General features: G+C 66.7%; 43 protein-coding genes, 3 pseudogenes and 1 riboswitch. Of the genes and pseudogenes, 23 read left to right on the top strand and 23 right to left on the bottom strand.

Annotated features, from left to right (window positions below; all coding sequences use genetic code 11):
• Window positions 1-24: 24 nt before the first annotated feature.
• From ASF61_RS07995 to ASF61_RS07980, 4 genes are read left to right on the top strand one after another with little or no spacing between them, the layout of a single operon-like run.
• Window positions 25-378, top strand: coding sequence for an ArsC family reductase (locus ASF61_RS07995; RefSeq protein WP_056153690.1), 354 nt, complete (start codon window positions 25-27; stop codon window positions 376-378).
• Window position 379: 1 nt separating this feature from the next.
• Window positions 380-1,513 carry a succinyl-diaminopimelate desuccinylase gene (gene dapE, locus ASF61_RS07990; RefSeq protein WP_056153685.1) on the top strand — a complete coding sequence of 378 codons (1,134 nt, stop codon included), beginning with the start codon at window positions 380-382 and terminating at the stop codon, window positions 1,511-1,513.
• A gap of 47 nt (window positions 1,514-1,560) precedes the next feature.
• Entirely contained in the window at window positions 1,561-2,448 is an 888-nt protein-coding gene (gene prmB, locus ASF61_RS07985; protein WP_056153681.1) for a 50S ribosomal protein L3 N(5)-glutamine methyltransferase, read from the top strand.
• Between the two features lie 9 nt (window positions 2,449-2,457).
• A complete protein-coding gene (locus tag ASF61_RS07980) occupies window positions 2,458-4,452 on the top strand; it encodes an ATP-binding cassette domain-containing protein (protein WP_056153677.1) in 1,995 nt (664 codons plus the stop codon).
• A gap of 21 nt (window positions 4,453-4,473) precedes the next feature.
• Here ASF61_RS07980 and ASF61_RS07975 read toward each other — a convergent pair whose 3' ends face one another.
• Window positions 4,474-4,986, bottom strand: coding sequence for a chemotaxis protein CheW (locus ASF61_RS07975; RefSeq protein WP_056155335.1), 513 nt, complete (start codon window positions 4,984-4,986; stop codon window positions 4,474-4,476).
• A gap of 127 nt (window positions 4,987-5,113) precedes the next feature.
• On the opposite strand from ASF61_RS07975, the gene arfB reads away from it, so the two are divergent.
• Entirely contained in the window at window positions 5,114-5,512 is a 399-nt protein-coding gene (gene arfB, locus ASF61_RS07970) for an alternative ribosome rescue aminoacyl-tRNA hydrolase ArfB (protein WP_056153671.1), read from the top strand.
• Window positions 5,513-5,704: 192 nt separating this feature from the next.
• On the opposite strand, the gene ASF61_RS07965 is transcribed toward arfB, so the two are convergent.
• From ASF61_RS07965 to ASF61_RS07955, 3 genes are all read right to left on the bottom strand, one after another.
• Window positions 5,705-7,570, bottom strand: coding sequence for a flagellar assembly protein A (locus ASF61_RS07965; protein ID WP_229205764.1), 1,866 nt, complete (start codon window positions 7,568-7,570; stop codon window positions 5,705-5,707).
• A 99-nt stretch (window positions 7,571-7,669) separates the two neighbouring features.
• Window positions 7,670-9,562, bottom strand: coding sequence for a flagellar assembly protein A (locus tag ASF61_RS07960; RefSeq protein ID WP_229205763.1), 1,893 nt, complete (start codon window positions 9,560-9,562; stop codon window positions 7,670-7,672).
• A 241-nt stretch (window positions 9,563-9,803) separates the two neighbouring features.
• On the bottom strand, window positions 9,804-10,154 hold the full coding sequence (locus ASF61_RS07955; RefSeq protein ID WP_056153662.1) for a hypothetical protein: 351 nt from the start codon (window positions 10,152-10,154) through the stop codon (window positions 9,804-9,806).
• A 321-nt stretch (window positions 10,155-10,475) separates the two neighbouring features.
• Between ASF61_RS07955 and ompR the strand changes: the two genes are divergently transcribed.
• Genes ompR through ASF61_RS07940 form a run of 3 tightly spaced genes read left to right on the top strand, consistent with a single transcriptional unit; the run spans window position 10,476 to window position 13,277 of the window.
• The gene (gene ompR, locus ASF61_RS07950; RefSeq protein WP_227012300.1) at window positions 10,476-11,177 is read left to right on the top strand and encodes a two-component system response regulator OmpR; all 702 of its coding nucleotides are present in this window, start codon (window positions 10,476-10,478) and stop codon (window positions 11,175-11,177) included.
• A gap of 13 nt (window positions 11,178-11,190) precedes the next feature.
• Complete coding sequence (locus ASF61_RS07945) at window positions 11,191-12,570, top strand: sensor histidine kinase (protein ID WP_056153659.1); 1,380 nt, start codon at window positions 11,191-11,193, stop codon at window positions 12,568-12,570.
• The gene (locus ASF61_RS07940) at window positions 12,567-13,277 is read left to right on the top strand and encodes a hypothetical protein (RefSeq protein ID WP_056153656.1); all 711 of its coding nucleotides are present in this window, start codon (window positions 12,567-12,569) and stop codon (window positions 13,275-13,277) included. The genes ASF61_RS07945 and ASF61_RS07940 overlap by 4 nt, the downstream gene beginning before the upstream one ends.
• Before the next feature lie 15 nt (window positions 13,278-13,292).
• Here ASF61_RS07940 and ASF61_RS07935 read toward each other — a convergent pair whose 3' ends face one another.
• Entirely contained in the window at window positions 13,293-13,802 is a 510-nt protein-coding gene (locus ASF61_RS07935; RefSeq protein ID WP_056153651.1) for an Imm26 family immunity protein, read from the bottom strand.
• Between the two features lie 308 nt (window positions 13,803-14,110).
• A riboswitch (TPP riboswitch) is annotated at window positions 14,111-14,207 on the top strand.
• 59 nt (window positions 14,208-14,266) lie between these two features.
• On the opposite strand from ASF61_RS07935, the gene ASF61_RS07930 reads away from it, so the two are divergent.
• Entirely contained in the window at window positions 14,267-16,402 is a 2,136-nt protein-coding gene (locus tag ASF61_RS07930) for a TonB-dependent siderophore receptor (RefSeq protein WP_056153646.1), read from the top strand.
• 72 nt (window positions 16,403-16,474) lie between these two features.
• Here ASF61_RS07930 and ASF61_RS07925 read toward each other — a convergent pair whose 3' ends face one another.
• The 10 genes from ASF61_RS07925 to ASF61_RS07880 form a co-directional block, all read right to left on the bottom strand.
• Window positions 16,475-17,257, bottom strand: coding sequence for a hypothetical protein (locus ASF61_RS07925; protein ID WP_056153642.1), 783 nt, complete (start codon window positions 17,255-17,257; stop codon window positions 16,475-16,477).
• The gene (locus ASF61_RS07920; RefSeq protein ID WP_229205762.1) at window positions 17,254-17,808 is read right to left on the bottom strand and encodes an AAA family ATPase; all 555 of its coding nucleotides are present in this window, start codon (window positions 17,806-17,808) and stop codon (window positions 17,254-17,256) included. The genes ASF61_RS07925 and ASF61_RS07920 overlap by 4 nt, the downstream gene beginning before the upstream one ends.
• Complete coding sequence (gene pnuC / locus ASF61_RS07915) at window positions 17,805-18,476, bottom strand: nicotinamide riboside transporter PnuC (protein ID WP_056155330.1); 672 nt, start codon at window positions 18,474-18,476, stop codon at window positions 17,805-17,807. Before pnuC ends, ASF61_RS07920 begins: the two co-directional genes overlap by 4 nt.
• A 33-nt stretch (window positions 18,477-18,509) precedes the next feature.
• Entirely contained in the window at window positions 18,510-20,651 is a 2,142-nt protein-coding gene (locus ASF61_RS07910; RefSeq protein WP_229205761.1) for a S46 family peptidase, read from the bottom strand.
• A 68-nt stretch (window positions 20,652-20,719) separates the two neighbouring features.
• Entirely contained in the window at window positions 20,720-22,516 is a 1,797-nt protein-coding gene (locus tag ASF61_RS07905) for a PAS domain-containing protein (RefSeq protein ID WP_056153639.1), read from the bottom strand.
• Window position 22,517: 1 nt separating this feature from the next.
• A complete protein-coding gene (locus ASF61_RS07900) occupies window positions 22,518-25,094 on the bottom strand; it encodes a chemotaxis protein CheB (RefSeq protein WP_229205760.1) in 2,577 nt (858 codons plus the stop codon).
• A gap of 88 nt (window positions 25,095-25,182) precedes the next feature.
• A complete protein-coding gene (locus tag ASF61_RS07895; RefSeq protein ID WP_056153632.1) occupies window positions 25,183-26,637 on the bottom strand; it encodes an efflux transporter outer membrane subunit in 1,455 nt (484 codons plus the stop codon).
• Complete coding sequence (locus ASF61_RS07890) at window positions 26,634-29,984, bottom strand: efflux RND transporter permease subunit (protein WP_056153628.1); 3,351 nt, start codon at window positions 29,982-29,984, stop codon at window positions 26,634-26,636. The genes ASF61_RS07895 and ASF61_RS07890 overlap by 4 nt, the downstream gene beginning before the upstream one ends.
• Complete coding sequence (locus ASF61_RS07885; protein WP_056153624.1) at window positions 29,981-33,109, bottom strand: efflux RND transporter permease subunit; 3,129 nt, start codon at window positions 33,107-33,109, stop codon at window positions 29,981-29,983. Before ASF61_RS07885 ends, ASF61_RS07890 begins: the two co-directional genes overlap by 4 nt.
• A gap of 23 nt (window positions 33,110-33,132) precedes the next feature.
• A complete protein-coding gene (locus ASF61_RS07880; RefSeq protein ID WP_056153620.1) occupies window positions 33,133-34,473 on the bottom strand; it encodes an MdtA/MuxA family multidrug efflux RND transporter periplasmic adaptor subunit in 1,341 nt (446 codons plus the stop codon).
• 266 nt (window positions 34,474-34,739) lie between these two features.
• Between ASF61_RS07880 and ASF61_RS07875 the strand changes: the two genes are divergently transcribed.
• The gene (locus ASF61_RS07875) at window positions 34,740-35,483 is read left to right on the top strand and encodes a response regulator transcription factor (protein WP_056153616.1); all 744 of its coding nucleotides are present in this window, start codon (window positions 34,740-34,742) and stop codon (window positions 35,481-35,483) included.
• Complete coding sequence (locus ASF61_RS07870) at window positions 35,480-36,775, top strand: HAMP domain-containing sensor histidine kinase (RefSeq protein ID WP_056153613.1); 1,296 nt, start codon at window positions 35,480-35,482, stop codon at window positions 36,773-36,775. Before ASF61_RS07875 ends, ASF61_RS07870 begins: the two co-directional genes overlap by 4 nt.
• Before the next feature lie 55 nt (window positions 36,776-36,830).
• Here the strand turns inward: ASF61_RS07870 and sppA are convergent, their stop codons facing one another.
• The 3 genes from sppA to ASF61_RS07855 all read right to left on the bottom strand — a co-directional run bounded on the left by sppA (window position 36,831) and on the right by ASF61_RS07855 (window position 41,921).
• On the bottom strand, window positions 36,831-38,714 hold the full coding sequence (sppA, locus tag ASF61_RS07865; RefSeq protein WP_056153610.1) for a signal peptide peptidase SppA: 1,884 nt from the start codon (window positions 38,712-38,714) through the stop codon (window positions 36,831-36,833).
• Window positions 38,715-38,738: 24 nt separating this feature from the next.
• Entirely contained in the window at window positions 38,739-40,223 is a 1,485-nt protein-coding gene (locus ASF61_RS07860) for a sodium:solute symporter (protein ID WP_056153608.1), read from the bottom strand.
• Window positions 40,224-40,286: 63 nt separating this feature from the next.
• The gene (locus tag ASF61_RS07855; RefSeq protein ID WP_056153605.1) at window positions 40,287-41,921 is read right to left on the bottom strand and encodes an ATP-binding domain-containing protein; all 1,635 of its coding nucleotides are present in this window, start codon (window positions 41,919-41,921) and stop codon (window positions 40,287-40,289) included.
• Between the two features lie 142 nt (window positions 41,922-42,063).
• Between ASF61_RS07855 and ASF61_RS07850 the strand changes: the two genes are divergently transcribed.
• Together ASF61_RS07850 and ASF61_RS07845 are read left to right on the top strand one after the other, a co-directional pair.
• A complete protein-coding gene (locus tag ASF61_RS07850) occupies window positions 42,064-43,428 on the top strand; it encodes a M4 family metallopeptidase (RefSeq protein WP_229205759.1) in 1,365 nt (454 codons plus the stop codon).
• Window position 43,429: 1 nt separating this feature from the next.
• A complete protein-coding gene (locus tag ASF61_RS07845) occupies window positions 43,430-43,732 on the top strand; it encodes a protealysin inhibitor emfourin (protein WP_056153599.1) in 303 nt (100 codons plus the stop codon).
• 13 nt (window positions 43,733-43,745) lie between these two features.
• Here the strand turns inward: ASF61_RS07845 and ASF61_RS07840 are convergent, their stop codons facing one another.
• The 4 genes from ASF61_RS07840 to ASF61_RS07825 form a co-directional block, all read right to left on the bottom strand.
• A complete protein-coding gene (locus ASF61_RS07840; RefSeq protein WP_056153596.1) occupies window positions 43,746-44,342 on the bottom strand; it encodes a YSC84-related protein in 597 nt (198 codons plus the stop codon).
• Window positions 44,343-44,477: 135 nt separating this feature from the next.
• Window positions 44,478-46,646, bottom strand: a complete 2,169-nt coding sequence (locus tag ASF61_RS07835; protein ID WP_056153593.1) for a bifunctional diguanylate cyclase/phosphodiesterase — start codon at window positions 46,644-46,646, stop codon at window positions 44,478-44,480.
• Complete coding sequence (locus tag ASF61_RS07830; protein ID WP_082491332.1) at window positions 46,639-47,730, bottom strand: EAL and HDOD domain-containing protein; 1,092 nt, start codon at window positions 47,728-47,730, stop codon at window positions 46,639-46,641. Before ASF61_RS07830 ends, ASF61_RS07835 begins: the two co-directional genes overlap by 8 nt.
• Window positions 47,731-47,836: 106 nt before the next feature.
• On the bottom strand, window positions 47,837-48,769 hold the full coding sequence (locus tag ASF61_RS07825) for a LysR substrate-binding domain-containing protein (protein WP_056153588.1): 933 nt from the start codon (window positions 48,767-48,769) through the stop codon (window positions 47,837-47,839).
• Window positions 48,770-48,930: 161 nt separating this feature from the next.
• Here ASF61_RS07825 and ASF61_RS07820 point away from each other — a divergent pair, with 161 nt between their 5' ends.
• The 6 genes from ASF61_RS07820 (at window position 48,931) to ASF61_RS07795 (ending at window position 54,158) form a co-directional block, all read left to right on the top strand.
• Window positions 48,931-49,632, top strand: coding sequence for a pirin family protein (locus ASF61_RS07820; RefSeq protein WP_056153584.1), 702 nt, complete (start codon window positions 48,931-48,933; stop codon window positions 49,630-49,632).
• A 137-nt stretch (window positions 49,633-49,769) separates the two neighbouring features.
• The gene (gene ribA, locus ASF61_RS07815) at window positions 49,770-50,423 is read left to right on the top strand and encodes a GTP cyclohydrolase II (RefSeq protein ID WP_056153581.1); all 654 of its coding nucleotides are present in this window, start codon (window positions 49,770-49,772) and stop codon (window positions 50,421-50,423) included.
• A 55-nt stretch (window positions 50,424-50,478) separates the two neighbouring features.
• Entirely contained in the window at window positions 50,479-51,999 is a 1,521-nt protein-coding gene (locus ASF61_RS07810; protein ID WP_056153579.1) for a serine protease, read from the top strand.
• Window positions 51,996-52,997, top strand: a complete 1,002-nt coding sequence (locus tag ASF61_RS07805) for an FHA domain-containing protein (RefSeq protein WP_056153575.1) — start codon at window positions 51,996-51,998, stop codon at window positions 52,995-52,997. Before ASF61_RS07810 ends, ASF61_RS07805 begins: the two co-directional genes overlap by 4 nt.
• 91 nt (window positions 52,998-53,088) lie before the next feature.
• Window positions 53,089-53,568, top strand: a complete 480-nt coding sequence (locus ASF61_RS07800) for a hypothetical protein (RefSeq protein ID WP_056153574.1) — start codon at window positions 53,089-53,091, stop codon at window positions 53,566-53,568.
• A 47-nt stretch (window positions 53,569-53,615) separates the two neighbouring features.
• Window positions 53,616-54,158 carry a nucleotidyltransferase family protein gene (locus ASF61_RS07795; RefSeq protein ID WP_056153571.1) on the top strand — a complete coding sequence of 181 codons (543 nt, stop codon included), beginning with the start codon at window positions 53,616-53,618 and terminating at the stop codon, window positions 54,156-54,158.
• Between the two features lie 149 nt (window positions 54,159-54,307).
• Here ASF61_RS07795 and ASF61_RS07790 read toward each other — a convergent pair whose 3' ends face one another.
• On the bottom strand, window positions 54,308-55,285 hold the full coding sequence (locus tag ASF61_RS07790) for a diacylglycerol kinase family protein (RefSeq protein ID WP_056153568.1): 978 nt from the start codon (window positions 55,283-55,285) through the stop codon (window positions 54,308-54,310).
• Between the two features lie 243 nt (window positions 55,286-55,528).
• Between ASF61_RS07790 and ASF61_RS07785 the strand changes: the two genes are divergently transcribed.
• The 4 genes and pseudogenes from ASF61_RS07785 to ASF61_RS23955 all read left to right on the top strand — a co-directional run.
• Window positions 55,529-55,987 (top strand): nuclear transport factor 2 family protein, encoded by a 459-nt coding sequence (locus ASF61_RS07785; RefSeq protein ID WP_056153565.1) that lies wholly within the window; start codon window positions 55,529-55,531, stop codon window positions 55,985-55,987.
• 203 nt (window positions 55,988-56,190) lie between these two features.
• A pseudogene (locus ASF61_RS23965) lies at window positions 56,191-57,016 on the top strand (type VI secretion system Vgr family protein); the annotation flags it as partial.
• Window position 57,017: 1 nt separating this feature from the next.
• Window positions 57,018-57,335: pseudogene (locus ASF61_RS23960) on the top strand (contractile injection system protein, VgrG/Pvc8 family); the annotation flags it as partial.
• Between the two features lies 1 nt (window position 57,336).
• Window positions 57,337-57,671, top strand: a pseudogene (locus tag ASF61_RS23955) (type VI secretion system tip protein VgrG); the annotation flags it as partial.

Here is a 57,671-nt window from a genome sequence, read left to right as displayed (position 1 = left end):
CCCTATACGAGCCCCAGAACGTCCATGAAAATCACCGTCTACGGCATCCCCAACTGCGATACCGTCAAAAAGGCACGCACCTGGCTCGCCGACCACCAGCATCCATTCGTTTTTCACGATTTCAAGAAACAGGGCCTGACGCGGGAAACCGTCGCTGCCTGGCTCGCGCAGGTGCCGCGCGAGGTGCTCGTGAATAAAAAAGGCGCGACCTGGCGCGCCCTGCCCGACGAGCGCAAGGCGGCCATCGTCGACGACGAGGCGGCGTTGGCGCTGATGCTCGAGCATCCGTCGATCATCAAGCGCCCGGTGCTGGACAAGGATGGCACATTTGCCGTCGGTTTCAGCGACGCCCACTACCAACAGCTCTTCAATTCCTGACATGACACCTTCGAAAACCCTGGCGCTGACCGAAAAACTGATTTCGCTGTCTTCCGTCACCCCCGACGACAAAGGCTGCCAGCAGCACCTGATCGACCTGCTCACGCCCCTGGGGTTCGTGTGCGAAACCATCGTCTCCAACGATGTCACCAACCTGTGGGCGCGCCGCGGCACGACCTCGCCGGTGCTGGTGTTTGCCGGCCACACCGACGTGGTGCCCACCGGTCCGCTCGAGCAATGGCAGTCGCAGCCCTTCACGCCCACCCAGCGCGACGGCAAGCTGTATGGCCGGGGCGCGGCCGACATGAAGACGTCGATTGCGGCCTTCGTGGTGGCGGTCGAGGAGTTCGTCGCCGAACACGCCAACCACCAGGGTTCGATCGCTTTGCTGATCACCAGCGACGAGGAAGGCCCGGCCATCGACGGCACGGTGGTGGTGTGCAACCTGCTCAAGGAACGCGGCGAAACGCTGGACTACTGCATCGTCGGCGAACCGACGTCCGACGAAACGCTGGGCGACATCATCAAGAACGGTCGTCGCGGTTCGCTGTCGGGCAAACTGACCATCAAGGGCGTGCAGGGCCACATCGCCTACCCGCAGCTGGCGCGCAACCCGATCCACCTGGCCGCGCCGGCGCTGGCCGAACTAGTGGCGGAGGTCTGGGACGAGGGCAACGAGTACTACCTGCCCACGTCGTGGCAAATGTCGAACATTAACGCCGGCACGGGCGCCAACAACGTGATTCCGGGCGAGATGGTCATCGACTTCAACTTCCGCTTTTCCACTGCCAGCACGCACGAGGAACTCAAGCGCCGCGTGCACGCCATCCTCGACAGCCACGGCCTGCACTACGAACTGAACTGGGCGCTCAGCGGCCTGCCCTTCCTGACCCCGCGCGGCACCTTGAGCGATGCCTTATCAAGCGCGATCAAGTCCGAAACCGGCGTGGACACCGAGCTCTCGACCACCGGCGGCACGTCGGACGGGCGCTTTATCGCCCAGATCTGCCCCCAGGTGATAGAATTCGGCCCTCCCAACGCCAGCATCCACAAAATCGACGAACATATCGAGCTGCGCTTCGTCGATCCGCTCAAGAATATTTACCGCCGCACGCTGGAAAACCTGCTGGCCTGACGCCGCGCGCCAGGCAGGCGCCCGGCACCTTACCGAACGAGATAGCCATGAACACCACTCCCTTCACCACGCCGCGCGACCTGCTGCGCTACGCCGTCACCCGTTTCAATACGGCCAAGCTGTTCTTCGGCCACGGCAGCGCAGAAGCATTCGACGAAGCCGCTTACCTGATCCTGCACACGCTCAAGCTGCCGCTCGATCGGCTCGAGCCGTTTCTCGATGCGAAGCTGCTGCCCGAAGAAGTGGCGTCGGTCCTGGCCGTGATCTCGCGCCGCACCGATGAGCGGGTGCCGGCCGCCTACATCACCAACGAGGCATGGCTGGGCAGCTACAGCTTCTACGTCGATGAGCGCACCATCGTGCCGCGCTCCTTCATCGCCGAGCTGATTCCCGAGTATTTTGCACCGTGGGTCAACTCGCCCGAGAATATCGAAAACATCCTGGAACTGTGCACGGGCTCCGGCTGCCTGGCGATCATGATGGCCGACGCCTTCCCCGACGCGCACGTCGATGCTGTCGATATTTCGGCCGACGCGCTGGACGTGGCGCGCAAGAACGTCGCTACCTACGAACTACAGGATCGCCTGACGCTGATCGCGTCGGACCTGTACGCCAATGTACCGGCCAAAAAATATGACCTGATCATCACCAATCCGCCGTACGTGAATTCCTCGTCGATGAGCAAGCTGCCGATGGAATACCGCGCCGAGCCGGAACTGGCGCTCGACGGCGGCAAGGACGGCATGGACATCGTGCGCCGCATCGTGGCCGGTGCCGCCGAGCGGCTGACCGACGACGGTCTCCTGATCGTCGAAATCGGCAATGAAAAAGAGTTTGCCGAAGCCGCCTTCGGCGACATGGGTCTGACCTGGCTCACCACCAGCAACGGCGACGACATGGTATTCCTGCTGACCGCCGACCAGCTCAAACTGTAAAAGAACACAATGATCCGCTTCATACAAGTTAGCCTGATGCGCGGCACCAAGCCGCTGCTGGAACAAGTCGATGTCACCCTCAATCCCGGCGACAAGATCGGCCTGATCGGCGCCAACGGCGCCGGCAAATCGAGCCTGTTCGCCATGATGCGCGGCGAGCTCCATCCCGACCAGGGCGAAATCGACTTCCCGGCTAAGTGGCGCGTGGCCCACGTGGCCCAGGAAACCCCGCCGCTCGAACGCGCGGCGCTCGACTACGCGATCGACGGCGATGTCGGCCTGCGCAAGCTCGAAGCCGAACTGGCGCGCCTGGAAGCGGCGCCCGAGTCGTCCGAGAACGGCATCGCCATCGGTAACGTCTACAGCGCGCTGGCCGACGCCGACGCCTACACCGTGCAGTCGCGCGGCGAACAGCTGCTGCTGGGCCTGGGATTTACCATCGAACAGATGCAGCGTCCCGTGTCGAGCTTCTCCGGCGGCTGGCGCATGCGCCTGAACCTGGCGCAGGCGCTGATGTGCCCATCGGACCTGCTGCTGCTCGACGAACCGACCAACCACCTGGACCTGGACGCCATCATCTGGCTCGAGGACTGGCTCAAGCGCTACCCCGGCACCCTGATCATCATCTCGCACGACCGCGACTTCCTCGACGAGGTGGTTAACGTGGTGGTGCACATCGACGAGCGCAAGCTGAAACGCTACTCGGGCAACTATTCGTCGTTCGAGCGCCAGCGCGCGGCGCAGATGGTGCTCGCTGCCGGCGCGCTGGAGAAGCAGCAGCGCAAGCGCGCCCACCTCGAGTCGTTCGTCAACCGCTTCAAGGCGCAGGCCTCCAAGGCGCGCCAGGCGCAGAGCCGGATGAAGGCGCTGGCCAAGATGGAAGAACTGGCGCCGCTGCGCGCCGCTGCCGAATTCTCGTTCGAATTCCGCGAGCCGCTCAGCGCCCCGAACCCGCTGCTGGTGATGGAAGACGTCGATGCCGGCTACCGCATCGAGAACGAGAAGACCGGCGAAGTCACCACCAAGACCATCGTCAACCAGATCAAGTTCTCGCTGCAGATCGGCCAGCGCATCGGCCTGCTCGGCGTGAACGGCGCCGGCAAGTCGACGCTGATCAAGACCATCGCCGGCGAGCTGGCGCCGCTGACCGGTGACGCCACCGTCGGCAAGGGCCTCAACATCGGCTACTTCGCCCAGCACCAGGTCGAGATGCTGCGTCACGACGAGTCGCCGCTGTGGCACCTGGCGAAGATCGCGCCGACCGTGCGCGAACAGGAGCTGCGCAACTTCCTCGGCGGCTTCAACTTCCCCGGCACCATGGTGACCAGCTCGATCGGGCCGTTCTCGGGCGGCGAAAAGGCGCGCCTGGCGCTGGCGCTGATCGTCTGGCAGCGCCCCAACCTGCTGCTGCTCGATGAACCGACCAACCACCTGGACCTGGAAACGCGCGAGGCGCTGACCGAGGCGCTGGCGCAGTTCGGCGGCACGCTGGTCGTGGTGTCCCACGACCGCCACCTGCTGCGCGCCACCACCGACGAATTCATCATCGTCGCCGACGGCAAGCTGCAACCGTTCGACGGCGACCTGGACGACTACAAGGACTGGCTGTTCAAGACCAAGCTCGGCAAGGGCACGGACGTGCTGCCGGCAGCGGGCAAGGCCAACAAGACCGACTTCCCGGTCAGTTCGCCCGTGGCGGCGCCGTCCGCCCCGGTGGTCAACACCAAGGAGCAGAAACGCAAGGAAGCGGAAGACCGCCAGCGCTTGGCCGCACTGCGCAAGCCGCTGGAGCAGAAGATCAAGCGTCTGGACGACCAGATCGCCAAGCGCAGCGCGCAAAAGGCGGAAGTCGACGGCCGCCTGGCCGATGCAGCGCTCTACGAGGCGGCCAACAAGGCCAAGCTGAAACAGGCGCTGGCCGACCAGGCCTTCTTTACCAAGGACCTTGGCGAACTGGAAGCGCAGTGGCTGCAGCTGCAGGAAGAGCTGGAAGCGCTGGCATAAGTGGAGTAGGCTAAAGCGGCATTACGCCGCCTGACGTGGCACGCATGGCAGTTTGCGGATCGACATCAGCTTGTCGATATCGACCACGATCAGGCGGCGGCCATCGACTTCGCCGATGCCGAGCAGGTAGTTCACGGCAGGCGCGGCGCCAATGCCCGGAAACGGCTGCAGCTGCTCGACGACCAGCGAGACGATGTCGGTGACGCCATCGACCACCATCCCCATCACGCAGCTCGACAGCTTCAGGATGATCACGTCCGTCTGCGGATCGTGCCGGCTCGCCCTCGGCCCGAAAGCGATGCGCATGTCGACGATGGGCATGATCACGCCGCGCGAAACGGCCACCCCGCTGATGATTTCCCCGTCCGACGAAAAGCGTTCGAGTTCCTTGAGCGGCCGCAGTTCCTGTACCTTGGCAAAGTCGAGCGCGTAATCGAGGCCGCCGAGCCGGAACACCAGGTATTGCCGCGCGGTCGATGCGGTGACGTCGGCATCAACGTGGGCTGAGCGTGATTGTGGGGCTGGATGCGACATGATGATCCTTTCGTCCTCGCGCCTGCGGTAACAGGCATGTGCCATCCTAACCGTCCGCCCCCGCGAGCATGTTGACTGCCGTCAACTTTTTCCGGGCGCGATACCGGCTGTTTGCTAGAATGCGCCGATGAACCCGCAGATCGATATCAACGACGTTGAGCTGAGCGCCATTCGCGCCCAGGGACCGGGCGGCCAGAACGTCAACAAGGTCTCCAGTGCCGTGCACCTGCGCTTTGCGATCGCCGCGTCGTCGCTGCCCGACCCTATCAAGGAACGCTTGCTGGCCCTGCGCGACAGCCGCATCACGCGCGACGGCGTGGTGGTCATCAAGGCGCAGCAGTCACGCAGCCAGGAAGCAAACAGGGAAGACGCGCTGCGGCGCCTGCAGCAACTGGTGGACAGCGTGGCGGTGCTGCCGACCGTGCGCCGACCGACCAAGCCGACGCGCGGCGCACAACGCCGCAGGCTCGATGGCAAATCCAGGGACGGCGAGCGCAAACAGCTGCGCGGCAAGGTGGTCTTCTAAGGCTGGCAGCTCGCCCGCAGCGCCGCTCACAGCTCGGCCAGCAACTACCAGGGGCAGCGTGGTGCGCAAGCAAAGGTTGCTGAACGCGGTGAGATGGACCGACGCCTGGGCTGCACGCCAGCTGCCCGTGTGCCTGCGCGAGCGCGACGCCCTGCCCGCTCCGGCGCGTCAGCTGGTGGCGGCGCTGCTGGCCTAATCGTCTTGCGGCGGCGCCCAGTGGACCGGTCCGGCGCTGCCGGAAAACAGCACCGCTGCGCCGACGGCCGGCGTGCGCACCCTGGCCTTGAGTTCCCTGGCCGGGTAGTCGTAGGGCGCCGCGCCGGCAGGTGCGTACGTCATCGGGCGCAGCTGGACGTCGCCGGTCAGCAGCTGCACCGCGCACTGCGACTGGCCGATCAGGGCGCGCTTGTCGCTGTCGATCTGCGCCACTTCGGCGCGCGCCTGGGTTTCCTGCGCCTGCGCGGCCTTGAGCGCCAGCGAGATGCGGCCCACCGCGCGCAATGCCGGTCCGACCGCCGTGGCCATGCGGTGGAACAGCGGTTCCTGTTCGGGCGACAGCACCACTTCGCGTTTGCGCACGCGGGTGGCCAGGGTCAGGTAGTTGCGCACGTCGGCCTGGCTGGTGATGGCATCCATCTCGGTCTGGCAGCGGGCGGCTTCGCGACGGGCCGCTTCCACCCTGGGCAGCAGTGCGGCGCTGCGCTTGTCGTAGCTGGTGGTATCGGGCACCAGCACGTAGAGCAGCATCTCGCTTTGCTTGCGCGGGCCGGCGTGGACGATGTCGATGCGGCGCGCGGCGATCGCACAGCCTTCGGCGATCTTGATGACCACTTCGTCGGCCATGATCTCGCAGTTGCTGGCCTCCCCGATCACGACGCGGGTGCCGGAGATGACGCAGTTTTCGGCGCGGGTCAGCGCCACTTCTCCCTTCCTGGTCTGCAGCACGGCGCCAGAGGCCACGCCGCGCACGCGGATGGCGCCGTCGGCGTTGAGCGCTGCGCCGCCCATCAGGTTGCGATGCAGCGAAATGTCGCCGCCGCGCGACTCGATGCTGCCGTAGACGTCGCCGTGGATGGTGATGTTGCCGCCTTCGACGCGGCGCTGCTCCTGCACCGCGCCGAATTCCTCGTACTCGCCGGTCAGCTGCAGGTTGCCGGTCGTACGCGCGCTGACACCCTCGCGGCTGATGATCTTCGGGCCGATCGAGATGCGGCGGGTCTTGGGGTCCACGCTGATGAATCCCTCCACCGCCGAAACCAGGTATTCGCCATCGCGAAAATGTTCGATCACGGTGCCGGCGCCGGCCACCGACGTCAGTTCCAGATCCCTGGGTGCCGGCGGCTCGATCACCTTGCCCGACATCTCGAAACCGCGCACGCCCGGTACCGGCGGTACCTTGCGCAGCAGCTTGACGTGCGGCTTCACCTGCGGGAAACGGTTCTGGAACGTCTGCAGATCGAGCCGGCCATCGGATTTTTCGCGTGGCGCATTGCTGCGATGGATGTCGCGCGAGACTTCCACGATGGCGGCGTCGCGCCCGGGCATGGCGTTCAGGCGCCGCGCGACCGTGATGCGCGCCACGCGGCCGGTGGCGATCACGTCGCGCACGGCCGGCGCATCGATGCCGAAGCGGATACCCTTGGCCCACATGTCGGCGACGAATTCATCGAAGGTGAGCCGCGCCGGTTGCGGCGGCAGACCGGGCACGTCGACGAACACCTGCTCGAAATAATACTCGGCCTCGCCGCCGATGACCTTGACGTTCTTGTACAGCTGGCGGCGCGCCGGTTCGAACGGTGCAATGCGGTCCGCGAAGCGCAGCAGCGGGCGCCCGGCCAGGGCCGGCGGCAGGTCGGGGCCGGCGTCATAGATCATCTTGGAGAAGATCGCGTAGTGCAGGCCGGCGAAGCAGGCGCCGCCCAGAAAGACCTGGCCCACCGCCGCCAGGCGCGCTGCCGGCGTGGCGGCGACGTCGAAGTAGATGCCGTCGTCACGCTTGACGAGCGCAGCGGGCAGTTCGCCCCCGGCGCCTGCATTCAACGTCGTTGCGTTTGACACGGTAATCCCCACGAAGATGTACGTCGGAGCACGTTGCCCCTTCACTTTTTTAATGTTGTCGGTAGATTAGCATGAACTGTTGCGATTGGGTGAGCGCCGCTAGGCGCCGGCCGGGTCCAGGTGCCAGTCCAGCGACCCTGCGCTCTCCCAGAACAGCACGGCACCGCCGGACGCGCCGCGCAGGCGCTGCTTGATCTCGCGCACCGGCTGCTGCGCCAGCGCTGGCGTGGCGCCGATCGCCGACGCGGCCGCATCGGCGTCGGCCCCGGCGCAGGGCATGGTGCGCACCACGGTTTCGCCACTGATCATGTGCAAGCCACAGCGCGCGGTGCCGGCGGCCGCCAGCTTTTGCGCCAGCACCGCGTGCTGCCGGTCGCGCAGCAGCTTTTGCTGGGTGAGCGCGATCTGGCCGTCCTTCTTCAGGCGGTCCAGCGCCTGCATCGGCTGCGCCACGCCGGCGGCGATCTTGCGCAGCAAATGGGTCTGCTCGGGCGACACCGTCAGTTCCTGGTTGCGCAGCTTGCGCGACAGCGCGATATAGCGCCGCACGTCGGGCAGTACCGCCAGCTGGGCCGCCTCCTGTTCGTACGACGCCAGTACCCGGTCCAGTTCGGCCAGGCGCAGCGCGATGTCGCCCAGCTCGCGGTCGTAGCGGGCGACATCGCGCAGCAGCACGTGCACCACCATCTCGGTGCGACGGCGCGGACCGGCACAGTCGATCTCCACGTCGCGGCCAGCCACCGCGCAGCCTTCGGCCGTGGTGATGCGCAGGACATCGGCGACGATTTCGCAGTTGGAGGCCTCGCCGATGGTCACGGTGCCGCCGGAGATCACGCAGTTCTCCGCGCGCGCCACGGTGATCGCGCCGGCGCCCGTATGAATCACCGCGTTGGAGGCCACGCCGGCGATGGCGATCGGACCGTTGGCGTTGCGCACGCTGCCGCCCACCAGGTTGCGGTCCAGTACCACGGCGCCGCCGCGCGAATGGATATTGCCATAGACGTTGCCGTGCACCGTGATGTCGCCACCGGTGACGTCGCGCTGCTCCTGCACGTCGCCGTATTCTTCGTAGGCGCCGGCCAGCTCGAGGTTGCCGGTGGTGCGCCCGCTGACGCCGTCGAGGCTGACGATCTTGTCGGTGACGGACACGCGGCCGGATTTGGCATCGACCGCCAGAAACCCGTCGCGCACCGAGACCAGGTACTCGCCGTCGGCCAGCGTCTGCACCTCGGTACCATCGCCTGCGCGGTGACGCAGCACCAGGTCGGCAGGCGGCGGCGGGGCCGTCATGCGCCCGGCCAGGTCGTAGCCCGGCAGGCCGGGCGCGCAAGGCACTTTTTTCAGCAGCCGCACGCCGGCCTTGATCTGCGGGAAGCGGTTCTCGAAACTGTGCAGATCGATGCGGCCGTCGGCGCGCGCCTTGGGCGCGTCACTGCGGTGCAGCGCCTCCGACACTTCAAGCACCGCCGCATCGCGGCCCGGCTCCGGTTCGAGGTCGGTGGCGAACGTGATGCGCTGGGCCTTGGCCGACCGGATGGCGGTGGTGACGGCCGCCACGTCGATGCCGAAGCGGATGCCATGGCGCCACATGGCCGCGACGAATTCGTCGATGTCGAGCTGCGCCACCCGTTCCGGCAGCACCGTGCCATCGGCCAGCACCTCCTCGTCGAGGAACAGCGGCTCCACGTAGTATTCGGCGTAGCCGCGCCCCGGCTTGGGGCTCTTGTAGAGCGCCAGGCGGCTGGCGTCGATCGGCCGCACGGCTGCCGCCACGCGCACGGCCTGCGCAGCACCGAGCGCCGGCCCGACGTCGTACAGCGCCTTGATGAGAACGGGATACGAGAGCCCGGCCAGATAAAAACCGGCGCCGAACACCTGGTTGATGGCGGCTGCCCGCGCCGGCGGCGGCAGGCCCAGGTCGATGTAGATGCCGTCGGGGCGCTCGGTCAGGCCCATGGGCAGGCTCGCATCGGGCGCGGGTAGCGCGGACACGGCCGAAAGCGCTGCTGTGGCAACGTCTGGAACCACGTTCTTCCTCCAGAAAGAACACGCGGCCGACAGGCATTGCGTGTAATTAACTAATATTACACAGAGCTAACAAAAAGAAAAGCACTATCCCACATGACCAAACGCCAACTGTGATGGAATTGCCACAAGTGACCCCGTCCATAGTAAAACGCCCGCCACGGGACGGTGGCGAGCGCAGGGTGCAGGGTGCAGCGATCGGGGAAGACTAGCGGCGCGGCGGCAGCGCATAGACCTCTGCCCCGGCTTCGTTGATCTGGCGCCGCAGGTCGCGCCGCTCGTCGGCGGTCATGCGCCCCACGCGGCGGTTCATCTCGGCGTTACGGTTACCATCCTGCACGGCGCGGCGCTGCTCGTCGGCGCGCGACTCGTAGGCGCGCGGATCGGGCTGGCGCGATTGCTCCTGGCGCATGTCGGAACGCATGTCCTGCCGCATGTCCTGCCGCATATCCTGGCGCATTTCCTGCGGCCTGGCCCCACCCTGAAAGCTGCGCTCGTCGCGGCGGTCCTGCCCTGCCGACTGCGCAGGCAACGCCGCCAGCACACCACAGCTCACCACGACGCAAGCCAGCGTGGATCGAACGCAAAAAGATGCGCTTGCTGCCGCGTGAATTTTTTTGAGGTCGATGAACATGGCATTCCTAACAGGTGATTCCATGTCCGCAGTGTATGATGGTTTGCACGGGGGAGTAAGACGAATCGGGTAAAGTTTGTAACACTTTGTAATGCCTTAAAGCAGACGTTTTCGACTTGCGATTATGACGTTACCATAGAGACATCGATAAGACAACATGGCACAGAAATGACCACGACTACACCTGAATCCAACAACACTGGCGGCAGCACTGCCGTCAACCAGCATGGCCATCAGGCCAAGATTATGGTAGTGGACGACGACGTGCGCCTGCGCGACCTGCTGCGCCGCTATCTGACCGAACAAGGCTTCAACGTCTTCACCGCGGAAAGCGCCACTGCCATGAACAAGCTGTGGCTGCGCGAGCGCTACGACCTGCTGGTGCTGGACCTGATGCTGCCGGGCGAAGACGGCCTGTCGATCTGCCGCCGTCTGCGCGGCGCCGGCGACCAGACGCCGATCATCATGCTCACTGCCAAAGGCGAAGACGTGGACCGCATCGTCGGTCTCGAGATGGGCGCCGACGACTATCTGCCCAAGCCGTTCAATCCGCGCGAACTGGTGGCGCGCATCGGCGCCGTGCTGCGCCGCCGGGGTCCCGATGAGATTCCCGGCGCACCGTCCGAAACCCCGCAAACCTTCGAGTTCGGCCAGTTCGTGCTGGACCTGGGCACCCGCACCCTGAAAAAGGCCGGCGAAACCGTGCCGCTCACCACCGGCGAATTCTCCGTGCTCAAGGTATTCGCGCGCCATGCGCGCCAGCCGCTGTCGCGCGAGAAGCTGATGGAACTGGCGCGCGGGCGCGAATACGAAGTCTTCGACCGCAGCCTCGACGTCCAGATCTCGCGCCTGCGCAAGCTGATCGAACCCGATCCATCGAGCCCGCTGTACATCCAGACCGTGTGGGGACTCGGCTATGTCTTCATCCCGGAGGGACAGCCGCGCTGAGCGCGGGACACCCATGAAGTCCAAGCCGAAGTCGCCGCTCAAGCGGTCGTTCACGCTCCGTCTGGCCAGCCTGAAAAGCGGCTTGTTCTGGCGCACCTTCATCCTGCTCGGCGCGCTCACCACTGCCAGCATGGCCGCCTGGGTGGGCATGATCAGCGTGGTCCAGCACGATCCGCAGGTGCAGCAGATCTCGGCCCAGGTGGTGTCGGTGGTGACCATCACCCACGCCGCCCTGACCCACTCGGCGCCCGAGCTGCGGCGCGAGCTGCTGTTCGACCTGGTGTCCAACGAAGGCATCCGCGTGTTCACGCTGGAGGCGGACGACCAGGTCGATCCACCGCCCAACAATGCGCTGATGCCCGACATCGAAAAACTCGTGCGGGCCAAGCTGGGCCGCGATACGCGCTTCTCGTCCAAGGTCAACGGCGTCTCCGGTTTCTGGGTGTCGTTCAAGATCGATGGCGACCAGTACTGGCTGATGCTCGAGCGCGAACGCATCCGCGGCCTGACCGGCATCCAGTGGCTGGGCTGGGCCAGCGTGGTGTCGATCATGTCGCTGCTGGGCGCGGCCATCATCTCCAGCCTGATCAACCTGCCGCTGCGCCGGCTGACCAAGGCCACGCGCGCCTTTGCGCAAGGCCTGCGCCCCGATCCGCTGCCGGAAAAAGGGCCGAACGAAATCCTCGAGGCCAACCGCTCGTTCAACCAGATGGTGCTGCAGCTGCAGCAGGTGGAATCGGACCGCGCCGTGATCCTGGCCGGCATCTCGCACGACCTGCGCACGCCGCTGGCGCGCATGCAGCTCGAAGTGGAGATGGCCAACCTGTCGCACGAGGCGCGCGAAGGCATCCAGTCCGACATCGGCCAGATGGACGCCATCATCGGCCAGTTCCTCGACTATGCGCGGCCTACCGAGGCGTCCAGTTTCATCGATGTCGACATCAGCGAGCTGCTCACCGATGTCGCGCACGACGCGGCGCGCCTGCCGGACGTGCGCGTCAAGACCGATATCGCGGCGGACGTGCACGCGATGGGCAACGCCACCGACCTCAAACGCGTGCTCGGCAACCTGGTGGAAAACGCCCGCCGCTACGGCAAGACGCCGGAGCAGGACGTGACCGAGCTCGATATCGCCTGCAGCGTCACCGGCACCGGGACCGGCGCACGCGTGATCATCGAGGTGGCGGACCACGGCCCCGGTGTGCCCGACGACCAGATCGCCCAGCTGCTCAAGCCGTTTACGCGGCTCGATACGGCGCGCGGCCAGGCCAATGGCGCCGGGCTCGGCCTGGCAATCGTCGACCGCGTGCTGCGCCGCCATGGCGCCGAACTGACCGTGCGCAACCGCGACGGCGGCGGCCTGGCCATCCGCATCGCGATGAAAAGCGCATGAGCAGGCCTTTCCTGATCGCGGCAGCGCTGGCTGCCGGCGCACTGTCGGCGGCGGCGCTGGCCGCGAGGCCGGTCAAGCCGGCGCTGGAGCGCGCACCGACCGCCGAAGAACGGCAATCGTTCGAGGAATTTTTCAGCGCCCGCCGGGCGGCGACGCCGGCCGGCCCGTGGGCCGCGCGACCCCTGTTCGCGCCGATGTTCGAGATTGACCGCGACGCCGGCGGCAAGCCGTGGCGCGTGATCGCCCGCGTGGACGCGGCGCCGCGCCGCTCGCATCCGGACCTGTGCCGGCAAATCCGCTCCAGCTTCATTTACGACGCGACGGCGCCGCGTGGCGCGCGCTGGCAGGAGGCGGCCGAGCCGCCGCGCTGGTACGTCTGGCTGGCCACCCCCAACGTCCCGTGCGCCGCAGCGCGCTACACGACCTTGCAGGATCCGAAGGTGGCCGGGGCCGACGTAGTGGCGCTGCTGCGCCAGCACCGTGAACTGCTGGGCCGCGCGCGGCTGCTGTTTGCCGGCCACTCGCAATGCGCACCGTACCGCGCGCTGACGTACCGGCTGGCGGCGCTGGAACCGCTGGCGCCCGCTGCCGGCGCGCCGCAGATGCTGGGCATGGTGTTCGAGAGCGACCGCCGCGCCGTGGCGCGCGTGGCCGTGCGCAAGCACGGCAGCGAATACACGGCGTGGAATGTCAGCTGCAGCGGCTGACGGACGCCAGGCAGCCTAGCTGCCGGACTGGCGGTCGCGGGCCGGCTCGGCGCGGGCCGGCTCGGCGCGGGCCAGCAGCTTGGTCAGCAGCAGCTCGGCCGAGCCGTAGCCGTACAGCGAATCGGCCTCGAAGCCGACCGTTTCGTACGGCACCGATTCCTCGCGTTCGGAGCGCGCCGGGTCGTTGGCGGAATAGGTCACGCGCCAGGCCCGCTTGAGGGCATCGGCGCGGCGCAGGAACTGCGGCATCGGCCACTGGGCCGGATCGAAGGCGTCGGCCTCGCCGAGCACGCGCCAGTGGCCACTGACCAGCGCCATGTCGCCCACCCGCAGCACCTTGACGGCGTCCTGCGCACCGAGCGACTTGAGCCGTTCCAGCTCCGGCAGGCGGTCCTCGCGGGGACCGAACAGATAGGCCAGCATGATCTTGCTGCCTGGCGATAAACGCGCCACCAGGCCGGCGCCGTAACCACCGTCGAGCAATGGCACGACGAAAAAACTACCTTCTTGATACGACTGCCTCATTCAAATCCTTTCGCTACCCGTTGCGGCCGGGGTTGCTGATATTGCTGATATTGCTGATATTGCTGATATTGCTGATATTGCCGGTGCTGCTGTTACCGCCGTGATTGCTGTTACTGCTGACGGTGCCGGTGCAGTGCCGCTGCTCCGGTATCGCCGGTCCTGCCGTGGCCGCTACGCTGGCGCCTCGCGGCGCAAAGCCGCAGTGTAGCGGCGGCGCGCTGATTGTGGCGCACGCGTGGCGCCAGCGTCACAATCATGGCCGCTGCCTGGCTTGATGGGGCGTCAACGATGACGTTTGTGTTACACTCGCGGTTCGCTAGGGGTCCTGGAATCGTTTCCGGGTGAGAGATACCCTTCGTACCTGATCTGGATAATGCCAGCGAAGGAAAGCGCAAAAGTCGGCCCTCCCCTCCTTTGATGTCTCTCTTCGCGGCGCCCAGCCGAACCAGCAAAGAGCAGACACCATGTCCACACCACATTTCGCCGTATCCGTCATCGCCCTGGCAGTGCTTCAATCGTTTGCGGGCGCCGCCATGGCCGACGACGCCGGGCAGCCGCTGCCCGAAGTCGTCGTCAGCGCCGTCAAGGCCCGCGCCAGCACCGCCGCAATCGGCGGCTTTTCCAACGCGCCGCTGCTCGACACGCCGGCATCGCTGAGCGTGATCACGTCGCAGCAGATGCTCGACCTGCAGATCCGCTCCACCACCGACGCCGCCCGCTACGACGCCAGCCTGTCGGACGCCTATAACGCGGTCGGCTATGCCGAACAGTTTTCGATCCGCGGCTTCAAGCTCGACAACGGTTCGAGCTACCGCAAGGACGGCATGACCATCGCCGGCGACACCCAGATCGCACTGGAAAACAAGGACCGGCTCGAAGTGCTCAAGGGCCTGTCCGGGCTGCAGGCCGGCGTGTCCGCGCCAGGCGGCGTACTCAACTACGTGACCAAGCGTCCGACCGACACGCCGCTGCGCACGGTGGTGCTGGAAACGCGCGAGCGCGGCACGCTGTACGGTGCGGCCGACCTCGGCGGCCGCTTCGAGGACACGCGCTTCGGTTACCGCATCAACGTGGTGGCCGAGCGCCTGCGCTCGATCGTCAGGGGCGCCGACGGCAACCGCAAGTTCATTTCGGCCGCCTTCGACTGGCGCATCTCGCCGCAGGCCCTGCTGCAGATCGATGCCGACTACCAGCGCAAGTCGCAGCTGACCGCACCCGGCTTCCAGCTGCTCGACAACACCACGCTGCCGTCGATCGACCCCGATACCATGCTCAACGACCAGCCGTGGGCGCGGCCGGTCAGGACCACCAGCAGCAACCTTGGTGCCCGCTTCGAGTACACGTTCTCGCCCGCGTGGAAGGCCAGCGTCAGCGCCAACCAGAACACCTTCAGGCGCGACGACTACACGGCCTTCCCTTACGGCTGCACGGCGCAGAACCTGTTCCCCGGCTTCTGCGGCAATGGCGATTACGATGTCTACAACTACATCAGCGAAGGTGAGAAGAAGTCGCCGCTGACGGTGCAGGCGCTGCTGCAGGGACGCTTTGCCACCGGCACGTTCGACCACGCGGTCACGCTCGGCAGCTCGCTGATGCGCAACAGCGAAAAATGGGGCGACGACCTGTACGATTTTTCCGGCGTCAGCAATATCTACCGCCCGGTAGTGGTGCCGCCGGCGCCCGGCACCAGCGGTCCGGTGTCGGAGCGCCGCTACACCAACGAGCGGTCGCTGTTCGGCCAGGACATCGTCAGCCTGAGCGCGCAGCTCAAGCTGCACGCGGGTGCGCGCTACGTGCAGGTGCGGCGCAGCCAGTACGTCGGCGCGGACGACAACGGCGTGGTCCTGCCGTACGCCCGGACCGACGCCGGCTTCTGGCTGCCGAACCTGGCGCTGGTGTACAGCCTGCGTCCCAACGTCGCGCTCTACACCTCGTATGCGCAAGGCCTCGAGCATGGCGGCGTGGCGCCCAAGGGCACCGTCAATGAGCGCCAGGCGCTGGAACCGGCCAAGTCCAAGCAGGTGGAACTGGGCGTCAAGGCCGACATTCGCAACGACCTCAGTGCCACGCTGGCGCTATTCCAGATCCGCAAGGGTCTCGAATATGTCGATGCTGCGTCCAATGTCTTCGTGCGCAACGGCCAGGCCCAGAACCGCGGCCTGGAGATGGGTCTCAACGGCCGCGTCACGCGCGACCTCACGCTGGGCGTCAGCGCTACCGCGCTCAACACCCGCCAGCGCGACACCGGCCAGGCCAGTCTCGATGGCAAGCGCGTGACCAATGTGGCGGCCTTTAAATCATCGGTGTACGCCGACTACGCGGTGCCGCAGGTGCAGGGCCTGAGCGTCAGCGCCAACTGGCAGTATTCGGGCAAGAAGGCATTCGATGCCGAGAACACGGTGTTCGTGCCCAAGTACCACCTGATGAACTTTGCCGCAGCCTACGCCACCCGCGTCGGCGGCGTCGCCACCACGCTGCGCGCCGGCATCGACAACGCATTCGACAAGTTCTACTGGCGCGATGTCACGCCGGACCTGGGAGGCTACCTGATCCCGGGCGCCTCGCGCACCGGGCGCGTGTCGGCGCAGTTCGACTTTTAGGATGGGGGCCGGGTCACCTGCTGGCGGTCCAGGCAGGTGACTTGCGGGCCTGCCGCCGGGGGACGTTCCGGTTCAAAAAATCAGCTGCACCCGCAGCGAAAAACTGCGGGCAGCACGGCCCGTGTTCTTGCCGAACAGGTAGGCCAATTCGTACTTGACTTCACGTTCGCCGCCGGCGCCGATATCGCGGTGACCGTAGATCATCGGGCCGGCGCGGTGCGATTGCTGCCGGGACGGCAGCCAGTCGTTCCATTGGCCGACTTCGCCGAATGCCTGGATGCCGGGCTGGAACCACGGCTTCCAGTGCTGCTTGACCTGGAGCTGGTAAGTGAGCTCGACGCCGCGCGGCGGTACCTGGCCGGTTTGGGCGGCTTGGGCGGTTTGGCCGGTTTGACCATACCTGCGCTGGAAGAACAGGTTGGCGTTGAACTGGGTGCGGCCGATCTCGGTCTGCAGCACCGGCCCCCATTCGGCGGAATACCCGCCTGCCGCATCGTGACCCTTGGCGACCTTGGTGTGCAGGGCCAGGTCGAACGGATACTGACCCTGGGTCAGCATGTAGTCGTTCTGCCAGGCCGTTTCGACCATCTTCCCGGCGCCGTTACCCACCCGCAGCCACTGCACATACACCTCGGTATACCAGCGTGACGTGACACCGTAGCCGACGCCGAGTTCCGGCGAAGCGACGGTACCGTCGCTGTAGCGGGCGTTCCAGTACTTGTAATCGATCGAGGTCTGCCCCGCCACATCGTAGGTGGAGACCAGGTAATAGCCGGTATCGGCCTGCGCCGCGCAAGGCCAGACCAGGGTTGCCGCCAGCATCAGCAGGCAGGCACGTTGGGGGTGCCGTCTCATGGGGTCAGATGATGCGCTACCTGTGCCAGGCGCCGGGCCGGATCGCCCGTCACCTCCAGGTAGGGAATGCTGCGCGCCGCCAGCTCCTGCAGCAGCATGACGTGGACGCGCACGCTCACCTGCTGCGACTCGCGCTGCAGGCCGTCGGCCACCCACGGAATGTCGGGCGCGGTGAGCACGGTGCAGGCATAGTCGCGCTGGTGGGCGTCGGCCAGCAGCGCCAGCTGGTCATCGATGCCGCCGAAGTAATGGCGGCTGTAGATGGCGGTCATCAACGGCGTGGTGTCGCAAAACAGGTAGCGGTGCGCCAGCGGCAGGGCCGCGTCTTCGCGCAGGCGCTGGGTGCGGGCGATGTGGATCTGGTCCTGCGCGACCGGCACGCGCGCTTCGGTATCGACGAATTCCCGCAAATACTCGGGCACCCATACCGTACCGTAATGACGCGCCAGCGCCGCCGCCAGCGTGGTCTTGCCGGACGATGCGGTGCCCAGGATGGCAACCTTCGATGGCGCCGCATCCATGGTCATGCCCGCCGTCGCGCCGGTACTCATTCGAGCACCAGGCGTCTGCCGCCGCCGCCATCGCTGCCGCTGCCACCGGTCGGCATGCCGGCCGACTGCTGCCAGGCACGCAGGCCGGCGATCGCCATGCCGACGAAGACGGCGTAGAGGATGGCGGTGAGCACCAGGTGCTTGTGCAGGTACAGGCCCACGTACAGCACATCAACGATGATCCACACGTGCCAGTTCTCCACCTTTTTGCGCGACAACAGCAGCTGCCCCACCAGGCTGCCGGCCGTCAGAAACCCGTCCGCATGCGGCACGTCGGTATCGGTCCAGGTCTTGAGAAACCACGCCAGCACCACGAAGCCGGCCAGCCAGCCGCCGGCGACCAGCCAGCGCCCGCGTGCACCGAGCGCGGTCACCGCCAGGCCGGCGCCCGGGGCGCCCAAATCGGCATCACGGTGGCGCAAGTCGCCGCGCAGCCACTGGCGCCAGCCATAGACCGAGACCGCGATGAACACGAACTGCAGGCCCATGTCGCCATACAGGCGCGAGCCGAAGAACACCATCGCGTAGGTGGCCGACGAGACGATGGCAAACAGCCAGGCCCAGTGACTCTGGCGGATGTTGAGCCATACCGTGAGCACCGACAGCCCGAACGACAGCAGCTCGAGCGGGGTCGTGACGAATACCGCCAGGTGCAATGGCAGGTTCATGAACCCGAGCAGTGCTGTCAGTGCGTGCATGGCTTATCGCGCGGCCTTGGTGGGATACTTGATGGTCATTTCCTGCAGCAGGTTGTCGGCATGGTCGACTTCCTTCATGATCCACAGCATATACCGGATGTCCATGTGGATGGCGCGGGTGATCTCGGGATCGAAGTACCAGTCCTTGGTGATCGATTCGTAGGTCGAGTCGAAGTTCAGGCCGATCAGCTCGCCATTGCGGTTCATCACGGCCGAACCGGAGTTGCCGCCCGTGGTATCGGCGCTGGTCAGGAAGTCCACCGGCACCGTGCCCAGTACCGGATCGCGGAACTGGCCGTAGCGCTTGGCCTTGATCGCATCGAGCAGCTTTTGCGGCGCGTTGAACGGGTCCTTGCCCGTGTGCTTCTGGACGATGCCTTCGACCGTGGTGAACGGTCCCTTGGTGATGCCGTCGGCCGGCGAGTACGGCGCCACGGTGCCGTAGGTGACGCGCAGCGTGGAGTTGGCATCCGGGTACACCGGCTTGCCCTGCGATTTCTTCCACGCGATCACGGCCGCCATGTACTGCGGGATCACGCGTTCGAGGTTGCCATCCAGCTCGGCGCGGCGGTCCTTGAGCGACTGGGTCACGCCGTCGAGCTTGAGCGCGAGCTGCAGGAAGGCGTCGTCGGCGGCCTTGACCGCAGCTGCGTCCTTGTCCATCCAGCCCACGCGGGTGGCGGTGTCGCCCAGCCGGGTGCCGGCATACAGCGCCGGTACGGCGTCCGGCGCGGGCAGCAAAGCGTCCAGGCCCTGCACGTGCAGCGACTTGGGCAGCCTGGCGTAGCGCTGCAGGGCGGCCGCAAAGCGCGCCTGGTCCACGCCGGCCACGTACGATTGTTCGAGGCGGTTCAGGCGCGCGCGGATCATGTTGCGGTCGCGCTGCTGGTAGCCGACTTCGCGCTCGGCGTCCGGCTTGGCGCTTTCGCTGGCCAGGCGCACCAGGGTCGTCGCGCTTTTCAGCAGATCGCTGGTGTAGGCCACGCCATGACCGAACTCCTCGTCGGACAGGGCGATGTCGGCAGCGATGACCGCATCGAGTTCGGCCAGCAGCTGCGGCGACCTGCCCGGCTGCCTGGCGTACCAGGCGCGGAATTCGGCGTCCTGCGCATCCTTGATGGCGGCGATGTCGCGGCGCTTGAAGCCGTCCGACAGGCCCTGCGCCTTTTTCATCACGTTGTTGAGACTCTTGGCCACGCTGGCATAGCGCACCTCGTCCGCCGGCTTGCCCCTGGTGGCGGCGGCAATGACGTCGAGGTCGGCCTGGATCTCGGCCACGCGCTGCGGAAACGCGACATCGCGCGCGGCGCGCACTTCGGACGGCAGCTTGTAGCGGCTGGTGCGGCCCGGGTAGCCGGCCAGCAGCACCGGGTCGCCGTTTTTCAGCCCTGCAGCCGACACCACCAGGAAGTCTCTCGACTGGTACGGGACGTTGTCCGGCGACGGATCGGCCGGCAGGCCGTCCTTGCCCACGTAGGCCCGCAGGAACGAATAGTCGCCCCCCTGGCGCGGCCACTCGTAGTTGTCGATATCGCCGCCGAAGTTGCCGATCATGTCGGCCGGCGCATACACCAGGCGCACGTCGCGTATCATCATCTGGCGGATGCGGTAGTACTCCAGCCCGCGATGGAAGGCCGGTACCGAGCAGCGGTAGGCGCCGGCGCTGCCGCCGCTTTCGCATTCGGCCACCAGTGCCTTGACCGCCTTCTCGACCGCGTCGTGGCGCTGCTTGCCGGTCATGGCCGGCGTGACGTTCCTGAGCACGCGCGCGGTGACGTTTTCCACCTTGTCGGTCACATACACCAGCGTATTCGGGCCGCCCGGCAGCTCTTCGGCGCGGGTCCTGGCCAGGAAGCCGTTCTCGATATAGTTGTGTTCAGGGGTCGAGTTGCGCTGGATGGCGCTGTAGGCGCAATGGTGATTGGTGACCACCAGGCCGGCGTTGGACACGAACGACGCCGAGCAGCCGCCCAGCGACACGATCGCGCTCATCGGGTGTTTCGACAGGTCGGCCAGCTTCTCGGCCGGGATGGCGATGCCGATCTTTTTGAGTTCGGATGCCAGTTGCGGCAGCTGGTACGGCTGCCATTGCCCTTCGTCGGCGTGCGCCGACGTGACTGTCGCGCAGATCATGGCGACAGACATTGCGATTTTGTTTAACAAGATAGAAGCCCCTGGTTGAAAGTCAGCGGCAGTATAGTCCTTTTTGCAGCTCAGCTCCACGTCAGGTCGAGGTGCAGGCTCAAGCGGCAGCCGCCGCCGGCCAGGTAGGGTTGCACCTCGAGCCGCCCGCCCAGCGCCTGCACGCGCTGGGCCATGCCGATCAGGCCGAACGACTCGCTCTTGGCCCGCTCTTCCGGCGCCAGGCCGATCAGGCCGAACGACTCGCTCTTGGCCCGCTCCTCCGGCGCCAGGCCGATGCCGTTGTCGCTGATGCTCAAGGTCAGCTGCCCTTCGTGCACCGCCAGCGCGATCGCCACGTGGGTGGCGCGCGCATGCCGGCGCACGTTGGCCAGCGCTTCCTGCAGGCAGCGAAACAGTACGATCTCCACGTCGGGCGCGATGGAGGAAAACGCGGCTTCCGGCGGCAGCGACAGGTCGCAGGCCAGGCCGCTGCGCTTGCGAAATTCCGCCGCCTGCCATTCGAGCGCCGCCTGCAGGCCCAGGTCGAGCACGGACGGGCGCAGGTCGTTCATGATGCCGCGCACGCTGCGGATGGTGGCGTCGAGCTGGTCGAGCGCGCCCTGGGCGCGCTGGCGCAGGCGCGGATGCCGCGAGCCGGTGCGCACGACCAGCAGCGACATGTCGATGCGCAGCGCCAGCAGGTTCTGCCCCAGTTCGTCGTGCAGGTCGCGCGCAATGCGCTTGCGCTCTTCTTCCTTCACCGATTCGAGGTGATAGGCCAGCTTGCGCAACTGTTCGCGCGACTGCTGCAGCGCGGTTTCCGTGCGTTTGCGTTCGCCGATCTCCATCGTCAGCAGGCGGTTGGCGGCGGTCAGTTCGGCGGTGCGCGCCGCCACCCGTGCATCGAGTTCGCGCGACAGCGCCAGCAAATCGGCGTCGCTGCGGCGCTGCGCCGTGACATCGGAAAACACCCCGATGTAGCGGCAGATGGTGCCCTGCTCGTCGCGGATCACGGTAATCGACATGCTGACCACGTAGGGCGTGCCGTCGCGGCGCCGATTGTACAAGTCGCCCTGCCACTTGCCTTCGGCCTGCAGGCGCCGCATCGCTTCGGCGTGGTAACCGGGGGGATGGGCGCTCTGGCGGCCGAGAAAACGCGGATTGCGGCCCAGCGCTTCTTCCACCGGGTAGCCGGTCAGCGTGGTAAAGGCCGGATTGACGAAGACCAGGTCGGCGTTGGCGTCGCACACCATCACGCCTTCGCCCAGGTGCTCGAGCACCTGGAACGCGCGCTGGCGCGCCGCCTCGCGCGCGCGGTCGGTGCCGATGTCGGTGAGGATCACGCGGAACAGGCGCGCATCGGGATCGGCGTTGACGTCGAGATGGACCTGGCGGCCCGCATCTGCCGCAGTAGCGCCGCGCGGATCGAACAGCGGCACTTCGAGCGTGGTGCGCTCTCCGCTCACCAGCACGCCGGCCAGCAGGCGCCGCAGCGCAGCCTGCGCCGCCGGCGCCACGAACTGCTCGAGACGTTTGCCCGGCAGCGCATCGCGCGCCACGCCCAGCAGCTCGCCGGCAGCGAGATTGGCGCGCGTGATGCCGCCATCGACGTCCAGCGACAGGTAGCCGGCAGGCGCCTGGTCGTACAGCGCAGCGTAGCGCTCGCGCCCTGCCTCGGCCTGATCGCACTCGGATTGCAGCTCGGCCAGTGCCTGCAGCTGCATGTCCAGTTCGACCTGGCTCACCTGCAGTTCATGCCACTGACGCAGGGCATCGCTGCCGGGCGGCTGACGGTCGCGGCCCTTGTCGCGCAGCGCCGTCACCGCCTGTTCGGCGGCGTGGCGCAGACGGTCGGCGTCGAGTTCCGGGCGGGGCGGCTTGCGCATGTCAGCTGGCGTCGTCCGGCGCCGCGCGCAGGCGCACTTCGAGCTGCTTCGATTCGGTGATGTTGACGAACGTGACCACCAGCCCGTCAATCACGTTTTCCACCGTCCGGTACGGCATGATGCGCACCGTGTACCAGCCGCCGCTGCGGGTCGGTATCTGCTTTTCCGAAAACACCAGCGTGCGCAGCACTTCGAGCGCATCGTCCTCGAGGGCCGGGTAATCGAGATCGTTGACGATATCGCCGAGCGGACGCTGGACATCGGTCGGTATCAGCTTGTAGATCTGGGTGGCGCGGTCGGTAAAGCGGCGGATGCGCAGCGCGCTGTCGAGGAAGATGGTGGCGATATCGGTGCTGTTGAGCAGGTTCTTCATGTCGCCGTTGACCAGCGACAGGTCGTCCACCTTCGATTGCAGCTCGGCGTTGACGGTGTACAGTTCCTCGTTGAGCGACTGCATTTCCTCCTTCGAGGTCGTGAGCTCCTCGTTGGTGGACTGCAGCTCCTCGTTGGTGGACTGCAGTTCCTCGTTGGCCGACTTCAGCTCCTCGCGCGATGCCTGCATCTCGTCCCGGACCGCCTGGATCTCGAGCCGCGCCTGGGCCAGCTGCTGTTCCAGGTCGAGCACCTGCGGACTGCGGGCGCGCGTGCGGCGGCGCTCCGCCGACAGCGGCGCGCTGGCAAAGGTGACCATCACGGTGCCGGATAGGGGACCATTGCCCGGCATCGCCTCCGCCGTCAGGTCGAGCGACTGCGCGGGCTTGCCCGCCTCGTCGCGCTGGATCAGGCCGCGCACGGCGACCATGTCCTCGCTCTGGCCGGCGCGCTTGAGCAGGTCGGCCAGCTCGTGGCGCAGTCCTTCGCGCGCCATCGCGTGGATGTTCCAGTTGGCCTTGCCGGCAGCCGGTTCGAGAAAGGCGCCGGTGCGGCCATGGATGTAGAGGATGTCGCCATGGGCGTTGAGCAGCACGGCCGCCGGCGCGTGCTTCTTGAGCAGCAACTGCTCGACCTGGGTTTGCAGATTTCCGTTCATGGATGACGTAGTGGGTTCGATGACTGGTGAGACCGAAATACCGCTCACGCGGGTCGGAAAATAATGGGTAACCCGGTGGATCGAGGCATCGAGCCGCCGGTAGATGCGGCCCGTGCCCGACGTGGGCGCAAACAGGTCGTTGAAATAGCCGGGCGTATCGGCGCTGCCCAGCATCAGCAAGCCGCCGCTCTTGAGCGCATAGTGAAACAGCGGGATCAGGCGCTCCTGCAGCTTGGCGGTGAAGTAGATCAGCAGGTTACGGCAGCACAGTATATCGAGCTTGGTAAACGGCGGATCGGAAATCACGTTCTGGCGCGCGAAGATGATGGTATTGCGTACATCCTTGCGAATCCGGAAGCCGCCATGTTCGGCCGGCATGAAGTAGCGCCGCACGCGTTCTTCCGAGACGTGTTCGACGATGCTGGCCCCGAACACGCCGAGCCGCGCGCGGTCGATGGCGTCGTTATCGAGGTCGGTCGCGAAGATCTGCAGCGTGTAGTGGGCGGCCGGGCGCAGGCGCTCGAGCACCTCGTTGAAGGCGATCGCCAGCGAATAGGCTTCCTCACCGGTCGAGCACGCGGGCACCCAGGCCTTGAAGGCAGCGCCTTCCGGATATTCGGACAGCAGCTGCGGCAGGGCGTTGCCGATCAGGTAGTCCCACACGCGCGGGTCGCGGAAGAAGCTGGTCACGCCGATCAGCAGCTCCTTAAACAGCAGGTCCACCTCGGACAGGTTATCGTGCAGATAGCTGACGTAGGCCGACAGCGTCTGGCACTGGCGCAGCTTCATGCGGCGGTCGATGCGGCGCAACACGGTACTGAGCTTGTAATCGAAAAAATTGGCACCCGTGTGCTGGAGCAGCAGCTGGAACAGCTGGTGCAGCGCATTGCGTTCGTTGAGCGCATGCGGCGCCGCCACGCCGGCGCGCACGCGCCACCAGTTGGCCACCGCGGTCGCCATCTCGGCCGGCTGGGTGACGACTTCGGCCGCCTGGGCAGCGATCGCGCTGGCCGGCATGGCGTCGAACCGCGCCGAATCGGGCAGCTGCGCCAGCGTCAGTCCGCCGGCCTCGCGGATCGCGGCCAGGCCCAGCGTGCCATCGGTGCCCATGCCGGACAGGACGATGCCCACCGCCTGCTCGCCGCTGTAGCCCACCAGTGCACGAAAAAAGCCGTCGATCGGAAAGCGGAAGCCGCGTTTGCCCGATGGCGGCAGGACGGCAAAGCACTTGCCATGGAAACCGAGGTCGCGGTTGGGCGGTATCACGTACACGCTGTCGGGTTCAACCTCCATGCCGTCTTCGACTTCCATCACGCGCATGCGCGTCACCCGCTGCAGCAGTTCGGGCAGGATGCCGCGGTGCAGCGGATCGAGATGCTGGACGATGACGTAGGCGAAGCCGGTACCGTGGCCCAGGCTGGCCAGCAGCTCGCACATCGGATCGAGTCCACCGGCCGACGCGCCTATCCCCACCACGGGCACCGTCGCATCGGGCATGGGCGCCGCCGGGCTGGCGGGGTGGATCGGGGGCGGGCCTGGTTCGTTCATCGCGGGGTAAAGGTTGCTCGCCCAGCAATTATACAAAGCCCCCCTGCAAAAACCAAGTACGCCCGAACAATGCGCCGCGACGCCGCCGTCAGCGGCCGCTGTCGCTAGCGGCATGCCAACCGCCGCCGAGCGACTGGATCAGCGCCACCGCCGTGGTCTGGCGGTCGCCCTGGGCCTGGATCAGCGCACGGCGGGCGCTGAGCGCGGTGGTCTGCGCGGTCACCACGTCGGTGTAGCTGACCTGGCCGGCCCGGTAGCGGTTGAGCATTTGCGCCTCGACCTGGTCGGCCGCTTCCGACGCGGCGCGCTGCAACTCCAGCTGCTGCGCCAGCGCCCGCGTGGCCGACAGCTGGTTTTCCACGTCCGCGAATGCCGACAGCACGGTCTGGCGGTAGCTGGCGATGGCGGCGTCGCGCGAGGCTTCGGCGCCGGCCACGCGCGCCTTGATGGCGCCGGCGTCAAACAGCGTTTGCGCCGCCGACAGGCCCAGCGACCACAGGCTGTTCGACGCATTGAACAGGCCGCCCGTGGCGGCGGCGCCGTAGCCGTAGGATCCGCTCAGGGTCAGGCTGGGGAAATACGCGGCCCGCGCGATGCCGATCTGCGCGTTGGCCACGGCCACCCGGCGTTCGGCTGCAGCGATATCGGGCCGGCGCTGCAGCAGCGTCGAGGGCACGCCGGTCGGTACGTCCGGCACCACCACGGTCCACCTGGCCGGCGCGATCGCGAAGTCGCTGGCGGCGCGCCCGAGCAGCACCGCGATCGCGTGTTCGAGCACGGCGCGCTGGCGCACCAGCGTGACCTGGGTCACGCGCGCGTTGGCCAGCTGGGTTTGCGCCTGCAGCAGGTCGGACCGGGCGGCGACACCCGCCTCGAAACGGTTGCTGGTAATTTGCAGCACGCGTTCGTACCCTTCGGTGGTGGCGTCGAGCAGCTGCTTCTGGGCGTCGGTCATGCGCAGCGACAGGTAGTTGACGGCCAGCTCGCCCTGGGCCGACAGGCGCGCGGCAGCCAGGTCGGCAGCACTGGCCTGCAAGCTCGCCTCGGCGCTGCTGGCGCCCGCGCGCAGCTTGCCCCACACGTCCGGCTCCCAGCTGGCGCCGATGCTGGCGCGGTAGGCAGTGCTGGTGCGGGTATCGCCGCCCCCGCCGGAACGGTTGCCGCTGCCGGACAGGTCCACCACCGGGAACAGCGCCGCGCGCTGCTCGGCCACCAGCGCGCGCGCCTGGGCGTAATTGGCGGCCGCCACGGCCAGGTTCTGGTTGGTCACTTCCAGGCTGGCGGCCATCTGGTTCAGCTGCTCGTCGCCGAACAGCTGCCACCACGGGCCGCGTTCGAGCATGTCGGCCGGCGCCGCCTCGGTCCAGCCGGCCGCCACCTTCTCGGCGGCGGGTACGGTTTCCTTGAAGGCGGCGGGGCTCGGCGTGGCCGGCACCCGGTAGGCGGGACCGACCGCGCAGCCGGTGGCCAGCACTGCCGGCACCAGGGCCAGCAGGATGGTCGAGGGACGGAAGACAGATTTGACGGTGACGTGAGGGCTCATGGTGTGGTCGGCGCCGCAGTTGCCTGCTCGCCGTGGATTCTGCTCAGTTGTTGTTCGGACGGGCTGCGGCGGCGCAGCTTGTCCATCAGGATGTACACGACCGGCGTGGTAAACAGGGTCAGCAGCTGGCTGGCGATCAGGCCGCCGACGATGGCCACGCCGAGCGGGCGGCGCAGCTCGGAACCTTCGCCGAAGCCGATCGCCAGCGGCAGCGCGCCCAGCGCAGCGGCCACGGTGGTCATCAGGATCGGCCGGAAGCGCAGCAGGCAGGCCTCGCGCACCGCGGCCAACGGCGACAGCCCGCGCGCGCGCTCGGTCTCGAGCGCAAAGTCGATGATCAGGATGGCGTTTTTCTTGACGATGCCGATCAGCAGGAAAATCCCGATCAGGGCGATGGTCGAAAACTCCATCTTGAACAGCAGCAGCGCCAGCACCGCCCCGACGCCGGCCGACGGCAAGGTGGTCAGCACCGTGACCGGGTGCACCAGGCTTTCGTACAGGATGCCGAGCACGATGTAGATCACCACGATGGCGGCCAGGATCAGCAGCGGCAAGGCCTTGTTGCTGTCCTGCGCACTCTTGGCCGATCCCTGGAAGCTGCCGCGCACGTTATTGGGCAAGCCGATCGCCGCTTCGGCCTCGGCGATCTGCACCGTCGCATCGGACAGGCTGACACCGTCGGCCAGGTTGAAGGCGATGGTGGTGGCCAGCTCGCCGTCCTGGTGGTTGATCGAGGTGGCCGTGGCACTTTCGGCAAACTTCGCGATGGCCGACAGCGGCACCATGGTGGTGGCCGAAGTGCTGAGCGCGGAACCGGACGAGGCGTCGCGCACCGCCGGCGCCGAGACATTGGCCGCCAGCCCGGTGCTGGCCGCGCTGGTGCCGGTCGTGCCGGTCCGCGCGCCGCTGGCAGCAGTGCCGGTGGCGCCGGTAGTGGTGCCGGTAGTGGCGGCGGCGGGGACGACGCTGGCGGTCGGCGCGCCGCTCGGATTGGCGGCGGTCGGCGACGGCAGCCCTTTCGCCGGCACATACACGTCCTTGAGCGCCTCGGGACTGCGGCTGTATTCGCGCGCCACTTCCATGATCACGTGGTACTGGTTGACCTCGTCGTAAATGGTCGCCACCTGGCGCTGGCCGAAGCTGTTATACAGCGCATTGTCGATGTCGCGCGAAGTGATGCCCAGGCGCGCGGCGCTGTCCTTGTCCACCGTGACATAGGTTTCCACGCCGTTTTCGGCCTGGTCGCTGTCGACATCGGTCAGCCCCGGCTGGCTTTTCATGGCGTCGGCCAGGCGCGTCGCCCATTTTTTCAGGTCGGCCTGGTTATCGCTCTTGAGCGTGTACTGGTAATTGGCATTGGCCGAACGGCCGCCCGAGCGCAAGTCCTGCACGGGACTGAGGAACAGGCTCACGCCGGTCACCTTGGCCAGCTTGGGGCGCAGGCGCGCCAGCACGGCGTTGCCGGCCACGCTGCGCTGGTCGGCCGGTTTCAGGTTGATGAACATGAAGCCGCCGCCGGCGCGCCGCCCCCCCGTAAAGCCCACCACGGTGGCCACGTCGGGATCGTCCTTGATGATGTTGACCAGCTGGCGCAGCTTGCCCTGCATGGCCTGGAACGAGATGCTCTGGTCGGCGCGGATGCCGCCGTTGATCTGGCCCGTGTCCTGCTGCGGGAAGCCGCCTTTCGGAATCGCCGCAAACAGGTAGAAGTTCAGGCCCACCACGAACAGCAATCCCAGCATCACCAGCCAGACGCTGGACAGTGCCCAGTCCAGGCCATGCTCGTACCCCTTGAGGATGCGGTCGAAGCCGCGCTCGAACACGCGCGCGATGCGGCCCGGCTGCGCCGTGTGCTGGTCGGCGCGCAGCAGCCAGGCGCACATCATCGGCGTGGTGGTGAGCGAGACCAGCAGCGAAATCATCACCGCCGCCGAGAGCGTGACGGCAAACTCCTTGAACAGCGCGCCGAACTGGCCGCCCATGAACAGCAGCGGAATGAAGACCGCGATCAGCGACAGGCTGATCGACAGCACCGTGAAGCCGACCTCGCGCGCCCCGAGCAGCGCCGCCGTCATGCGGTCCATGCCGTCCTCGATGTGACGCGTGGTGTTTTCCAGCACCACGATGGCGTCATCGACCACGAAGCCGGTGGCCACCGTCAGCGCCATCAGCGACAGGTTGTTGAGACTGAAACCGAGCAGATACATCACGCCGAAAGTGCCCAGCAGCGAAACGATGGTGGCCACTGCGGGAATGATGGTGGCGCGCAGATTGCGCAGGAAGGCGCTCACCACCAGCACCACCAGCAGGATCGAGATGATCAGCGTGATCTCGATCTCGTGCAGCGAGGAGCGGATCGAATTGGTGCTGTCGCTGGCGACCGACACCGTCACGTCGGGCGGCAGCTGCGCCTGCAGCGACGGCAGCTGGGCGCGCACGCTGTCCACGGTCTCGATCACGTTGGCGCCGGCCTGGGGACGCAGCAGCACGATGATGGCCGGCTGGCCGTTGAACAGGCCCAGATTGTTCTGGTCTTCCACGCCATCGACCACCTCGGCCACGTCCTCGAGCCGGATGGCGACGCCGTCGCGCCAGCCCACCACCAGCTTGCGGTAGTTGGCGGCGCTGCGGCCGCCCTCCCCGTTCACCGATTCGGTATAGATTTGCAGCCGGCGGCCTTTGCCCTGCAGTGCGCCGCGCGGGCGGTTGGCGTTGGTGGCCTGGATGGCGGCGCGCACGTCCTCCATCGACAGCCCCACCTTGTTGAGCGCGAACGGATTCAGTTCGACGCGGACGGCCGGCAGCGAGCCGCCGCCCAGTTCGACGTCGCCGATGCCCTGCACCTGCGACAGGCGCTGCACGACCACGTTGGAGACGGCGTCGTAGATCTGGCCCGGCGTGCGCGTTTTCGAGGTCAGCGCCAGGATCATTACGGGTGCGCCCGACGTATTGGCCTTGCGGTAGGTCGGGTTGCTGCGCAGCGTGGCCGGCAAATCCACGCGGCTGGCGTTGATCGCCGCCTGCACTTCGCGCGCCACCGAATCGACATTCCGATTGAGGTCGAACTGCAGCGTGACGTTGGCGCTGCCCGTGTTCGAGCTCGACGTCATCTCGTTGACCCCGGAAATCACGCCCAGATGGCGCTCGAGCGGAGTGGCCACGCTCGAAGCCATGGTCTCCGGACTGGCGCCCGGCAGGCTGGCCGACACCGAGATGATCGGGAAGTCCACCTGCGGCAGCGGCGCCACCGGCAGCACGAAGAACGCGCCGATGCCCGCCAGCGCCAGGCCGATCGTCAGCAGGACGGTGGCGATCGGGCGCTTGACGAACGGCGACGACAAGTTCACAGCGCACCGCCTTCGACCGGATACCCCTCATCGTGCGGGGGCCGCCGGCGGCCGCCGAAGCGGCGGCCCAGGCTGTCGAACGCCAGGTAGATCACGGGCGTGGTGAACAGCGTCAGCAGCTGGCTGACGATCAGGCCGCCGAAGATGGCCAGGCCCAGCGGGCGACGCAGTTCGGCCCCCTCGCCCCAGCCCAGCATCAGCGGCACGGCTGCAAACAACGCCGCCAGCGTGGTCATGATGATGGGACGGAAGCGCAGCAGCGCGGCCTGGTGGATCGCTTCGCGCGGCGGCTTGCCGCCTTCACGTTCGGCCTCGATGGCAAAGTCGATCATCATGATCGCGTTCTTCTTGACGATGCCGATCAGGAGGATGATGCCGATGATGCCGATCACGTCGAGGTCCTGGCCCGTCAGCATCAGCGCCAGCAGCGCGCCCACGCCGGCCGACGGCAGCGTGGACAGGATGGTCAGCGGATGGACGTAGCTTTCGTACAGCACGCCGAGCACGATGTACACGCACACCACCGCCGCCAGGATCAGCCACAGCTGGTTGGACAGCGAATTCTGGTAAGCGCCCGAGGCGCCGAGGAAGGTCATGGTCACCGATGGCGGGAACTTGATCTCGACCGCCGCCTGGCGGATCGCATCGACCGCCGTACCCAGCGACACGCCGCTGGCCGTGTCGAAGCCAAGCGTGGTGGCCGGATACTGCGCCACGTGGGTGACCTGCAGCGGCGCCGGACGCTCGCTGATGGTGGCCACCGCCGACAGCGGCGTGGCCTTGCCCGAGCCGGTCCGCAGCTGCAGGTTGGCCAGATCCTGGGGATTGGTGATGGAACCGGTCTTCGCTTCCAGGATCACGCGGTACTGGTTGGTCTCCGTGAAAATGGTTGAGACGATGCGCTGGCCGAAAGCGCTGTAGAGCGCATCGTCGATCGACGCGGCGGTCACGGACAGCCGCGAGGCGGTGTCGCGGTCGATCGAGATATAGGCGGCATTGGCGCTGGCGTCCACGTCGGAGACCACGTTGCGCAATTCATGCTTGGTGCGCATCTGCTCGGCCAGCTTGGTGGCCCATTCGTTGACGGTGGCGTTGTCGGCGCCCTCGATCGACACGCGGAACTGCGTGGGGCCGGTTTCGGCGTCGATGGTCAGGTCCTGGGTCGGCTGCAGGTACAGCGTCATGCCCGGGATCTGCGCCACGCGCTGGCGCAGGCGGTCCATGATCTCCTGCTGGTTGCCGCTGCGGTCGCGTTTCAGGTTGATCAGCATGCTGCCGGTGTGGAGCATGCTGTTGTTGGCGGCATCCACCCCGACCACGGAACTGAGCGTACCGACGGCCGGATCTGCGAGGATGGCGCGCGCGGCCTGCTGCTGCAGATCGGCCATGCGCGTGTACGAGACGGCCTTGCCGGTCTCCAGGCGCGCCTGCAGCTGACCCGTGTCCTGGGTCGGGAACAGCCCTTTCGGAATCACGATGTACAGCACGACCGTGAGCAGCATGGTGCCCAGCGCGACCAGCAGGGTCAGGCCGCTGCGCGCGATCACCCAGGTCAGCGAGCGGTCGTAGTGACCGACCACCCAGTCGAAGAAATGCTGGAACCGCAGGGCGAAGCGGCCCGGCTTTTCCTCGCCGTGCGCCTTGAGCCAGCGGCCCGACATCATCGGCACCAGCGTCAGCGACACCACGGCCGAAATCAGGATGGTGATCGCCAGCGCCATCGCAAACTCGCGGAACAGGCGGCCGACCACGTCCCCCATGAACAGCAGCGGGATCAGCACCGCGATCAGCGAGACGGTCAGCGAGATGATGGTAAAGCCGATCTGCTTGGCGCCGCGCAGGGCGGCCGCCATCGGCGTATCGCCTTCCTCGATGTAGCGGGCGATATTTTCGATCATGACGATGGCGTCATCGACCACGAAGCCGGTGGCGATCGTCAGCGCCATCAGCGACAGGTTGTTCAGGCTGTAGCCGAGCAGGTACATCACGCCGCAGGTGCCGATCAGCGAGATCGGCACCGACAGGCTGGCGATCACGGTGGCGCGCAGGCTGTGCAGGAAGGCGAAAATCACCAGCACCACCAGCACCACGGCCAGCAGCAGCTCGATGCCCACGTGTTCGACCGACGCGCGGATGCCGGTGGTGCGGTCGCTCAGCACCTCGACCTTGATCGCGCCAGGCAGCCCGGCTTCGAGCTCCGGCAGGCGCGCCTTGATGGCGTCCACGGTGGCGATCACGTTGGCGCCGGGCTGGCGCTGCACGTTGAGGATGATCGCTTGCCGGATATCGCGCTGCGAACCGGCCCAGGCGCCCAGCTCGACGTTTTCGGCGCTGTCGACCACCTGCGCCACGTCGGTCAGACGCACCGGCGCGCCGTTCTTGTAGGTCAGCACCAGGTCGCGGTAATCCTTGGCCGTGACCAGCTGGTCGTTGGCGTTGATGGTGTAGGCGCGCGTGGGACCGTCGAAGCTGCCCTTGGCGCCGTTGGAGTTCGAGGACGAGATCACCGTGCGCAGGGTGTCGAGCCCGAGCCCGTACGACGCCAGCAGATCGGTATCGGCCTGGATCCGCACCGCCGGCCGCTGGCCGCCGCTCAGGGTGACCAGGCCCACGCCGGACACCTGCGAAATCTTCAGCGCCAGCCGGGTGTTGACGATGTTCTGCACTTCCGTCAGCGGCACCGTGTCCGAGGTGATGGCCAGCGTGAGCACCGGCGCGTCGGCCGGGTTCACCTTGGCATACACGGGCGGCGCCGGCAGGTCGGTCGGCAGCAGCGAGCCGCCGGCGTTGATGGCTGCCTGCACCTCCTGCTCGGCGACGTCGAGCGTCTGCCCCAGCCCGAACTGCAGGGTGATGATGGAGACGCCGGCGGCGCTGGTGGAACTCATGCGCTGCAGGCCGGCCATCTGGCCGAACTGGCGCTCGAGCGGCGCGGTGACGGTCTGGCCCATCACCTCGGGGCTGCCGCCCGGGTACAGCGTCTGCACCTGGATGGTGGGGAAATCGACCTGCGGCAGCGCGGACAGCGGCAGGAACTTGAAGCCCACCAGGCCGGCCAGCACGATGGCTAGCATCAGCAGCGACGTTGCCACCGGTCGCTGGATGAAGGGAGCGGATGGACTCATCGAGTTACTCGTCGGTTCACTCATTATTGCGCCGCAGCCTGCTCTTTGCGGCGGCGGTGCTCGCCGGCCGGCGCGGCACCGTCAGCCCCTTTCGCTCCGGCAGTACCGGCAGCGCCATGGTGGCTGCCGGCGCCCGGCAGCGTGACCTTGGCGCCCTCCTTCAGGCGGTCGGCGCCTTCGGTGATCACCTTTTCGCCGGCCTGCAGGCCGCTGGCGATCTGCACCGTGTCCACCGTGGCCTCGCCGCGCGTGATGCTGCGCATGGTGACGGTGCGGTCCTGCTTGAGCACCCAGACGAAGTCGCCCTTGGCGCCGTGGCGCACGGCGTTGACCGGCACCATGACGGCGTCCTTGATGGTACGCAGTTCCAGCCGCACGTTGACGAACTGGCTCGGGAACAGCGCCGATTTGTCGTTGTCGAAGCGCGCCTTGGCCTTGACGGTGCCGGTCTGGGTATCGACCTGGTTGTCGAGTGCTGCGAACTTGCCGCTGGCCAGCGTGTTGGTGCGGGTGCGGTCGAGCGCAACCGCCGGCAGCGGTGCGGTCTCGCCGATGCGCTGCATCAGCCTGGGCACGGTGTCCTGCGGGATCGCGAATTCGACATCGATCGGCGAGACCTGCGTGATCAGGGCGATGCCGTTGGCGTCGCCGGAGCCGACCAGGTTGCCGATGTCGACCACGCGCAGGCCCACGCGCCCGCTGATCGGCGCGATCACCTTGGTGTAGCCGAGATTGAGCCGGGCCATGCCCTCGGCAGCGCGGTCGGTCATCACCGTGCCTTCAAGCTGCTTGACCAGCGCCGCCTGGGTATCGACGTCCTGGCGCGCGATCGAGTCCTGCTTGAGCAGCGTGTTGTAGCGCTCCAGCGTGAGCCTGGCGTTTTCCAGTTGCGCCTCGTCGCGCTGGCGCTGGCCGCTGGCCTGCAGCAGCGCCATCTCGAACTGGCGCGGATCGATCTGCGCCAGCACCTGGCCGGCCTTGACCATCTGGCCTTCCTTGAACAGCACCTTTTGCAGAATGCCCGATACCTGCGGGCGCACCGTGGTGGTGGTGGCGGCAGTGACCGTGCCCAGCGCCTCGAGCGTGACCGGAATGTCGGCCTTTTCGGCCGTCGCCACGCCGACCGTGGTGGCCGGCATGCCGCGCCGCCCGCCGGCGCCGGCGCCGCCACCGGGGCCGCCGGCGCCGGCGGGCGCACCGGGCATTGCTGCCGGCGGCTGGTGGGTCAGGTACCACGCCAGGCCACCCAATCCTGCCATCGCCGCCACGGCGATCACGCCGCCGATGACTTTGGCGCGGCGGCTTTTGGGCCGGCGGCCGGCGGCTGGATCAAGGTGCGAATTCGGCTTGGCTGGTGTTTCCATTGTTATCCCTGTTGTATGCTGGCTGGTCCACGACAGACCGTCACGGTCTCAGAATGCGTGGACTCTAGCACATGGCCCCAGCGCTGTCAGTGGCGTGCGGGCGGCCGATACAAACTCGCTACAAAAGCCTGAACGATCAAGGACTTCGGTCACATTTTGACTGGTTCGCTTTACATTTCTTTACGTCCCCGACATCGGCGCGATACCGGCGCCCGGCACAATCGTGCCACGCTCAAACTGCGGCGGCGACGCTGTAAAATAATCCGATGACGACCGATACCGCCAACCGCATCCTGCTGGTCGAAGACGACCCGCGCCTGGCCGACATGCTGACCGAATACCTGGCGCAGGCCGGCTTTCGCGTAACCCATGCACCGAACGGGCGCGACGCCGTGGTGCACATCGCCGCCGGCCAGGCCGACGCCGTGATCCTCGACCTGATGCTGCCCGACATGGACGGCCTCGAAGTCTGCCGCCAGGTGCGCGCCGTGTCCGACGTGCCGGCGCTGATGCTCACCGCGCGCGGCGACGCCATCGACCGCATCGTCGGCCTGGAGATGGGCGCCGACGACTACCTGCCCAAGCCATTCGAACCGCGCGAGCTACTGGCGCGCCTGCGCGCCATCCTGCGCCGCCGCGTGGACCTGGGCCTGGGCCGTGCCGACCAGCAGCGCATGGCAGGCGGGCCGGCCGGCAGCAGCGACTTCCTGCGCTTCGGCCGGCTTGAAATCGATGCGGCTGCCCACGCGGCGCGGCTCGACGGCGTGCCGTGCGAGCTGACCGCCTACCAGTTCGACCTGCTGCTGGTGCTGGCGCGCCACGCGGGCCGGGTACTGTCGCGCGACAGCCTGATGGAACTGCTCAAGGGCGAGCCGATCGAGGCGTTCGACCGCTCGATCGATGTCCACATGTCGCGCATCCGCGCCGCCGTCGAGGACGATCCGAAAAAGCCGCGCCGCATCATCACCGTGCGCGGCGCCGGCTACCTGTTCGCCAAGGTGCAGGATTGAGCGCACCCCCGCCCCCGGCTGCCGGCCTGCTGCAGCGCTTCTCGCGCGGTCTGCCGCGCCTGTACTTCAGCTTTTATTTGGCCTTGCTGGTGGTGCTGCTGCTGTTCGCCATCGCCGTGCTGCAGTCGTGGGGCCGCGCAGGCGGGCCGCTCGAACGCTCCAACGCCACGCTCTCGCGCGTGATGATGAACGTGCTGGCGCCGGCCGATGCGCCCCGTGCGCAGCAGCAGGCCGCGCTGGAACGGGTGGCCGCAGGCCTGAACGCCCACATGACCTTATATACCCGCGACTGGCGGCCGCTGGCCGTGGTCGGCGACCTGATCCCGGCGCGCCACTGGCGCCAGCACGGCATCACCGGGCCGCCGCCGGAATCGTATGTGCGCCTGCCCGACGGCCGGCGCCTGCTGTCGAGCGAGCCGCTCGGCTTCATCCGCCCCAAGGCGGCGCTGCAGAACACCATGCTGATGCTGGCGCTGGTGATCGGCGTGGCGGCTTTCCCGCTGGTGCGCCGGCTGACCAAGCGCCTGGAACGGTTGCAGCAGGGCGTGGAGTCGCTGGGCGCCGGCGACCTGACCGCCCGCGTCAAGGTGGAAGGCAACGACGAGGTGGCGCGCCTGGCGCGCAGCTTCAACGGTGCCGCCGACCAGATCGAGCAGCTGGTGGGCGCCCACAAGACCCTGCTGGCCAACGCGTCGCACGAATTGCGCACGCCGCTGGCGCGCATCCGCCTGGCGCTGGAACTGGTCAAGGACAACGTCGATCCGAAGCGCCGCGACGGGCTGGAACAGGACATCGCCGAACTGAACGACCTGCTCGATGAAATCCTGCTGGCCAGCCGCCTCGGTGCGCTGGCCGACACCACCCGGCACGAGGAACTCGACCTGCTGGCGCTGGCGGCCGAGGAATGCGCGCGCTATGACGAAGCGCTGCTCGATGGCGCGTCGGCCGTGCTGCAGGGCGACCCGCGCCTGCTGCGCCGCATGCTGCGCAACCTGCTGGAAAACGCCTACCGCCACGGCGTGCCGCCGGTGCACATGACCATCGCTGCCGAACAGGGCATGGCGCGCTTGCTGGTGTGGGATCAGGGACCGGGCATACCGGAAGAGGAATTCGAACGCGTGTTCGCACCGTTTTACCGGCGCCGCAACACGCGCGACAACAGCGGTGCGGGACTGGGCCTGGCGCTGATCCGGCAAATCGCGCGCCGCCATGGCGGTGACGCGCGCTGCATCGTGCGTGCGGACGGCGGCAGCTGTTTCGAGATCACATTGCCGCTAGCTGCGCAGGGTTGACACGTCATCCCCGCGCAGGCGCGGATGACGGCGTAACGGTGACGGGTACTTCGACCTACGGCACTTCGCACAGGCAGTGCGTCACCACCGTGAACGGCTTGCGCGACGCCTTGACGTCGGCCAGCCACGCCATGTCCTGCGCCACGCCGTTGGCGGCGCCCGGCGGCAGGCCGGTGGCAGCGGTGACGCCCAGGTTCAGTTTGGTCGCCACCGCGTTGGCGACCGACTGTCCGACGGCCTGCGCGGCGGTGCCGCCCACCATGCCCAGCACGCGCTCGAATTTGCTGATCTCGCGCTCGATGTACACCACGCGGTAGCCGGTCAGCCTGGCGCGCCTGGCGGCCGAGGCCAGGGCGTCGCCGTAGCTGCCCAGGGTATCGACCAGGTTGCGCTCCTTCGCCTGGGCGCCGGTCCATACGCGGCCCTGGGCCACGGCGTCGATTTTCTCGGGCGTGGTCTTGCGGGCGCGCGCGGCGCGCGTGGTGAAGTCGGCATAGATATGGTTGACGCTGCCCTGCATGACCTGCACGAAGCGCGGATCGAGCGGGCGCAGCGGGTTGTAGGCGTCGCCGAGCCAGGTGGTCGGCTGGCCGGCCGAGTGGATGCCCAGCTTGTCGGCCACTTTTTCAGCGGTCGGCAGGATCGCAAACACGCCGATCGAGCCGGTGATCGTGTTCGGTTCGGCGATCACTTCGTCGGCCGACATCGAGATCCAGTAGCCGCCCGATGCGGCCACATTGCCCATCGAGACCACCACCGGCTTGCCGGCCGCGCGCGTGAGTTCCAGCTCACGGCGGATCAGCTCCGAAGCGAAGGCGCTGCCGCCCGGCGAATCGACGCGCAGCACCACGGCCTTGATATTCTTGTCTTCCCGCGCCGTGCGGATCAGCTTGGAGGTGGAATCGCCGCCGATGCTGCCCGGACCGGCCGTGCCGTCGCTGATCGAACCCTGGGCAATGACCACGCCGATGGCGTCGCCGGTCATCGGTTCGGACTGGCGCGCCAGGTAGTCGTCGAAGCTGACCTGGCGGAAGCTCTTGCCCTCGTCGTCGGCGGCGCCGCGCTTGATCATCAGGTCGCGGATCTCGTCGCGGGTCTTCAGGCCGTCGACCAGCTTGGCCGCCAGCGTGATCTTGGCCAGGTCGCCATTGAACTCGGTGACGCGGGCCGGCAGTTCGTCGATCATCTTCATGACCTGGCCCTTGGGCAGCTTGCGCGCCTTTTCCACGTTGTCGGTGTAGGACGCCCACAGCGCGTTGTTCAGGTAAGCGTCTGCCTCGGCCGCTGCCGGCGACGGGCCATTGGCGATATACGGTTCGGCAAAGCTCTTGTAGGTCCCCACGCGCATCAGGTTGACGGTCACGCCCAGCTTGTCGAGCGCATCGCGGTAGTAGTTGCGATAGCGGCCGTAACCTTCGATCATGACCATGCCCATCGGGTGCACATAGACTTCGTTGGCATGGGCGGCAACCAGGTACTGGTTCTGGTCATAGTGGGTGCCCCAGGCCACGACGGTCTTGCCGGACGCCTTGAAGCGGTCGATGGCCGACGCCACCTCGCGCAGCATGGCCGGGCCACCGCCCTGCATCTCGTCGGTCAGCAGCACGGCGCCGCCGATGTCGGGATCCCTGGCAGCCGCGTCGAGCACCTTGAGCACGTCGCGCAGCTGTACCATGCGCAGCGTTTCGCCGCCCTGCACGCCGGTCAGCAGCGCGTCGCGCGGACTGGCGCTGGTCTGTTCGACCAGCTGGCCCTTCAGGTCCAGCACCAGCGTGGTCTTGGGCGCCAGCGGCTTGGCGCCGCCGCCGAAGATGGCCACGGCCAGCACGATCAGCAGGGCCAGGAACAGCAGGTTGAGGATCGTGCGGCGGCCGGCGTCGAGCATGCGCCAGAAGAAGGCAAAGCCGCTACGAATGTAGGAAAACGGTGAACGGGCCATCAGGACTCCAGGTGATTGCGAAATTTACAAGCGGATGGTTGACGATGATACTGCAAGTCGGGTCGCTTGCCGAGGGGTGGAGATCAGCAGCAGGCCGATAAACACCAGGGCGGCGTTCAGCACCAGCAGTTCGAGCCCGATGCGGTAGTGCGCGAATAACGCCGCCTGGTTGACATCGACCACGTAGCACAATGCCGGGCCGGCCAGCGCCACCCACGGCACCCAGCGGTTGCGCACGGCGCGCTGCGTCAGCAGGCCGAAGGCGAACAGGCCGAGCAGCGGTCCATAGGTATAACCGGTCAGCTTGAGCACCAGCCCCACCATGCTGGCGTTGTCGATCCACTTGAACAGCAGCACCAGCAGCAGGAACAGCGCGCAAAAAGCCAGGTGGACGCGGTGGCGGATCCGTACCCGGTGCGCTTCATCGAGGTCCGGACGGCGTTCGATGCCGAGGATGTCGAGGCTGAAGGTGGCGGTCAGCGCGGTCATGGCGCCATCGGCGCTGGGGAACAGCGCCGACACCAGGCCGATGAAGAACAGCAGTTGCAGCACGGCCGGCATGTGGCCCATCACCACGGCCGGGAACAGCTTGTCGCCGCTGGCCGCCAGCCCTGCCGACTGCGCATACAGCGACAGCAGACCGCCGAGGAACATGAACAGCACCAGCACCGCCGTCAGGATCACGGTCAGCACCAGCATATTTTTTTGCGCGTCGCGCAGGGTCTTGATAGAGATATTCTTCTGCATCGTTTCCTGGTCCATGCCGGTCATGGCCAGCACGATGAAAAAGCCGGCCAGCACCTGCTTCCAGACGTTGGCCGGGCTGTCGGTGTCGCTGGTGATCCAGCGCGTGAGGCCGGCGTCGTGCAGGCGCGCCAGGCTCTCGACCGGACCGATACCGAGCGCATGGAGCAGCCAGCCCGCGCACGCCAGCAGCCCGACGATCATGCCGGCCGTCTGCAGCGTGTCGGTCCAGACGATGGTCTTGACGCCGCCCTGGAACGTGTAGAGCATGATCATCGCCAGGATCGCCACGGTGGTGAGCCAGAACGGCACACCCATGCCATCGAGCAGGGTGATGTGCAGGATGTGGACCACCAGGTAGAGCCGCGCCGAGGCGCTGAGCAGGCGCGAGAGGATGAAGAAGGCAGAGCCGCTGCGGTAGGCGCCGCCGCCAAGGCGCAGGTCGAGGTAGTGGTAGATCGAAGTTAGCTGCAAGCGGTAGTACAGCGGCAGCAGGATCAGGGCCACGGCGATATAACCGAGCACATAGCCGAGGATCACCTGCAGGTAGCCGAAACCGCCCGCGCCCACCGCGCCCGGCACGCTGATGAATGTGACGCCCGACAGCGTGGTGCCCACCATGCCGAACGCCACCACCATCCAGTTGCTGCGCCGGTTACCGATGAAGAAGCTGGCGTTATCGGCGTGGCGCGACGTGCGCCACGCCACGGCCAGCAGCAGGACAAAATAGGCAACCACCAGACAGAACAGGGAAACGGCAGACATGGCGCAGCAGGCAAAAAGGCGACAATATACACCGCCGCCGTGCAGCCATGGCGGGGCCGACGCTTACATCCGGTCCAGCAACTGCTGCTCGGCGCGCTCGCTGAGCACCAGCACCAGTTTCAGGCGCGCGCGCGTCATGCCCACGAACAGCTTGCGCAGCACCCGCTCGTCGATGTGGTCGAAGTCGATTTCCGTGAAGATGATGGCCGGCGCCGACTGCCCCTTGAAACGGTACACGGTTTCGGCCAGCAGGCCGCCGGGCCGGTACTCGGGGGTGCCGAACAGGTCGTAATTGCCGGTGAAGGACTTCAGCGTGTGGGCGTCGCTCAGTTGATCCATGTGCAGGATCACCGACTTGTCGCGGCCGCGGAACGAGGCGATGGCGATGTCGTGGCGGGCGAAGCCTGCCGCCAGGCAGCTGGTGACCGCGCGCCGGGTTTGCGCCAGCATGGCGTCGGTATCGCCATCCGGATACACGAGCTCCTCGATGTCGGCGCCGCGGAACGGGCTGCCCGCCTCCACCGGTTCGCGCACGGCGCCGATCGACGTCAGCATGTCGATGATCTGGCGCGGGCTGCGGTAGTTGGTGTCCGAGTGCAGCGTGACCCAGCCCGGCAGCGGCACCGGTTCGCGGCCGTACAGGTTCTGGTTCGGGTCTTCGAGCCAGATCGCCCTGCCCTCGGGTTTGAGCATGCGCAGCAGGATGTCGCACCAGGCCGGCGAAAAATCCTGGCCCTCGTCCACGATCAGCACATCGTATTGCCAGTCCGGCGGCAGCTCGGCAGCGGTCATGCGCGCCTCGATCCGGTCCCAGACGTCGGCCGCGGTGTAGTCGGGAATCTGGCCCCGGGCGCGCGCGAACGCATCGCTGAGCATGTGGAACGACGTCACGCGGCCGCCGGGCGGCACCAGTGTTTCGATATGGTCGGCCAGCGGCCGGTTGAAGCACACGTACAGCGGCTTCAGACCGGCGTCGATGGCGGCCGTGTATTCGGCCAGCGCCAGCTGGGTCTTGCCGCTGCCAGCCGTGCCCTTGACGTGCAGGCGGAACGGCGCAAAGTCGAGCCGCCGCGCCCAGGTGGACAGGCCGCCCGACAGCCGCGCCACCAGGCCGGCCGCGTTGCCGATCATCGAGCTCGGGTCGGGCCGCAGGCTCAGCATATTGGACAGGAAGCGCGTGACCTTGTCGAACTGCTCGCCGGGCGGCGCGCCATCGACCGGCAGCGTTTCGCGGATTACCTGCGCCAGCCTGCCCTTGCTGCGGGCGTCGATGATGTGGCGCGGATCGATGCCGGCCAGATTCGGGTTGCGCACCGTGTAGTCGGGGCAATACAGCAGGTAATCGACCGACAGCGGGCTGCCGAAGCGCTCGGTCAGTCCCTTGATCGAGCGCAGGATGTGGTTGGCCACCTTGCGCGGCTTGCCCTCGTAGTTGCGGATCAGGCCATCAGGCGTCTCGCTCAGGAAACCCGACTTCTGTTCGATCAGCAACAGCCGGCCGTTGGGCGCGACCAGGATGAAGTCGATCTCGCCATACACGGAAAAACCCTGCTCGACATTGGTCCAGTGCACACCGTGATAGACGCGGTACGGCAGGTCGGCCAGCGTGGCTTCCAGGTAAGACAGGGTTTCGATTTCACGCGCGGCAGTGCCGGTGACGGACATTTCCTGCCAGCCAGTGGGGTGGATGTGGGCCATGGGGGGATGCGGTCGAGGGAAAAATTCATTGTAAGACAAAGCGCGCAATCGGCTTGATCCTGACGAATTGTGCGGCCGGTCGGCGCACTCAGGCAGGCAACAACGCGGTATAACGGACCCACCACGTTCAGAGGAGGTCGTCATGGCACATCATCCCTGCACCTGCTGCATTATTCCTCCGCACATGCTGCGCCAGCTGGCGGCAGCCGCTTGCAGCGAGGCCGAACGCTGCGACCTGCTCGACCAGGCCGCGCTGTCGGCCCGGCTGCGCGACCGGCGCCGGCTTGCTGGCGCGGCGACGGTGTCGAGCGGATCCGCTGCCACGGCGGCCGCTGCCACGACGGCCGTTTTAACGGCGGCTGCTACGGGAGCCGTTTCCACGGCGACCGTTTCTACAGGGCCCGTTACCACAGGGCCCGTTGCCACAGGGCCTGTTACCACGGCGGTCGTTCCCACGCGGGGCGTTCCCCAGGTAACGGCAACAGCGGCCGCCGCCAGGACGTCCCGTTCCACCACGCCTGCCGCCACCGGATTCCCTGCCACCGCAGCTGCATCCTCACTGGCGGACACGGCGCCAGCCGGCGTAGCGGACGCGCGCGGCTTGGCGCGGGTGAACGCGCTGGCGCCCGCGCTGTCCAACGAGTCTCACTTGGGCAAGCAGCGCGGCGTATACGACGCCGGGCAGCTGGGCAGGCTGCCCGGCACCCTGCTGCGCGCGGAGGGTGGGCAGGCGGTGCCGGACCAGCAGGCCAACCAGGCTTACGACGGCGCCGGCATCACCTACGATTTCCTGCGCGCCGTTTTCAACCGCGATTCCATCGATGGCCGCGGGCGCAGGCTCGATTCCACCATCCATTATCAGCAGCACTTCAACAACGCGTTCTGGAACGGTGACCAGATGGTGTATGGCGACGGCGACGGCAAATCATTTATCGGCTTTACACGCTGCATCGACGTGATCGCCCACGAGCTGACGCACGGCCTGATCCAGTACGCAGTGCCGGGCGGCCTCGACTACGAAGGTCAAAGCGGCGCGCTCAACGAATCGATTGCCGACGTGTTCGGCAGCGTCGTGAAACAGTGGTCGCTGGGACAATCGGTGGGCGAAGCGGACTGGCTGATCGGTCATGGCATCATGGGGCCTGGCGTCGGCAAGGCGCTGCGCTCGCTGGCCGATCCCGGTAACCGGGAACTGACCTGGTCCGGCGACGATCAGCCGAAAACGCTGGCCGCCTACGTGGCGGACGGCGCCGTGCACACCAATTCGGGCATTCCCAATCACGCGTTTTACGCGCTGTGCATGGCGCTCGGCGGCCACGCCTGGGACCGCGCGGCGCCGATCTGGTATCACGCCCTGGCGCTTCTTACGCCGACCGCCACGTTTGCCGACATGGCGCGCGCCACGGGCCGCTCAGCTGCCCGCCTCTACGGCGCCGGCAGCAGCGTGCAGCGCGCCGTGCAGTCGGCATGGCAGCTGGTGGGGGTCAACGAACTTGAGGGGAGATGAGATGACGACATTCACACTGCGCTGCACCGGCGGCTTTACCGGGCCGGCCGGCGCGCAGACGCGCAGCGTCGATCTGGCTGCGCTGCCGCAGGACCAGGCGCAGCAGCTGGAAGCGCTGCTGCAATCGTGCGACTTCTTCGCCCTGCCCGACCGGCTTGGCAAGCCGGCGCCGCAGTCCTGGGATTTTCTGTACGACCTGCAGGTGGAGCACGGCGGGCACACGCACACGGTACGCTACTACCGCGATGCGGCGCCGCCGCCCCTGCAGGCGCTGACCGACACGCTGTTGCGCGGCCGGCGCTGACCGTCTTGCCGCTTTACAGATCGAGGCGCGTGATCTTCGTGCCTTCCAGGCTCAGGTTGGCCATCAGGCCGGCATTGGTCAGCACCAGCGCCTGCACCGGGTTGTTGACCGTGTTGGTGGCGATCTCGCCATTGGCGCCGACGTTGATCACGGCCACCGAGCCATCGACACCGGCCGTCCAGCCCTTGCTGTTGCGGAATTTATCAAGCGCGTCCTTGCTCATGAACAGCACCACGATCGCTTTCGACTGGGCGCCGGCCTGGAAGCCGACCGACAAGCTCGCCAGGCTGTAGTAATTGACGCTCTGGCCGCCCGTGCGCAGCACGCCGCGTCCGTATTCGCCGCCCACCACCAGGCCCGCCGCCAGCACGTTGGGGAATACCAGCACGCCATTGGCTTTGCGCACCAGCTCGCGCGAACCCTTGACTTCCGTGTACAGGCGTTCGAGCGTGTTGTAGGCGCCGCGCTCAATGTCGGTGCGGGCTGCGGCCGGATCGGTCTTGACGGCGCCGCCGGTCTGGGTGGTGGTGGTGCAGGCGGTCAGCGTCAGTGCGGCCAGGGCCAGCGCGGCAGTGGCGCTGGCGCGCTTCAGGATACTCGATGTGTGCATGTGATTCCCCTTTGGATGTCAGGTGTTACGGCAACATTGCAGGGCGATTCTGTCATTTTTACGGCGCGCACGCCAGCCGCACATCCACCGTAGCGTGGCCGTCCGCACGCAGCGGCGCCAACCGTCAGAAAAGCGCTACGACGCGAACGCCAGGCGCCGGCCTTCGCCCAGCATGGCGGCAAAGTCGGCGGCTGGCACCGGTGGGCTGAACAGATAGCCCTGCAGCTGGTCGCAGCCGAGCTCGCGCAGGAAGCGCATCTGCTCCGGCGTCTCCACGCCCTCGGCCACGATTTCCTGGCGCAGCTGCTGGGCCATGGTGACGATGGCGCGCGCGATCGCACAATCGTTTTCTTCGTACGGCAGGCCGATCACGAACGAGCGGTCGATCTTGAGCGTACTGATCGGGAATTTCTTCAGGTAGGCCAGGCTCGAATAGCCGGTGCCGAAGTCGTCCAGCGCCAGCGACATGCCCATCGCCACCAGCCGGTTCATGATATCGACGACCTGCTCGGTGCCGCGCACCAGCAGGCTCTCGGTGATTTCCAGGTTCAGCTGCTCGGGCTGCACGCCGTGGCGTTCCAGCACGGCCGCCACGCGGCCCGGCAGGCCGGCGTCGAACTGCCGCGCCGACAGGTTGATGGCGATCGGCGGCACGATGGCGTCGAGCCCGGCCTCGCGCCAGACGCCGATCTGGCGGCACGCCTGTTCCAGCACCCAGCTGCCGAGGTCGAGGATCAGGCCGCTCTCCTCGGCCACCGGAATGAACACGCCGGGCGCCATCAGCCCGCGCTCCGGGTGCCGCCAGCGCAGCAGCGCCTCGGCGCCCACAATGCGGCCGCTGCGCAGGCTGACCTTGGGCTGGTAGTACAAGCACAGTTCGTCGTTGGCGATGGCCTGGCGCAGTTCGCTTTCGATGCGCAGGTGTTCCTTGGCGCGCAGGTTCATCTCTTCGCTGTAGAACAGGAAGCCGCTTTCGATGTTCTGCGCGGCGCGGCCCATGGCCACGTCCGCATAACGGATCAGGGTGGGCACATCGTGGGCGTCGTCGTTGTAGACGGTAATGCCGATGTGGCCGCCGACCTGCAGGCTGTGCGAGGCCACCTGGATCGGCGAGGCCAGCGCTGCCAGCAGTTTTTGCGCCACCACGCCGGCATGCTCGCGCTTTTCGATCTTGAACAGCGCCACCGCAAACTTGTGGCCGTCGAGCCGGGCCAGTACATCGGCCTCGCGCAGGGCCTGGCGGAACAGGCGGCCGATTTCGCACAGCAGCGCGTTGCCGATGTCGGCGCCCAGCGTGTCGCTGATCGCGCCCACGCGCGTGATTTCCACCACCAGCATGGCGCCATGGGCCTTGGTGCGGCGGGTTTCCATCAGCGCCTGGCCCACCAGCTGCGTCAGCAGGCACAGGTTGGGCAGGCCGGTGAGCGGATCGTAATTGGCCATGCGCTGCATGCGCGCTTCGGCGTCCTTGTGCTCGCTGATGTCGGAAAACAGCGAAAACGTGTGGCTGACGTCGCCATTCGCATCGCGCACGGCGCTGATGGTGACCGATTGCGGGAACAATTCACCGTTCTTGCGCTTGCCGACGATCTCGCCGCGCCAGGGGCCGGCGCCGCGCATGGCCGCGCGCACCTTGGCGCGAAACTCGGGGCTGTGCACGCCCGAGCGCAGCAGGTCCGGGGTCTGGCCGATCGACTCTTCCTGGCTGTAGCCGGTAATCCGGGTAAACGACGAATTGACGGAGACGATGCGTTCGTTGGCGTCGGTGATCAGCACGCCCTGGTCGCTGTCTTCGATGATGCGCGCATGCAGGTTGACCTTGTCGGACGCGCTGAGCGCCTGGTCGATGGCGGTCAGCTGCACCAGCATGCCGGACGGTTCGCCGCCGGCGTCGTGGCGCAGGAAGATATGCAGCCGCACCCAGATCACCGCGCCGTCCTTGCGCCGGCGGCGCACGTCGGCGCGCACGCCGACCTTGCCGTCGAGCTCGGACGCCAGCTCGACGATGCTGCCGTCTTCGTCGCCGAGGTTGTCGGGCGTGTACAGGAACAGCACGTGGCGGCCGAGCACCTCGTCGGCCGTGTAGCCGAACATGCGGCCGGCGCCGGGGCTCCAGGCAGTGACATAACCGGTCAGGTCCAGCTCCAGCACGGCGCGGTCGTCGGCATCGACGGACGGCGTCATCAGCGCATGCGCTTCGGCCAGCGTGGCCTGCAGAGTGGCCAGCGTGTGGGCCAGCGCCTCGCCCTGCTCGGTGCTGGCGCGCCGGCTCAGCGCCAGGCAGCGTTCGATCGCGTCAAGCATCGCGCCCGCCCGCCTTGGCCGCTGGCGCCGCCTGTACCGGCAGCACCGACTGCATCCAGACATGGGCGTCCACCATCAGCCGATTGAAGTGTTCGCCTTCGACCCCGAGCGCTGCGAGCGCGCGCGCCAGGGCCGCGTGATCGTCACGCTCGGCCAGTTCCACCACCGTCAACAGCCGGCCCAGTTCGCCGTCGTAGTCGAGCAAGGCGCGCCCGATCGCAGCGCTGACGGTCAGCGGTTTGAGCACGTCGGCCAGCGTCATGCCGAACAGCACACCGAGCAGCGAGAACATGCCGGTCATGAATGCCATTTCCTGCTGACTCTTGTTCAGGCCGGCCTCGTGCGCCAGCAATTCCATCGCCCTCGCCCGCACCGAGACGCGCACCAGCAGCATCGGCGAACGGTGGTCGCCCGCGCGCGCGGAAAACAGCATCAGGTTCAGCCAGCGCCGCAAATGGGCGCGGCCCAGGATCAGGATGGCTTGCGAAAAACTGGTGACACGGCGACCGGCGCCGGCGCCGGTACCGATGGCCAGCGAATTGACCAGCTTGAGCAGGTGGTAGGACAGGGTCGGGTCCTGGCGCAGCACGGCTTCGATTTCATGGGTATCGGCGTCGTTGCTCACCAGTTGCACCAGTTTCAGCGCCAGCGCACGCGATGCCGCCTGCGCGCCCACCGGCTTGGGCGGCGGCGCCATGAACCACTCGCCGGCCAGCCATTGCGCGCCTGGCGCCGGTGGCAGCTGCGGCGGGCCGTCGATCCGCTGCACCAGGGCCGGGTCGCACGCCTGCCAGCCCGCCTGCACCAGCGTCGCGGCGGCTTCGCCGGCCCGGTCGGCGCGGTACAGGCACGGCATGCCGGCCGCAGCCAGCGCGGCCAGCAGCGGCACCGGTAATGATGACAGTGCTGGCTGTGCCAGGTGCGCTGGGGGTGCGGGCGGGGCCACCGCGTCGGCGGCCGTCTCGGCTCCTGTCGCCATGGCGCCAAGACCGGCGCCGAGGTCGAGCAGCAACGCTGCCGGGTGACCATGGCGGTCGGCCAGCATTTGCAGCACAACAGGGGTAGCGGCGATCAGGGCGGTCATTTACATGATCCAGCAAGCGGTGGGCGATCCCGCCATGGTACTCCGAAATTATTGGTTTTGGTCAACATTATGTGAGCAGTGCGACCATATTGGATATTTCACAATATCAAATAGACAAGGCGTGGTGCGGCAGGTGCCGGACCAGCCGCTCGGCCAGTCCGGCAGCGCGCATGCGCGCGATCCACCAGTCGAGGGCAGCGCCGTTCTCGCCCGAGCGCCAGGCCAGGTAAAAGGTTTCGTCGGGCTTGGGCTCGGCCACCTGTTTTTCCACCAGCAAACCGGCGTCGATCGCCGCGCGCGCGCACGGCTCGGGCAGGAAGCCGAAGCCGACACCGGCCAGCTGGTATTGCAGCTTGGTTTTCATGTCCGGCACGCTGAGCGTGTCCTGCCCCAGCAGCAGTCCCACCGTGCGCGGCGCCATGCGCCGGGCCGAATCGGCCACGCTGATGGCGCGGTAGCGTTGCAGGTCGGAGCGGTCGAGCTTGCCGTCCACGGCTGCCAGCGGATGGCCGGGCGCCACCGCGAACACGAAGCCGATCGTGCAGATCGGCTCGGACACATAGCCGCCGCCGGCCGGCCCGTCGCCGGCCACCCCGACCAGCAGGTCGGCGCGGCGGTCGAGCAGCGCTTCCCAGGCGCCGGACAGCGCTTCCTGCACGATGCGCAGCCGGGTCTGCTGGGCGACCTGGTAAAACGCCTGCACGTCGTCGCTGAACATGCAGGCCGAAAACATCGAATCGCTGCCGATGGCCAGCTCGGTTTCCCAGCCCGACGCCACGCGCCGCACCCGGTGTTCGAGATCCTGGGCCGCCTTGAGCAGGTAGCGCCCTTCCTTGAGCAGCTCGGCGCCGGCCGCGGTCAGCACCACGCGCGGCCCGTTACGCTCGAACACCTGCACGCCGAGATCATCCTCGAGCTTGCCTACGGTGTAAGAGATGGTGGACGGCACCCGGTGCAGCTCCTTGCCGGCGGCAGAGAACGAACCACGGCGGTCGATGGCATCGACGATTTGCAGGGCTTCCAGGCTGAGTCTGAGCATTCGATTTTTTCGACAATAGAGCGGTAATTTTTCCGTTTTTTAAATCCGGGGCCGCCGTCTATACTGTGATCCATGGATGCGGCGATGGTGAAACGGACCGGCAGAAACAGCGTTCAAAATTATCGCACATTAACCTCAATCACAAGAAATGGAGCCTTATCATGTTGCAAATTCGTAAAAGTGAAGCCCGCGGCGCTGCCAACCATGGCTGGCTCGATTCCAAACACAGCTTCTCGTTTGGCCACTACCACGATCCCGAGCACGTCGGTTTCGGTCCACTGCTGGTGATTAATGAAGACCGCGTGCAAGGCAGCCAGGGCTTCGGCACCCACGGCCACCGCGACATGGAAATCATTTCGTACGTGCTCAGCGGCGCGCTCGAACACAAGGACAGCATGGGCACGGGCTCCGTGCTGCACTACGGCGATGTGCAGCGCATGAGCGCCGGCACCGGGGTGCGGCACAGCGAGTTCAACCACAGCGCTGACGAACAAGTGCACTTCCTGCAGATCTGGATCCAGCCGAACCAGCTCGGCATTCCACCGAGCTACGAGGAAAAGCACTTCAGCGTCGAGAGCAAGCTCGGCAAGCTGCGCCTGATCGCATCCAGCGACGGCCGCGACGGTTCGGTGCTGATCCACCAGGATGCGGCCATCTTTGCCAGCATCCTGCGCAGCGGCGACGCCCTCGCGCATCCGCTGGCGGCAGGCCGGATCGCCTATGTCCACGTGATCCGTGGCGACGTGACCGTCAACGGCACCGCGCTCAAGGGCGGTGACGCGCTGAAGATCACGGCCGAGAACCGCGTCACGCTGGCGGACGCCACCGATGCCGAAGTGCTGGTGTTCGATTTGCCGAACTGATTTGGCAAAGCAGGCAGCCGCGCTGGCCCGGAAACCATTTCCGCCAGTTTTGGTATGATGAAGGGCGCGCCGGGTCTGTCAGAACAGCCCGGCGCGCCTTTTTTATGTCACTTGAACAAGAATCGAAGAGTAAAGCTATGTCGCAGAGCGCAGAAATCCCGGTCCAGGATGAGCTGGACTACATGACCTCGTGCGCGCTCCCTACCCCGTGGGCGCAGTTCACCTTGCACGCTTTCGTGGAAAAGGCAACGGGCAAGGAACACCTGGCCATGGTGCTCGGCGATATCAGCGACGGCGCACCGGTACTGGCGCGCGTGCATTCCGAATGCCTGACCGGCGACGTGCTGTACTCGCAGCGTTGCGATTGCGGCGCCCAGCTCGAAGGCGCGCTCAAGCGCATTGCCGACGAAGGCCGCGGCGTGCTGCTGTACCTGCGCCAGGAAGGCCGGGGCATCGGCCTGGTCAACAAGATCCGCGCCTACCGGCTGCAGGAAGCCGGCGCCGACACGGTCCAGGCCAACGAACAGCTGGGCTTCAAGCCCGACCAGCGCACCTATGGCCTGGTCAAGCCGATGCTGGATCAGTTCGACGTAAAAAGCCTGCGCCTGATGACCAACAATCCGCGCAAGATCGACGCCATGACCAAGCTCGGCATCGAAGTGGCCGAACGGGTGCCGCTGCTGGTCAACCGCAATGCCTTCAATCAGCACTATCTCGATACCAAGGCCGCCAAGCTCGGACACATGATGAAGCCGCTCACACCGGCGCCGGTCGAAGACGGCGCCCTGTAGCATCGCCTATCGCCTATCGCCTACCGGCACCGCGTACCAACCGTTCGGGAACTGCATGAAATTCACTGTCGTTGTTGCTTCACTTGCCATGACCTGGGCCAGCGCGAGCGCGCTGGCAATCCCGGCCGCAGTCTCCGCTGCTGCAACCACTGCCGGGACGGCTGCCACCGGCCCTGCGGCACCCGCGACGCCAGCGGCGAAAGCGGCAGCGGCTGCACCTGCTACGCCCGTCACGTCAGCCACCCCAGCCCATCCCGTGGCACCCGGCACGCCCGCTGCGCCGGGGGAGGCCGCCGCAGCAGCCGACGCCGCCCCGCTGCCGCCGCCCTCGTCCGCCGCCCAGCATTTGTACGCGTCGGCCAGAAACGACATCCTGCAAGTGCGTTCGCTGCTCAAGAGCGGCCGCACGCAGTCGTCGGTCGGTTCCGGTTTCCTGATCGGCACCAGCAACCTGGTGGTCACCAACTACCACGTGGTGTCGCAGTTCGCGCTCGATCCCGATACCTATGTCGGCGAATGGGTGGACACCAGCGGCAAGCGCGGCAATGTCGAGCTGCTGGCGGTCGATGTGCTGCACGACCTGGCCGTGCTGCGTGTGAGCCGCAACGGCACCGGCTTTTTCAAGATGCCGGAGCAGCTGGCGCGGCTGACACAGGGCCAGTACCTGTATTCGATGGGCAATCCGCTCGACCTCGGCTTCGCCATTTCGGAAGGCGCATATAACGGCGTGATCGCCCGCAGTTTTTACGACCAGCTGATGTTCACCGGCCCGATCAATTCCGGCATGAGCGGCGGCCCCAGCGTGACGGTCGATGGCTCGGTGGCCGGCGTCAATGTCTCCAAGCGACTCGATGGCGAGCTGGTGAGCTTCCTGGTGCCGGCCCGCTTTGCCCAGGACCTGCTGCGCAAGGTTGCGCAGCAGGCCAGACCGCCAGCCGACTTCAATGCCGTGGTGGCCAGCCAGCTGCTGAGCCACCAGCGCGCCATGGTCGATCAGCTGCTGGCGACGCCGCTGAGCCTGAAACCGATGGGCCCCTACCTGGTGCCGGTGCGCGAGTCCGAGCAGATGCGCTGCTGGGGCCGTTCGAGCGTCAAGGCCGACAAGCCGTTCACGGTCGATGACGCCAGTTGCGCGATGGAGTCGGCGATCTTTGTCAGCGGCAGCCTGCAGACGGGCCAGATCAATATCCGCCACCAGTTCATGCGCAGTAACGGCCTGGACCAGCTGCGCTTCGCGCAACTGGCCACCGCCTCGTTCAAGAACGAGCACTTCGGCAACTTCAAGGACAGCCGCCTGACCGGCCCCAATTGCACCGAAGACTTTGTCAGGAGCAAGGATGTGCCGCTGCGCGCCGTGCTGTGCGTGCGCGCCTACCGCAAGTTTGCCGGGCTGTACGACTTCGCCCTGCTCACCGCCGCCACCGACCAGGGCGCCATGAGCCTGCAAAGCCGGCTCGATGCACGCGGTGTCTCCTACGACAACGGCATGCGTCTCACGCAGGTCTTCCTCGAATCGTTCGCGCTGGCGCCGAAACAGGCCGTGCGTGCCAAGCCGGCCGCAGGAGGTGCACGATGAGCGCGCCCTACTTCGTCGAAATCCTGGCTCGCAACGGCGAGGTGCTGCACCGCCACAAGGTGGCGACGCTGCCGATACGCATCGGCCGCGGCTACGATAACGACGTCATTCTCGACGACGCCCACAGCGCTGCCGCGCACGCCATCGTCGACCTCGACGACGACGGCAAGTTGCTGCTGCGCGACCTCGGCAGCAAAAACGGCACCTTTGCCCACGGCAAGCGCGCCAGCAGCACGGTGGTCGAAGGCAATACTGTCATGCGGCTGGGCCACACGCGGTTGCGCATCCGCAGCGCCGATTTCCCGGTGCCGGCCGAAGTGGCCGACACCACCATGCACGGCTGGGAAGGCACGGTGCCCGCCACCATCGGCCTGGCGCTGATCGCCGTGTTCAGCTGCCTGGGCACGTGGATCTCCGACATCGAACCGTTCGCCCTGATCCGCTACCTGCTGGTGCTGGCGTCCAGCCTGGGCCTGGGCCTGCTGTGGGCCGGCGCCTGGGGCCTGGCCAACCGCCTGTTCGGCAGCCATGCACGGATGGGACGCCATCTGTTCATCCTCGGCAGCGGCATGGCCGCCGTGTTCATCTGGCGCGCGCTGAGCAATGTGATCGCCTATGCCTGGTCGGCCGAAGTCTTCACCCGCTACGGCAGCCTGGTCACACTGGCCATCGTCTGCGCGGTGCTGTTCTTCCACCTGATCACCATCAAGCCGCACCATCCGCGCCGCTTTGCCATCACGGCATGGGTGATGCTGGTGGCCGGTTCGGCGCTGTCGCTGCTGAACAATCTCCAGTCGACGGGCCGCACTGCCGACGAGCTGTACATGTCGGTGCTGCTGCCGCCCGAAGTGCGGCACAGTCCGGACCACAGCCTCGCGCAATTCCTGGGCAACGCGGCAAAATTGAAGCAAGGCGCCGATGCGGCGCGCGCGCGGTCGGTCAAGGACGGGCTGGGCGACGATGATGACGACGGCGGTGAAAGCGACGTGACCGACTGATCGTGTCGGCACGGCAAGGAGACAACGCACACGGCCGGGGTGGGCTATATTGATGTCGATTCGACCATTGTTCACCTCACCGGAAAATCCTATGACTCCTCGCAACCTGCTTGCTTCCTTTTTGATCGGCGTTGTCGCCAGCGCCCGTTCGATGACCCCGATGGCCACCATCGCCGCAGCCCGCCTGGCCGGGCGGCGCACCCCGGGTGAATTATTCCTGCTTGACCGCCCGGTCTTCAAATTCGGCGCGCTGGCCATGGGCGCCGGCGAACTGTACGGCGACAAGATGACCACCGCACCGGACCGCACCGTGCCGCTGGGCCTGATCGCCCGCGTGGCCAGTGCCGGCATCGCCGGCGCCGCCCTCGCCCCCAAGGGTAGCGAAGGCGCGGGCGCTGCCGTGGCCGTGGCCACGGCCGTGCCGATGGCCTACCTGACGCTGGCCGGCCGCAAGGAAGGCATGGCGCACATCGGCCAGACCCGCAGCGGCCTGATCGAAGATGCGCTGGTCGTGGCGGCCGGGATTGCGATCGTGGCGCTGGCGACGAGCGGCAGCAAGACTCGGGCATGATCGCTGGCACCACGCTTAAACACCCCTGACTGTCTGATCGCCAGCCGATGCAAGACCGATTCCGTGCCGACGTCACAAGCAACCGCCACAACCGCGCTATCCTGGAACGCTGGCCCACGCTGGCGCTGCCCGACGGCTGGCTGGTGGCCGGTTGCCTGTTCCAGACAGTGTGGAATCTCCAGGCAGGACGAGCACCCGAAGAGAACATCAAGGACTACGACCTGTTCTATTTCGACGGCGACGACCTCAGCGAAGCTGGTGAGCAAGTCGTGCAGCAGCGCGTCGCGCATCTGCTGGCGGACCTCGGCGTCAAGATCGAGGTGGCCAACCAGGCCCGTGTCCACACCTGGTACGAGGCATATTTCGGCCATCCTTGCGCGCCGCTGCGCGGTGTGCAAGACGGCATCGACCGTTTTCTGATCCCCGCCACCTGCATCGGCATCCGGCCCGATGCGTTGTACGCCCCCAACGGACTGGCGCTGATGTACCAAGGGGTGCTGAGCAGTAATCCGCTCACGCCCCATGCCGACCTGTTCCAGCAAAAGGCCGCGTCGTACCGCGAGCGGTGGCCAAGACTAACGATCGTCTGATCGTAACTTTCAAGCGATTGACCTGTCCTATCCTGCAATGCACGCGGTGGCTGATATCGACTTTGAAACTGAGGCCATCGACATTTGCCCGCGTACTGCAGATTTCGAGCGATGACGGCTGTGGTCTAACAAGAATACCCCGGTGCACATCAGATAACTGCGTCACCATCGACCACGGCCGGCTCCGGTTTCAGCAACAGCAACTGCTCGTCCATCACGTGAATTTCCAGCGGGTTGTCCATCATCGTGATCTCGCCGTCGGTGGCCACCTTGACCTGGCGCCGCCGCGAGAGGCTGCGCACGTGGACTTCGATCTGCCTGAAGCTGAACGTGGTCAGTTCGTCGGCCTGGTTCAGCCGTCCCATCCGGCCCAGCGCACCGTGCAGCATCAGCCATAGCATGCCGAGCTTGCCCTTGGTGCGGGGTGCTACCGCAGCCAGCCGGCCGTCTTCGAGCGCGTCGCTGAGCGGCGGAATCCCCACCTGTTCCATTTGCAGGCGGTTGTTACCGACAAAAAAGGTGGCGGTGCGCAGATGCCGTGAGGTGCCGTCGATCTGCAGCGTCAAGCGCAGGCGTCGATGGGGGCTGAGCAGCGTTTTCAGGGCAGAGAACGCTGCCACCACGCGGCTGCGGCCGAACTGTTTCTTGTCCGCCTCGCGCTCCTCGAGCAGCCTGGGATACAAGCCGATGCTGGCGTTGACCAGGAAAACCCGGCCATTGATCACGCCCACCTGCACCGGGTGCACGCGCGCTGCCAGCAAGGCGTGGACTGCTTCGCTCAAGTCTTCGGGAATGCCGTGGGTGCGGCCGAAGTAATTGAATGTCCCCTGCGGCAGCACGCCGAATTTGCAGCCATGGGCAATCGCCTGCCGCGCCACCGCGTTGATGGTGCCGTCGCCGCCGGCTGCCACCAGCACGCCATCGCTGTCGACGGCCCGCCTGGCCAGGCTGGCGGCGATCGCGTCGATCGCGTCCGGCTCGTCGATCATGGTCAGCTCGAAACGCCGGCCGGCGCCGCGCAGCACACGCTCGATGGTGGCGCGGCGCTCGTCCGTTTCGGCGTGGCCCGAGCCGGCATTGAGGGCAATGAAAAAAGTGGCGTCGTTGGGGGCAGCGCTCGCTGTCATGGTTCGCTCAGGTTGATCACGCAATCACCGGTCCGGTGCGGATGGTCATTCTAACGTTGACATCGGTTCGGCAGATGTTTGATTGGCGTCTGGAAACAAACACTGTGGGGATGTCGCGCCGGCGCAGTTCGACACGTCAAATCCGCATTCCATTCCATTATTCAGCCGACTGTCGCAAACGCCTGCAGCGCAGCCAGTCGATGCCTACCATGTCTCAGGACCTATTAGGAAAGGATAAAACTGATGAAACTCGCCTACCGCGCCGTGCTTGCCGGCGCTACCCTGGGTGCGGCGTTGCTCGCGCAGCCGGTGCAAGCCGCCCCCGCCGAGGCCGAACTGGTGTCGCTGGTCGAACGCCACGCACAGGCGCAGAGCCAGTTCGACCAGGCCACCTTGCGCGCCATCACTGCGGACAATTATGTCGAAATCTCGCCGATCGGCGAGGTGGACAGCCGCGAAAAAATGCTGTCCTTCTATGCGCCGGAAAGCAAGCGCCTGGCCCCGCAGCTGCGCGTGGATGAACCGGCGGTGCGCATCCTGGGCGACATGGCGCTGGTGTCGGTCCGGCTGTCCTACAGCACGAACCAGGGCGGCAATGCGCGCACATTCGCCATGCGCGGCGGCTATGTCGCCCGCCTGATCGACCGGCAGTGGATGCTGGTCTCGGCGCAATACACGGGCATACGGCCGCCGAAACCGTAACCCGGGCGGCAGATCGCCATAGCGATGAGGTTGATGAATGGCGCATCAACGCGCGCCCTCCGCCTCTGCTGCACTGCGTTCGCTATTGACTCAGACATTGCCATAGATCAAATCCGGGGCCGCGCCGAACCCCGCTGATTCGTGCACCATGCAACGTTCTCTCATCACGCATTTCCAACGATGGATATCGCCGAGAAAACGACATGATGACTTCGGCTTTGGCACAAGTGAAAGCGGCGCTGGCGCAATTTGCCAGCACTACCGGCGATACCAGACTCCATGCCCTCCGGCTCGACGACGCCGACGCAGTATTTTTGGTCGAAGCCTTCGCGGCCGACGACGGCGTGCAGGCACTCGGCCAGCGCGACCTGATCCTGCTCTCGACCCACGCCAGCCTGCAGCTCGCGCCATTGCTCGGCAAACAGGCAGCGCTCGAAACGACCCTGGCCGATGGCAGCCGCACCCGCTTCAGCGGCCTGGTCACGCAAGCAGCCATGCTGGGCAGCTTCGGCGGCCTAGCGCGCTACCGGCTGCGCCTGCAACCATGGTTGTGGCGCCTGGGCCAGGTCCGCAACAGCCGCGTGTGGCAAGACAAGACCGTGATCGAGATCGTCGAGTCGGTATTCCAGGGCCACGCACCGCTGGCGCAATGGCGCTGGAGCGATGAAGTCGCCGCCTGCATGGCCGATGCCCGCGCCCGCAGCTACTGCTGCCAGTACCGCGAATCGGACCTCGATTTTGTCACCCGCCTGCTGACCGAAGAGGGTCTGGCCTGGCGCTTCGAGGAAGCGGACGGCGGCCAGTGCGTGGTGCTGTTTGCCGACAGCAGCAATCCCAGCGCCACGATCGAGGACGCCAGCAGCGCTGCCGGCGCCGGCATCCGTTTTCACGGCGCCCGCGCCGCCGAAGCGTCCGACACCATCACCGCGCTGCGCGCCCGCCACAGCCTGCGCGCCGGCCTCACCACCGTGCTCAGTTACGACTACAAGGCCAAGAAGGCAGTCGCTGCCAGCGTGCCGACCCGGGGCGNGGCGAACGCGCGCCGCAGATTGAAAGCTACGACACGCCGGGCCAGTATTTTTTTGCCGACAGCGCGCAAGCCCAGCGCTACGCGCTGCTGCAGATGGAAGCGCAGGAAGCGCGCCGCGCCCTGTGGTCCGGCCGCTCGACCGTGCGCACGCTGCGCGCCGGTACCCGGTTCACCTTGACCCAGGGACCGCTGGCGTCCGGCGAAGRCCCACAATACGTGSTGCTGCGCGTGGTCAGCGTCGGCGTCAACAACCTGCCCAGGCCCGCGCAGCAAGGCCTGGCCGAGCTGTTCGGCCCGATCCCGGAACTGCTCGACGAANCGCGTGGTCAGCGTCGGCGTCAACAACCTGCCCAGGCCCGCGCAGCAAGGCCTGGCCGAGCTGTTCGGCCCGATCCCGGAACTGCTCGACGAAACCATGCCCSATCGACCGGAGCAGTTCGACGCCGTGATCGCCAAGGCCGGCGAGAGCGGCTACGCCAACCATTTCGAGGCGATTGCAGCMGCCACGCCATGGCGCCCGGCCAACGACGACAGCGGCTTGCGCCACCATCCGAAGCCGACCGCCCACGGCAGCCAGAGCGCGATCGTGGTCGGCGCCGATGGCAGCACCGGTGCAGCCGGCGCCGATGAAATCTACTGCGACAGGCTGGGCCG

It is taken from the genome of Duganella sp. Leaf126 (genome assembly GCF_001423125.1).
In the GTDB taxonomy this organism is placed as follows: Bacteria; Pseudomonadota; Gammaproteobacteria; order Burkholderiales; family Burkholderiaceae_D; genus Rugamonas.
This window is presented reverse-complemented; position numbering and strand designations above follow the sequence as displayed.

Excerpts from the sequence above, each read along its gene's own strand:
- ASF61_RS07995 (WP_056153690.1), top strand. The coding sequence starts at position 25 with ATGAAAATCACCGTCTACGGCATCCCCAACTGCGATACCGTCAAAAAG.
- dapE (WP_056153685.1), top strand. The coding sequence starts at position 380 with ATGACACCTTCGAAAACCCTGGCGCTGACCGAAAAACTGATTTCGCTG.
- prmB (WP_056153681.1), top strand. The coding sequence starts at position 1,561 with ATGAACACCACTCCCTTCACCACGCCGCGCGACCTGCTGCGCTACGCC.
- ASF61_RS07980 (WP_056153677.1), top strand. The coding sequence starts at position 2,458 with ATGATCCGCTTCATACAAGTTAGCCTGATGCGCGGCACCAAGCCGCTG.
- ASF61_RS07975 (WP_056155335.1), bottom strand. The coding sequence starts at position 4,986 with ATGTCGCATCCAGCCCCACAATCACGCTCAGCCCACGTTGATGCCGAC.
- arfB (WP_056153671.1), top strand. The coding sequence starts at position 5,114 with ATGAACCCGCAGATCGATATCAACGACGTTGAGCTGAGCGCCATTCGC.
- ompR (WP_227012300.1), top strand. The coding sequence starts at position 10,476 with ATGGTAGTGGACGACGACGTGCGCCTGCGCGACCTGCTGCGCCGCTAT.
- ASF61_RS07945 (WP_056153659.1), top strand. The coding sequence starts at position 11,191 with ATGAAGTCCAAGCCGAAGTCGCCGCTCAAGCGGTCGTTCACGCTCCGT.
- ASF61_RS07940 (WP_056153656.1), top strand. The coding sequence starts at position 12,567 with ATGAGCAGGCCTTTCCTGATCGCGGCAGCGCTGGCTGCCGGCGCACTG.
- ASF61_RS07935 (WP_056153651.1), bottom strand. The coding sequence starts at position 13,802 with ATGAGGCAGTCGTATCAAGAAGGTAGTTTTTTCGTCGTGCCATTGCTC.
- ASF61_RS07930 (WP_056153646.1), top strand. The coding sequence starts at position 14,267 with ATGTCCACACCACATTTCGCCGTATCCGTCATCGCCCTGGCAGTGCTT.
- ASF61_RS07925 (WP_056153642.1), bottom strand. The coding sequence starts at position 17,257 with ATGAGACGGCACCCCCAACGTGCCTGCCTGCTGATGCTGGCGGCAACC.
- ASF61_RS07920 (WP_229205762.1), bottom strand. The coding sequence starts at position 17,808 with ATGAGTACCGGCGCGACGGCGGGCATGACCATGGATGCGGCGCCATCG.
- pnuC (WP_056155330.1), bottom strand. The coding sequence starts at position 18,476 with ATGAACCTGCCATTGCACCTGGCGGTATTCGTCACGACCCCGCTCGAG.
- ASF61_RS07910 (WP_229205761.1), bottom strand. The coding sequence starts at position 20,651 with ATGTCTGTCGCCATGATCTGCGCGACAGTCACGTCGGCGCACGCCGAC.
- ASF61_RS07905 (WP_056153639.1), bottom strand. The coding sequence starts at position 22,516 with ATGCGCAAGCCGCCCCGCCCGGAACTCGACGCCGACCGTCTGCGCCAC.
- ASF61_RS07900 (WP_229205760.1), bottom strand. The coding sequence starts at position 25,094 with ATGAACGAACCAGGCCCGCCCCCGATCCACCCCGCCAGCCCGGCGGCG.
- ASF61_RS07895 (WP_056153632.1), bottom strand. The coding sequence starts at position 26,637 with ATGAGCCCTCACGTCACCGTCAAATCTGTCTTCCGTCCCTCGACCATC.
- ASF61_RS07885 (WP_056153624.1), bottom strand. The coding sequence starts at position 33,109 with ATGAGTCCATCCGCTCCCTTCATCCAGCGACCGGTGGCAACGTCGCTG.
- ASF61_RS07880 (WP_056153620.1), bottom strand. The coding sequence starts at position 34,473 with ATGGAAACACCAGCCAAGCCGAATTCGCACCTTGATCCAGCCGCCGGC.
- ASF61_RS07875 (WP_056153616.1), top strand. The coding sequence starts at position 34,740 with ATGACGACCGATACCGCCAACCGCATCCTGCTGGTCGAAGACGACCCG.
- sppA (WP_056153610.1), bottom strand. The coding sequence starts at position 38,714 with ATGGCCCGTTCACCGTTTTCCTACATTCGTAGCGGCTTTGCCTTCTTC.
- ASF61_RS07860 (WP_056153608.1), bottom strand. The coding sequence starts at position 40,223 with ATGTCTGCCGTTTCCCTGTTCTGTCTGGTGGTTGCCTATTTTGTCCTG.
- ASF61_RS07855 (WP_056153605.1), bottom strand. The coding sequence starts at position 41,921 with ATGGCCCACATCCACCCCACTGGCTGGCAGGAAATGTCCGTCACCGGC.
- ASF61_RS07850 (WP_229205759.1), top strand. The coding sequence starts at position 42,064 with ATGGCACATCATCCCTGCACCTGCTGCATTATTCCTCCGCACATGCTG.
- ASF61_RS07845 (WP_056153599.1), top strand. The coding sequence starts at position 43,430 with ATGACGACATTCACACTGCGCTGCACCGGCGGCTTTACCGGGCCGGCC.
- ASF61_RS07840 (WP_056153596.1), bottom strand. The coding sequence starts at position 44,342 with ATGCACACATCGAGTATCCTGAAGCGCGCCAGCGCCACTGCCGCGCTG.
- ASF61_RS07835 (WP_056153593.1), bottom strand. The coding sequence starts at position 46,646 with ATGCTTGACGCGATCGAACGCTGCCTGGCGCTGAGCCGGCGCGCCAGC.
- ASF61_RS07830 (WP_082491332.1), bottom strand. The coding sequence starts at position 47,730 with ATGACCGCCCTGATCGCCGCTACCCCTGTTGTGCTGCAAATGCTGGCC.
- ASF61_RS07825 (WP_056153588.1), bottom strand. The coding sequence starts at position 48,769 with ATGCTCAGACTCAGCCTGGAAGCCCTGCAAATCGTCGATGCCATCGAC.
- ASF61_RS07820 (WP_056153584.1), top strand. The coding sequence starts at position 48,931 with ATGTTGCAAATTCGTAAAAGTGAAGCCCGCGGCGCTGCCAACCATGGC.
- ribA (WP_056153581.1), top strand. The coding sequence starts at position 49,770 with ATGTCGCAGAGCGCAGAAATCCCGGTCCAGGATGAGCTGGACTACATG.
- ASF61_RS07810 (WP_056153579.1), top strand. The coding sequence starts at position 50,479 with ATGAAATTCACTGTCGTTGTTGCTTCACTTGCCATGACCTGGGCCAGC.
- ASF61_RS07805 (WP_056153575.1), top strand. The coding sequence starts at position 51,996 with ATGAGCGCGCCCTACTTCGTCGAAATCCTGGCTCGCAACGGCGAGGTG.
- ASF61_RS07800 (WP_056153574.1), top strand. The coding sequence starts at position 53,089 with ATGACTCCTCGCAACCTGCTTGCTTCCTTTTTGATCGGCGTTGTCGCC.
- ASF61_RS07795 (WP_056153571.1), top strand. The coding sequence starts at position 53,616 with ATGCAAGACCGATTCCGTGCCGACGTCACAAGCAACCGCCACAACCGC.
- ASF61_RS07790 (WP_056153568.1), bottom strand. The coding sequence starts at position 55,285 with ATGACAGCGAGCGCTGCCCCCAACGACGCCACTTTTTTCATTGCCCTC.
- ASF61_RS07785 (WP_056153565.1), top strand. The coding sequence starts at position 55,529 with ATGAAACTCGCCTACCGCGCCGTGCTTGCCGGCGCTACCCTGGGTGCG.